The organism is Streptomyces sp. NPDC002476, assembly GCF_042889785.1.
GTDB lineage: Bacteria > Actinomycetota > Actinomycetes > Streptomycetales > Streptomycetaceae > Streptomyces.
Window position 1 is genome coordinate 166306 of record NZ_JBIARH010000009.1, and the last position, 56984, is coordinate 223289.

48 protein-coding genes and 1 riboswitch are annotated in these 56984 nt (G+C 71.8%); of the genes, 20 read left to right on the plus strand and 28 right to left on the minus strand.

Features of this window, described 5'->3' with window-relative positions; translation table 11 throughout:
* The first annotated feature begins 26 nt into the window (after positions 1-26).
* Positions 27-154, plus strand: a riboswitch (SAM riboswitch).
* Between the two features lie 18 nt (positions 155-172).
* The 4 genes from thrC (at position 173) to groL (ending at position 4569) form a co-directional block, all read left to right on the plus strand.
* Positions 173-1507: a threonine synthase gene (gene thrC, locus ACFYXM_RS14060; RefSeq protein WP_389289248.1), complete on the plus strand. Its 1335-nt coding sequence runs from the start codon at positions 173-175 to the stop codon at positions 1505-1507.
* A 33-nt stretch (positions 1508-1540) separates the two neighbouring features.
* Positions 1541-1819 carry a MoaD/ThiS family protein gene (locus ACFYXM_RS14065; RefSeq protein ID WP_389289249.1) on the plus strand — a complete coding sequence of 93 codons (279 nt, stop codon included), beginning with the start codon at positions 1541-1543 and terminating at the stop codon, positions 1817-1819.
* 489 nt (positions 1820-2308) lie between these two features.
* Entirely contained in the window at positions 2309-2515 is a 207-nt protein-coding gene (locus tag ACFYXM_RS14070; RefSeq protein WP_003967346.1) for a cold-shock protein, read from the plus strand.
* 431 nt (positions 2516-2946) lie between these two features.
* A complete protein-coding gene (gene groL / locus ACFYXM_RS14075) occupies positions 2947-4569 on the plus strand; it encodes a chaperonin GroEL (RefSeq protein WP_360111293.1) in 1623 nt (540 codons plus the stop codon).
* 182 nt (positions 4570-4751) lie between these two features.
* Here groL and ACFYXM_RS14080 read toward each other — a convergent pair whose 3' ends face one another.
* The 5 genes from ACFYXM_RS14080 to ACFYXM_RS14100 form a co-directional block, all read right to left on the minus strand.
* A complete protein-coding gene (locus ACFYXM_RS14080; protein ID WP_389289250.1) occupies positions 4752-5993 on the minus strand; it encodes an esterase/lipase family protein in 1242 nt (413 codons plus the stop codon).
* Positions 5994-6383: 390 nt separating this feature from the next.
* Positions 6384-6836: a hypothetical protein gene (locus ACFYXM_RS14085; RefSeq protein ID WP_389289251.1), complete on the minus strand. Its 453-nt coding sequence runs from the start codon at positions 6834-6836 to the stop codon at positions 6384-6386.
* Between the two features lie 92 nt (positions 6837-6928).
* Positions 6929-7780: a hypothetical protein gene (locus tag ACFYXM_RS14090; protein WP_389289252.1), complete on the minus strand. Its 852-nt coding sequence runs from the start codon at positions 7778-7780 to the stop codon at positions 6929-6931.
* A gap of 765 nt (positions 7781-8545) precedes the next feature.
* Complete coding sequence (locus ACFYXM_RS14095) at positions 8546-8791, minus strand: ferredoxin (RefSeq protein WP_389289253.1); 246 nt, start codon at positions 8789-8791, stop codon at positions 8546-8548.
* 5 nt (positions 8792-8796) lie between these two features.
* Positions 8797-9987, minus strand: a complete 1191-nt coding sequence (locus ACFYXM_RS14100) for a cytochrome P450 (protein WP_389289254.1) — start codon at positions 9985-9987, stop codon at positions 8797-8799.
* Positions 9988-10125: 138 nt separating this feature from the next.
* On the opposite strand from ACFYXM_RS14100, the gene ACFYXM_RS14105 reads away from it, so the two are divergent.
* Positions 10126-10776 (plus strand): TetR family transcriptional regulator, encoded by a 651-nt coding sequence (locus tag ACFYXM_RS14105; RefSeq protein WP_389289255.1) that lies wholly within the window; start codon positions 10126-10128, stop codon positions 10774-10776.
* 194 nt (positions 10777-10970) lie between these two features.
* Here the strand turns inward: ACFYXM_RS14105 and ACFYXM_RS14110 are convergent, their stop codons facing one another.
* Entirely contained in the window at positions 10971-12581 is a 1611-nt protein-coding gene (locus tag ACFYXM_RS14110) for an adenosine deaminase (protein ID WP_389289256.1), read from the minus strand.
* A 302-nt stretch (positions 12582-12883) separates the two neighbouring features.
* Here ACFYXM_RS14110 and ACFYXM_RS14115 point away from each other — a divergent pair, with 302 nt between their 5' ends.
* Together ACFYXM_RS14115 and ACFYXM_RS14120 are read left to right on the plus strand one after the other, a co-directional pair.
* Positions 12884-13129, plus strand: coding sequence for a hypothetical protein (locus tag ACFYXM_RS14115; RefSeq protein ID WP_389289257.1), 246 nt, complete (start codon positions 12884-12886; stop codon positions 13127-13129).
* The gene (locus ACFYXM_RS14120) at positions 13119-13427 is read left to right on the plus strand and encodes a hypothetical protein (protein ID WP_389289315.1); all 309 of its coding nucleotides are present in this window, start codon (positions 13119-13121) and stop codon (positions 13425-13427) included. The genes ACFYXM_RS14115 and ACFYXM_RS14120 overlap by 11 nt, the downstream gene beginning before the upstream one ends.
* A 97-nt stretch (positions 13428-13524) precedes the next feature.
* On the opposite strand, the gene murQ is transcribed toward ACFYXM_RS14120, so the two are convergent.
* Both murQ and ACFYXM_RS14130 read right to left on the minus strand, forming a co-directional pair.
* Positions 13525-14568, minus strand: a complete 1044-nt coding sequence (gene murQ / locus ACFYXM_RS14125; protein ID WP_389289258.1) for an N-acetylmuramic acid 6-phosphate etherase — start codon at positions 14566-14568, stop codon at positions 13525-13527.
* A 119-nt stretch (positions 14569-14687) separates the two neighbouring features.
* Positions 14688-15605, minus strand: coding sequence for a MurR/RpiR family transcriptional regulator (locus ACFYXM_RS14130; protein WP_362032131.1), 918 nt, complete (start codon positions 15603-15605; stop codon positions 14688-14690).
* Between the two features lie 174 nt (positions 15606-15779).
* Between ACFYXM_RS14130 and ACFYXM_RS14135 the strand changes: the two genes are divergently transcribed.
* Together ACFYXM_RS14135 and ACFYXM_RS14140 are read left to right on the plus strand one after the other, a co-directional pair.
* Positions 15780-16148 (plus strand): hypothetical protein, encoded by a 369-nt coding sequence (locus ACFYXM_RS14135; RefSeq protein ID WP_073789203.1) that lies wholly within the window; start codon positions 15780-15782, stop codon positions 16146-16148.
* Positions 16145-16426, plus strand: coding sequence for a DUF4031 domain-containing protein (locus tag ACFYXM_RS14140; RefSeq protein ID WP_389289259.1), 282 nt, complete (start codon positions 16145-16147; stop codon positions 16424-16426). The genes ACFYXM_RS14135 and ACFYXM_RS14140 overlap by 4 nt, the downstream gene beginning before the upstream one ends.
* 79 nt (positions 16427-16505) lie before the next feature.
* On the opposite strand, the gene ACFYXM_RS14145 is transcribed toward ACFYXM_RS14140, so the two are convergent.
* From ACFYXM_RS14145 to ACFYXM_RS14155, 3 genes are all read right to left on the minus strand, one after another.
* Entirely contained in the window at positions 16506-17780 is a 1275-nt protein-coding gene (locus ACFYXM_RS14145) for a Cmx/CmrA family chloramphenicol efflux MFS transporter (protein ID WP_389289314.1), read from the minus strand.
* Between the two features lie 173 nt (positions 17781-17953).
* Complete coding sequence (locus ACFYXM_RS14150) at positions 17954-18637, minus strand: hypothetical protein (protein WP_389289260.1); 684 nt, start codon at positions 18635-18637, stop codon at positions 17954-17956.
* Between the two features lie 191 nt (positions 18638-18828).
* Positions 18829-21120 carry a heavy metal translocating P-type ATPase gene (locus tag ACFYXM_RS14155; protein ID WP_389289261.1) on the minus strand — a complete coding sequence of 764 codons (2292 nt, stop codon included), beginning with the start codon at positions 21118-21120 and terminating at the stop codon, positions 18829-18831.
* 264 nt (positions 21121-21384) lie between these two features.
* Between ACFYXM_RS14155 and ACFYXM_RS14160 the strand changes: the two genes are divergently transcribed.
* On the plus strand, positions 21385-22074 hold the full coding sequence (locus ACFYXM_RS14160; RefSeq protein ID WP_389289262.1) for a copper homeostasis protein CutC: 690 nt from the start codon (positions 21385-21387) through the stop codon (positions 22072-22074).
* A 251-nt stretch (positions 22075-22325) separates the two neighbouring features.
* Here ACFYXM_RS14160 and ACFYXM_RS14165 read toward each other — a convergent pair whose 3' ends face one another.
* Positions 22326-24434: a HelD family protein gene (locus tag ACFYXM_RS14165; protein ID WP_389289263.1), complete on the minus strand. Its 2109-nt coding sequence runs from the start codon at positions 24432-24434 to the stop codon at positions 22326-22328.
* A 515-nt stretch (positions 24435-24949) separates the two neighbouring features.
* Between ACFYXM_RS14165 and ACFYXM_RS14170 the strand changes: the two genes are divergently transcribed.
* Entirely contained in the window at positions 24950-25147 is a 198-nt protein-coding gene (locus tag ACFYXM_RS14170) for a hypothetical protein (protein WP_389289264.1), read from the plus strand.
* A gap of 98 nt (positions 25148-25245) precedes the next feature.
* Here the strand turns inward: ACFYXM_RS14170 and ACFYXM_RS14175 are convergent, their stop codons facing one another.
* A complete protein-coding gene (locus ACFYXM_RS14175) occupies positions 25246-26889 on the minus strand; it encodes a DNA repair helicase XPB (protein WP_389289265.1) in 1644 nt (547 codons plus the stop codon).
* Positions 26890-27176: 287 nt separating this feature from the next.
* Between ACFYXM_RS14175 and ACFYXM_RS14180 the strand changes: the two genes are divergently transcribed.
* Both ACFYXM_RS14180 and ACFYXM_RS14185 read left to right on the plus strand, forming a co-directional pair.
* Entirely contained in the window at positions 27177-28541 is a 1365-nt protein-coding gene (locus ACFYXM_RS14180) for an ATP/GTP-binding protein (RefSeq protein WP_389289266.1), read from the plus strand.
* Entirely contained in the window at positions 28474-29115 is a 642-nt protein-coding gene (locus ACFYXM_RS14185; protein WP_389289267.1) for an RloB family protein, read from the plus strand. Before ACFYXM_RS14180 ends, ACFYXM_RS14185 begins: the two co-directional genes overlap by 68 nt.
* A gap of 63 nt (positions 29116-29178) precedes the next feature.
* Here the strand turns inward: ACFYXM_RS14185 and ACFYXM_RS14190 are convergent, their stop codons facing one another.
* Positions 29179-31764 carry a helicase-associated domain-containing protein gene (locus ACFYXM_RS14190; protein WP_389289268.1) on the minus strand — a complete coding sequence of 862 codons (2586 nt, stop codon included), beginning with the start codon at positions 31762-31764 and terminating at the stop codon, positions 29179-29181.
* A gap of 132 nt (positions 31765-31896) precedes the next feature.
* Between ACFYXM_RS14190 and ACFYXM_RS14195 the strand changes: the two genes are divergently transcribed.
* Entirely contained in the window at positions 31897-33177 is a 1281-nt protein-coding gene (locus ACFYXM_RS14195; RefSeq protein WP_389289269.1) for a hypothetical protein, read from the plus strand.
* 51 nt (positions 33178-33228) lie between these two features.
* Here ACFYXM_RS14195 and ACFYXM_RS14200 read toward each other — a convergent pair whose 3' ends face one another.
* The 5 genes from ACFYXM_RS14200 to ACFYXM_RS14220 form a co-directional block, all read right to left on the minus strand.
* Positions 33229-34329: a sulfite oxidase gene (locus tag ACFYXM_RS14200; protein WP_389289271.1), complete on the minus strand. Its 1101-nt coding sequence runs from the start codon at positions 34327-34329 to the stop codon at positions 33229-33231.
* A 168-nt stretch (positions 34330-34497) separates the two neighbouring features.
* Positions 34498-35481: an iron-siderophore ABC transporter substrate-binding protein gene (locus tag ACFYXM_RS14205; protein ID WP_389289272.1), complete on the minus strand. Its 984-nt coding sequence runs from the start codon at positions 35479-35481 to the stop codon at positions 34498-34500.
* 207 nt (positions 35482-35688) lie between these two features.
* Positions 35689-36639: an ABC transporter ATP-binding protein gene (locus ACFYXM_RS14210; RefSeq protein ID WP_389289273.1), complete on the minus strand. Its 951-nt coding sequence runs from the start codon at positions 36637-36639 to the stop codon at positions 35689-35691.
* Positions 36636-37715 (minus strand): FecCD family ABC transporter permease, encoded by a 1080-nt coding sequence (locus ACFYXM_RS14215; RefSeq protein WP_389289274.1) that lies wholly within the window; start codon positions 37713-37715, stop codon positions 36636-36638. The genes ACFYXM_RS14210 and ACFYXM_RS14215 overlap by 4 nt, the downstream gene beginning before the upstream one ends.
* Entirely contained in the window at positions 37712-38722 is a 1011-nt protein-coding gene (locus tag ACFYXM_RS14220) for a FecCD family ABC transporter permease (RefSeq protein ID WP_389289275.1), read from the minus strand. Before ACFYXM_RS14220 ends, ACFYXM_RS14215 begins: the two co-directional genes overlap by 4 nt.
* Positions 38723-38885: 163 nt before the next feature.
* Between ACFYXM_RS14220 and ACFYXM_RS14225 the strand changes: the two genes are divergently transcribed.
* Complete coding sequence (locus ACFYXM_RS14225; protein WP_389289276.1) at positions 38886-39509, plus strand: HAD family hydrolase; 624 nt, start codon at positions 38886-38888, stop codon at positions 39507-39509.
* A gap of 70 nt (positions 39510-39579) precedes the next feature.
* Here the strand turns inward: ACFYXM_RS14225 and ACFYXM_RS14230 are convergent, their stop codons facing one another.
* The 3 genes from ACFYXM_RS14230 to ACFYXM_RS14240 all read right to left on the minus strand — a co-directional run bounded on the left by ACFYXM_RS14230 (position 39580) and on the right by ACFYXM_RS14240 (position 40979).
* A complete protein-coding gene (locus ACFYXM_RS14230; RefSeq protein WP_389289277.1) occupies positions 39580-39960 on the minus strand; it encodes a hypothetical protein in 381 nt (126 codons plus the stop codon).
* A 5-nt stretch (positions 39961-39965) separates the two neighbouring features.
* The gene (locus tag ACFYXM_RS14235; protein ID WP_389289279.1) at positions 39966-40364 is read right to left on the minus strand and encodes a DUF6507 family protein; all 399 of its coding nucleotides are present in this window, start codon (positions 40362-40364) and stop codon (positions 39966-39968) included.
* A 390-nt stretch (positions 40365-40754) separates the two neighbouring features.
* A complete protein-coding gene (locus ACFYXM_RS14240) occupies positions 40755-40979 on the minus strand; it encodes a hypothetical protein (RefSeq protein WP_389289280.1) in 225 nt (74 codons plus the stop codon).
* A gap of 210 nt (positions 40980-41189) precedes the next feature.
* Here ACFYXM_RS14240 and ACFYXM_RS14245 point away from each other — a divergent pair, with 210 nt between their 5' ends.
* Positions 41190-41573 (plus strand): cold-shock protein, encoded by a 384-nt coding sequence (locus ACFYXM_RS14245; RefSeq protein ID WP_030749636.1) that lies wholly within the window; start codon positions 41190-41192, stop codon positions 41571-41573.
* A 136-nt stretch (positions 41574-41709) separates the two neighbouring features.
* On the opposite strand, the gene ACFYXM_RS14250 is transcribed toward ACFYXM_RS14245, so the two are convergent.
* From ACFYXM_RS14250 to ACFYXM_RS14265, 4 genes are read right to left on the minus strand one after another with little or no spacing between them, the layout of a single operon-like run.
* A complete protein-coding gene (locus ACFYXM_RS14250; RefSeq protein ID WP_389289281.1) occupies positions 41710-42588 on the minus strand; it encodes a 1,4-dihydroxy-6-naphthoate synthase in 879 nt (292 codons plus the stop codon).
* Positions 42569-43429, minus strand: coding sequence for a futalosine hydrolase (locus tag ACFYXM_RS14255; RefSeq protein WP_389289282.1), 861 nt, complete (start codon positions 43427-43429; stop codon positions 42569-42571). Before ACFYXM_RS14255 ends, ACFYXM_RS14250 begins: the two co-directional genes overlap by 20 nt.
* A gap of 41 nt (positions 43430-43470) precedes the next feature.
* Positions 43471-43950, minus strand: a complete 480-nt coding sequence (locus ACFYXM_RS14260) for a DUF2771 domain-containing protein (RefSeq protein WP_389289283.1) — start codon at positions 43948-43950, stop codon at positions 43471-43473.
* Between the two features lie 27 nt (positions 43951-43977).
* Positions 43978-45468 carry an MFS transporter gene (locus ACFYXM_RS14265; RefSeq protein ID WP_389289284.1) on the minus strand — a complete coding sequence of 497 codons (1491 nt, stop codon included), beginning with the start codon at positions 45466-45468 and terminating at the stop codon, positions 43978-43980.
* A 380-nt stretch (positions 45469-45848) separates the two neighbouring features.
* Here ACFYXM_RS14265 and ACFYXM_RS14270 point away from each other — a divergent pair, with 380 nt between their 5' ends.
* The 3 genes from ACFYXM_RS14270 to ACFYXM_RS14280 all read left to right on the plus strand — a co-directional run bounded on the left by ACFYXM_RS14270 (position 45849) and on the right by ACFYXM_RS14280 (position 52022).
* Positions 45849-46784 (plus strand): DUF3027 domain-containing protein, encoded by a 936-nt coding sequence (locus tag ACFYXM_RS14270; RefSeq protein ID WP_389289285.1) that lies wholly within the window; start codon positions 45849-45851, stop codon positions 46782-46784.
* 637 nt (positions 46785-47421) lie between these two features.
* Positions 47422-50667, plus strand: a complete 3246-nt coding sequence (locus tag ACFYXM_RS14275) for a sacsin N-terminal ATP-binding-like domain-containing protein (RefSeq protein ID WP_389289287.1) — start codon at positions 47422-47424, stop codon at positions 50665-50667.
* A 476-nt stretch (positions 50668-51143) separates the two neighbouring features.
* A complete protein-coding gene (locus tag ACFYXM_RS14280) occupies positions 51144-52022 on the plus strand; it encodes a DUF5707 domain-containing protein (protein ID WP_389289288.1) in 879 nt (292 codons plus the stop codon).
* A 130-nt stretch (positions 52023-52152) separates the two neighbouring features.
* Here ACFYXM_RS14280 and ACFYXM_RS14285 read toward each other — a convergent pair whose 3' ends face one another.
* Positions 52153-54633 carry an HAD-IC family P-type ATPase gene (locus ACFYXM_RS14285; protein WP_389289290.1) on the minus strand — a complete coding sequence of 827 codons (2481 nt, stop codon included), beginning with the start codon at positions 54631-54633 and terminating at the stop codon, positions 52153-52155.
* Positions 54634-54903: 270 nt separating this feature from the next.
* A complete protein-coding gene (locus ACFYXM_RS14290) occupies positions 54904-55245 on the minus strand; it encodes a DUF2530 domain-containing protein (RefSeq protein WP_389289291.1) in 342 nt (113 codons plus the stop codon).
* 241 nt (positions 55246-55486) lie between these two features.
* On the opposite strand from ACFYXM_RS14290, the gene ACFYXM_RS14295 reads away from it, so the two are divergent.
* On the plus strand, positions 55487-56941 hold the full coding sequence (locus ACFYXM_RS14295; protein ID WP_389289292.1) for an NCS2 family permease: 1455 nt from the start codon (positions 55487-55489) through the stop codon (positions 56939-56941).
* The last annotated feature ends 43 nt before the right edge of the window (positions 56942-56984 follow it).

A 56984-nucleotide genomic window follows, 5' to 3' on the forward strand; every position in this document is an offset into this window, starting at 1 on the left:
CCTGGAGCATCGCTCCAGTGCCACAGCGCTCATCCAGAGGGACTGAGGGAACGGCCCGTTGACGTCCCGGCAACCCTCCTGCCGACCGCGAGGTCACGGTGGGGAAGGTGCCAATTCCGGCTTGCGACGAAACGCGTCGCAAGGAAGATGAGGAGAAAGGGCCTCCGCCATCATGGCCGTGCAGACCGCTGCGACCGCCCCAGCGAACACCTCTTCCGCCGATGATTCCTCCGCCGGCACCGCGCCCGCCGACCTCGATCTCGGACCCGCCGCGGCGCTCTCCTGCCGCGAATGCGGCGAGCGTTTCGCACTCGGCCCGATCTTCGCCTGCGCGTCCTGTTTCGGGCCGCTCGAAGTGGCGTACGACCTGCCGACCGGCTCCCCGGAGGAGCTGAGGAAGCGCATCGAGGCCGGACCGAACAGCATCTGGCGGTACGCGCCGCTGCTGCCGGTCCCCGCCGATGTCGCGGAGAAGCCCAACCTCAACCCCGGCTTCACCAAGCTGGTCAAGGCCGACAACCTCGCCCGCGAGCTGGGCGTCACCGGTGGCCTGTACGTCAAGGACGACTCCGGCAACCCGACGCACTCCTTCAAGGACCGCGTCGTCGCGATCGCCGTCGAGGCCGCCCGCGCCTTCGGTTTCACCACTCTCTCCTGCTCCTCCACCGGCAACCTCGCCGGTGCGGTGGGCGCCGCCGCCGCCCGCGCCGGCTTCCGCTCCTGCGTGTTCATCCCGCACGACCTGGAGCAGGGCAAGGTCGTCATGGCCGCGGTGTACGGCGGCGAGCTGGTCGGCATCGAGGGCAACTACGACGACGTCAACCGCTTCTGCTCGGAGCTCATCGGCGACCCGCTCGGGGAGGGCTGGGGCTTCGTCAATGTCAATCTGCGCCCGTACTACGGGGAGGGCTCCAAGACCCTGGCGTACGAGATCTGCGAGCAGCTCGGCTGGCGCCTGCCCGACCAGATCGTCATCCCGATCGCGTCCGGCTCGCAGCTCACGAAGATCGACAAGGGACTCCAGGAGCTGATCGGGCTGGGGCTGGTCGAGGACAGGCCGTACAAGATCTTCGGCGCCCAGGCCGAGGGGTGCTCCCCGGTCTCCACCGCGTTCAAGGCCGGACTCGACGTCGTACGGCCCCAGAAGCCCGACACCATCGCCAAGTCCCTGGCGATCGGCAACCCGGCCGACGGCCCGTACGTCCTGGACATCGCCCGGCGCACCGGCGGCGCGGTCGAGGACGTGGACGACGAGCGGATCGTCGACGCGATCGAGCTGCTGGCCCGTACCGAGGGCATCTTCGCCGAGACGGCGGGCGGGGTGACGGTCGGCGTGACGAAGAAGCTGATCGAGAACGGCGTGCTCGACCCGTCGCTGACCACCGTCGTCCTCAACACCGGTGACGGCCTCAAGACCCTGGACGCGGTGGCCGCCACCTCGCAGGCGACCGCGACGATCCGCCCGAGCCTGGACGCGTTCCGCGCCGCCGGCCTCGCCACCGCCTGATCCCCACCGCGACCGAAGAAAGGCACACCCACCATGAGCGTCAAGGTCCGCATCCCCACCATCCTCCGCACCTACACGGGCGGCCGGTCCGAGGTCCCGGCAGAGGGCGAGAACCTCTCCCAGGTCATCGAGTCCCTGGAGCGCAACCACCCGGGCATCGCCGTCCGGGTCCTGGACGACCAGGGCAAGCTGCGCCGCTTCGTGAACGTGTACGTGAACGACGACGACGTGCGCTTCGAGGACGGCCTGGGGACGGCGACCCCGGACGGCGCCGGCATCTCGATCATCCCCGCCGTGGCGGGCGGCTGCTGACGGTCCGAAGGCTCCCCGCACCGCGGTCGGCCACCGGTCGGTCGCCGTCGTCGGTCATTGGCCGGTCTCCGGCGGGGGACGGCTTCACGAGTTATCCGAATTGCCCTCTCCGGGAGAAAACGGAGGGGGCAATTCTGCATGGTTGAGCGGGGTAGAGTGGGGGAAGTCCCCCAGCTTCGCGTGCCGCCCGCCAATGAGAATGCGCCCGGTCACGATGAGAAGTGGCCAAAGTGTGCGATCTTCCTGCGTCATAAGTCACCTTTGTCCGGCCCGACTTGCCCCGGGATCTTGTGAATTCTTCAGTTCCGGGCGATCGGTGCTGCCCAGAATTCTCGTCCGATTGACCTGTTGCAGAGGGCAGTTGGGCAGATACATTCAGCCGCGGTCGACGCGTTCCGGCGCACACACCCTCTCCTGTCGGAGGGTGAGTTCTGACCCGGGTCCGCGAAGTGCGGTCCTGCGCAAGGGCCAGTAATAGGGGAGTTAGGCATGGCTCAGGGCACCGTCAAGTGGTTCAACGCGGAGAAGGGGTACGGCTTCATCGCGGTCGACGGTGGTGCGGATGTTTTCGTCCACTACAGCGCGATCCAGATGGACGGCTACCGCACCCTCGAAGAGGGTCAGCGAGTTGAGTTCGAGATCTCGCAGGGCCAGAAGGGGCCGCAGGCGGACATGGTCAAGCTCGCCGTCGGCTGAGTTCGGCGCGGTCGGCCACCAACGACACCACTCACGTACGCAGGGCCCGTACCCGGGGAGCACCCAGGGGGCGGGCCCTGCGTGCGTTCCCGGAACCTTCCGGGAGCCCGGGCGCCCGGGAACGTTCCCGGGCGCCCGGCGTGTCGGGGAACAGGCCGGGACCGCGCGCCCGTACGGGTTGCGGGGTGTCCGCCCTCCGCCTGGATCCGGCGTCCGGGGTTGTCCACATCCCGAGGGGGACGCTTGCACTCTCGGGGGTCGAGTGCTAATCATTGGCGTTAGCACTCTCCGGGTGAGAGTGACAGAACTTGGGCCGGGCCGGTGAGGTCCGCAGCTCCGGTGGGGCAAGGAACCACCGGTACGCAGGCCGTCCGTCGCGGGCGCCACTCGGTCCGGAGAAAATCCACCCCTGTCCGGGAGGACCACTTCACATGGCCAAGATCATCGCGTTCGACGAGGAGGCCCGGCGCGGTCTCGAGCGCGGCATGAACCAGCTCGCTGACGCCGTCAAGGTCACCCTTGGCCCCAAGGGTCGCAACGTCGTCCTTGAGAAGAAGTGGGGCGCCCCCACGATCACCAACGATGGTGTGTCCATCGCCAAGGAGATCGAGCTGGAGGACCCGTACGAGAAGATCGGTGCGGAGCTGGTCAAGGAGGTCGCCAAGAAGACGGACGACGTCGCCGGCGACGGTACGACCACCGCCACCGTTCTCGCCCAGGCTCTCGTCCGCGAGGGTCTGCGCAACGTCGCCGCGGGTGCCAACCCGATGGCCCTCAAGCGGGGTATCGAGAAGGCCGTCGAGGCCGTCTCCGCCGCTCTCCTGGAGCAGGCCAAGGACGTGGAGACCAAGGAGCAGATCGCTTCGACGGCCTCCATCTCCGCCGCCGACACCCAGATCGGTGAGCTCATCGCCGAGGCTATGGACAAGGTCGGCAAGGAAGGCGTCATCACCGTCGAGGAGTCCCAGACCTTCGGTCTGGAGCTGGAGCTCACCGAGGGTATGCGCTTCGACAAGGGCTACATCTCGGCGTACTTCGCCACCGACATGGAGCGTATGGAGGCGTCCCTCGACGACCCGTACATCCTCATCGTCAACTCCAAGGTCAGCAACGTGAAGGACCTCCTTCCGCTGCTGGAGAAGGTCATGCAGTCCGGCAAGCCGCTGCTGATCATCGCCGAGGACGTCGAGGGCGAGGCCCTGTCGACCCTGGTCGTCAACAAGATCCGTGGCACCTTCAAGTCCGTCGCCGTCAAGGCCCCGGGCTTCGGCGACCGCCGCAAGGCCATGCTCGGCGACATCGCCATCCTCACCGGTGGTCAGGTCATCTCCGAGGAGGTCGGTCTCAAGCTGGAGAACGCCGGTCTCGACCTGCTCGGCCGCGCCCGCAAGGTCGTCATCACCAAGGACGAGACGACGATCGTCGACGGCGCCGGTGACAGCGACCAGGTCCAGGGCCGCGTCAACCAGATCCGTGCCGAGATCGAGAACTCCGACTCGGACTACGACCGCGAGAAGCTCCAGGAGCGCCTGGCGAAGCTGGCCGGCGGCGTGGCCGTCATCAAGGCCGGTGCCGCGACCGAGGTCGAGCTGAAGGAGCGCAAGCACCGCATCGAGGACGCGGTGCGCAACGCCAAGGCCGCCGTCGAGGAGGGCATCGTCGCCGGTGGTGGCGTGGCTCTGCTCCAGGCCTCGGCCGTCTTCGAGAAGCTGGAGCTCTCGGGTGACGAGGCGACCGGCGCCAACGCCGTCAAGCTGGCCCTGGAGGCCCCGCTGAAGCAGATCGCCGTCAACGGTGGTCTCGAGGGTGGCGTCGTCGTGGAGAAGGTGCGCAACCTGGCCGTCGGCCACGGTCTGAACGCCGCGACCGGCGAGTACGTCGACATGATCGCCGAGGGCATCATCGACCCGGCGAAGGTCACGCGCTCCGCCCTGCAGAACGCCGCGTCCATCGCCGCGCTGTTCCTCACCACCGAGGCCGTCATCGCCGACAAGCCGGAGAAGGCCGCCGCGGCCGCTCCGGGCGGCATGCCGGGCGGTGACATGGACTTCTGATCCCACGGGATCGGCAAGTCCGGCACAGCTTCGCTGTAGCGCAGGCCCCCGGGACCTCCTGGTCCCGGGGGCCTGCGCCGTATCCGTGCCGTGAGGCACGACGTCCCCACGACGGCCCCGCGATGTGCCCACGACGGCCCCGCGACGTTCGCGGTCTTCGCGGGTTCGCGGCGTTCGCGACGCTACGGGAGCCGGTCGAGGAGCCAGGTGCAGAGCTCCTCGGTCACGAGGGTGTGGCCCTCGTTCCGGGAGGCCAGTCGGAATTCGTCGAGCCCGCTGTCCTCGCGCGGGAGCGCGGAGATGTCCGTGTACAGATCCTCGTCGGTGTCCAGGTCGCGGATGTCGACCGCACTGACGGACGGCACGAAGCAGTGCGAGCGGATACGGACGTCGGTCTTGAAGCCCAGGATCGGATTGAGGGCGTTGAAACCGTCGGCGAGGATGCCGAAGCCCTCCAGCGAACCACCGGGGGCGCCGTCGATGGACGGGAGCCCGGACGTGCGCACCTCGTTGGACTTCAGCGTCGTCACCCTCGGCTTCGCGACGAGTTCGCCGTCGCCCGGCGCCTGGGTGTAGAGCTCGGTACCGACGACCGACAGCCCCTTGCCCTCCAGGGCCAGTTCCCCGGCCCGGACATCGGTGCCGTTTCCGTCGGCCGTGCCGTTGGCGACCCCGATCAGCCGCGGCCTGCGCGGCCATTCGCCGACGTTCCTCATCTCGGCGAGGAACGCGGTGCGTTCGTCGCTCCGCGCCGGTACCCCGTTCCATTCCCCGATGTGCCGCCACAGCAGCTGGCGGGCGGCAGGGCTGTTGATCTGGTCGGAGAACCGGCTGTCGAGCACCCTGATGTAGTGCGCGAACGCCTGAAGCGCGACCGGGACCCAGGCACCGCGGTGCGGGCTGTCGTACGAGAAGTACAACGCGGTCCGATGGTCCACGCGCTCGTGCTCCAGCTTGGCCAGTGCGTGTCGGGTGACCAGGCCGCCCATACCGAACCCGCCGACGGCCAGCTGTGTGTCGCCCCGCCGCTCGGCGATCGCACGCATGATCGCGGCCTGCGCGGTCCGGGAATTGTCCAGAATCGACGCACTGCGTTCGTGGTATCCGAGAAGGATCACGTCGTGTCCCCGGCGGCGCAGTTCGCTGATGAGCGCGTAGTCGCCGAACTCCAGGCCCTCCCAGGAGAAGTCCAGACTGCTCGGCCCGGTGTTGAATCCGTCGGCCAGGATCACGGGCCGTACGAGATCCCGGTTCCCCTCGCCGAAGTACACCCAGGCGGTGCCGCCCGGCAGGTCCCACACGGTACTGGGCGGCAGCGGAAGGGCGCCGTGCGGCTCGGCCTCCAGACGGAGGCCGGGAGTCAGGGCGATAGGAGGCTTGCTCCGCAGCGCCGAGGCGATCTGCTCGCGGGTCGGTTCGGACACAGGTCGTTCCCCTTTGGGCCGGTTCATCACAACAGGCGTCATGGTGAACACGAGGGGTAGCGACCGGGTGGAAGAAGTGGATCAAACCACTCCCCGGTGGGAGCCGGATTCGGACATGTGGGGGCTAAGGGCTGCCCCGTAATCCGTGGCGGACCAGCGCGCGGCGTCGGATGTGGTGCATCGCAAGGCGGAGGGGCGTCCGCATACTGGATGTATGCGGACGTTCCGGCAACGCGGCGAGGTGCCGCAGCTGTCGTCGCGCGCCCGCCAGGGATTACGGGACAGCCCTTGGTGAGGCCGTGAGGTGCGCCGAGCGCTGTGGCCACACCGCCCGGCACCGCCGCTCCGAGCGGCACGGCCGCCCCGGCAGGCTCCGGGGGGCGGTGGTTCTCACCAGGCCGGGGGGCGGGACTGATCGCCTCCCTCGATCTCCTCCGGCCAGTCGACGGGACCGGCGTCCGTCCGGCTCAGGATCCCGGGGTCGGGCGCGAACTCCTCGTCGTGCGGCCCGGACCAGTAGGCCCGTCGTGTGCGCGGAAGGGGTATCTCCACCAGCTTGCCGTCATGGATCATCCACAGCCCGAAACAGTCGTCCTCCTCGTCATGGATCAGGACCTGCACCGTCTCCGGCCGGGGCCATGGCAAGGACTCCAGGTGCTTCAGGAGCCCGGTTCTGCTGCCCACCCGTACGAACTCCGCGCCCCAGCCGAAGCCCCAGTTCCCGCCCGGCCGCATCTCGTGGAAGACACCCTTCCAGGTCCGCGTGTCGTCGTACCGTGTCAGTGGCTCCATGACCTCGTCCGCGTCCTGCGCCAGCACGATGACCTCAGCGATTCTGCTCATGGCGGGATATCACCGTGGAGCGCGGGTGCACCGCAAACGATTTCCGCGCCGGTTGCGACCGAGCCCCGCCCCGGCCGCAGTGGAGCGTTCCGCTACGGCCGCAGCCTGGAAGGCCGTTCGGAGCGCGGGATCAGCGCGGCCCGGACCTCGCTCATCCGGTCGCGGACATGGGACGGGGGAACGGCTCCGAGCGGTCCGGCGGGGGCCGCCTTGCCGGCAGTGCCGCGGCAGGGGCCGCAGCGGCCCCCGATCAGGGCCTCCGCGGGGCCGGGGGCGCGGCACTCGCCGCATTCGAGGGTGCGCAGCAGTGGGCGCGGTGCCGCCGCTCCGTTCGGGGCCGCGAGGCGCGGGCGGTCGGGCGGCATCTTGTCGACCAGCCGCGTACGGATGAGGCCCGGGGCGTGGTGGACGGGGCTGGGGAGACCGTCGGTGAGGGCGTGCAGGAGTTCCGCCTCCGTGGCGCCGCGCTCGAACCACTCGGTGACCAGCGGTTCCAGCGCCGTGCAGTCCTTCTCCGCCAGGGTGAGCGAGGGGGCGGTGCGGCCGAGGGCGGCCAGCAGCACGAACACCCGGGAACGGGTGGGCCGTCGGCGCTGCTCCGGGGGAACGTCGCCGCGGGTGAACGCCGCCCACCATTCGTCGTCCCGCGCGGTACGGGAGAAGAACGTGCGGGTCACCCACAGCAACGTCCGGTCGTCGGCGAGGCATTCACTGCCGCGTCGCAGATGCCCGGCGTCCTGGAGCCTGTTGAGGGCGGTCCGCAGGGCGCACTGTCCGTAGGGCAGGACCTTGGCGAGCGTCTTCACGGAGATGTCGGCGCCCTCGGGAAGCTGGTCGAGGTAGGCGGCGATGGACGCCTCGCGCGCGGAAAGGTGTGCGAAGTCGTGTCCGGTGCGGGGGAGTTGCGAGGGCGCGGAACGCTTGCCGTAACCCGGATTGGCCATCGGGTGCGGGGGCGAGAGCGGGGTCGCGGGCGCGGGCGCCGGTTGATCCGGTCGCGCGGGCGGGGTTACGTGCGGGGCATGCGGGGCAACGTTAAGCTGATCGGCAGCCATGGATCGACTCCTAATCGATTGATGGTCAGGCCCCTGTTTGGTGTTCGTGCACCGGCAGGGGCTGCTTGCTGTTCGGCACGCTAGAGCGTCAGCACCGTGCGTCGCAAACCGATCACAAACGGTCAACGCCGGTGGCAGGGAGGGTGGGTGGGAAGAGGCCCACCACCCATTCCTCAGAAAGAGCGCTCGGACTTCGGGGCTTGAGCCCCGGGGCGGCGGGAATCCGTTTGCCGAGGTCGCCGAGGTTGTTGAGGGTGATGAGGATGGCGCCATGCGTGCGTTCGCCACCGCCGACGGGACGGAACTCGCCTACCGCGTCCGGGGCGAGGGGGAGCCGTTGCGCTGCCTTCCCGGCGGACCGATGCGCGCGTCCGACTGCTCTGGCTCCTCCGGTCTGTGCACGGCAGGCCGCGCAGGCCCCGGTGGCCGGAGTCCGCGCCCCGGCCACCGCTACCGGTTGCCGGGGCAGGCACGTTCGGGGCTCGGGGCTCGGGGCGGCAGGGAGCCGGGCTCAGGGGGCGGGGCCGGATCCTGGAGTTCGGGGGCCGATGGCCGCAGTCTGCGGTCCGGGGCTCGGGGTCCGGAGCCCGCGGTCCGGAGTCGGTGGTCCGTGATCCGAGGCCCGGCGGGAGGCCCGCCGGACCACGGACGGGCTCAGTCGCGGCTCGGGGCGATGACCGACGTGCCGTCGTGCACGGTGATCGCCAGCGCCGGACAGATGTCGGCGGCGTCCAGGACCCGCTCGTCCGGCTCGATCCCGCCGGCCTTGACCCGGGCGTGCTCGCGCCCGTCACGCATCCCGTCCAGCGCGAACACCTCGGGGACCGTTCCGGCGCACATACCCGATCCCTGGCAGAGTTCCGGATCGACGCGTACGTTCCACCTGGTGACATCGCTCATGGCGGTCACCAGCCGATCGGCATGACGCGCGGGCCGCGCACCAGCATCTCGGACTTCCAGGTCACGTCGCCCGCCAGCCGCAGCCCCGGGAAGCGGGCGATCAGGGCGCTCAGCGCCTCCTGGAGTTCCAGCCGGGCGAGCGGGGCGCCCAGGCAGTGGTGCACGCCGTGGCCGAATCCCAGGTGCTGATTGCCCTCGCGGGCGATGTCCAGCACGCCCGGGGCGGAGAACCGCAGCGCGTCGCGGTTGGCCGCGCCGACGGCGACCAGGACCGGGCTCCCGGCCCGGACGAGCGTTCCGCCGACCTCGATGTCCTCGGTGGCGTAACGGGGCTGACCGGATCCGCTGCCCAGCGGCACGAAGCGCAGCAGCTCCTCGACCGCGTTCGGGACGAGTTCGGGTTCGGCCCTGAGCCGGGCCAGCTGGTCCGGGTGATCCAGCAGCGTGAGAACGAAGTTGGGGATCTGCGACGCCGTGGTCTCGTGTCCGGCCACCAGGATGCCGACGCACAGATCGACGAGTTCGAGCTCGGAGAGCCGGTCGCGGCCGTCGCGGGCCTCGATCAGGGCCGTCATCAGGTCGTCGCGCGGTTCCGCCCGGTGCTGCGCGATCAACTCGGCCATGTACGCCCGAAGTTCCTCGCGGTTGCGGTCGAACTCCTCGGCGGTGAGCGAGCTCGTGGACAGTGCGGCATCGCTCCACACGCGGAACTTCGGGCGGTCCTCGGTGGGGACGCCCAGCATTCGGCAGATCACCGCGACCGGCAGCGGAAGCGCGAACAGATCGACCAGATCGGCAGGCTGGCCGGCCGCTTCCATCTCGTCGAGCAGTTCCGACGTCAACGCCCGTACCTGCGGGCGGAGTTTCTCCACCTGGCGCACCGTGAACGCCTTGGCGACCAGGGAACGCAGTCGGGTGTGGTCGGGCGGGTCCATGCTGAGGATGCCGCTGTCGCGCCGCCCCTCGGACTGCCGGGGCTCGTCGTGCGAGAGGGCCGCCGCCCGGCTGAAGCGCTGGTCGCCGAGGACCAGCCGGGCGTCCGCGTAACGGGTGACGAGCCAGGCCGGCTCGCCGTAGGGCATCTGGACGCGTAACAGACCCCGCTGGTCGCGTACGCGCTCGTACTCCTCGGAGAGTTCCAGCCCTGCGGCGGTGTTGAAGGGATAGGCGAGGGGGGTGACGTCTGCTGTGGTCACTGCGGCCTCCGGTGGTAAGCGGCTTTCGTTATGTAAGCAGCTGCTTACAACGGTAGGAGTGGCCGTACGGCAGGTCAACGACGCATTACGGCCGTTATCCTTACGGGCCGCTCCGAGAGGTCCGAGAGGAAGGCCGACATGGAGTCCGCCCCCGCCCTGCCGTCCCAACAGCGCCGCCGGGACGCCGTCGCCTCGCCTCGCCGGGACGCCGCCGCCACACGCCGTCGTCTGCTGGACGCGGCCCACGACCTGTTCGCGGAGCAGGGCTACGAGGCGACGACGGTGCGGAGCATCGCGGCACGGGCCGGGGTCAACCAGGCGCTGTTGTTCCGCTACTTCGGGTCCAAGCAGGGGCTGCTCACCGAGGTCCTGGCCCAGGGCGGACTGGAGCAGCTGCGCGCCACCCCGCCCGAGGAGCTGTTCGAGACCGCCCTGCGCTCGATGCTGACCCGCAGCGCGGGCGATACGGGAGACCGCACCCTGGAGGTCTACCTGCGGTCCATCGGGCGGGGCGACGAAGCGGCCGGCACCCTGCGGGACCTGGGGGAGGAGTACCAGAAGGCGCTTTCCGGGCTCTCCGGTACGGCGGACGGCGCTCTGCGTGCGGATCTGGCCATGGCGTGGCTGCTCGGAATCGGCCTGATGCGGACGGTCGTCGCCCGCGAGCCGCTGGCCGGGGCGGAGCCGGACGACGTCTGCCGGCTCGTGCTCGGTGCGCTCGGGCACCTCTGGTCGGCGCCGGAACCGGGGCGGGAGCAGGAACCGGGAGCGCGGGAGCAGCAGCGGTAGCGGGAGCGGCGGCGGGGGAGCGGGACGGGGAACAGGACGGCGAACGGGACGGGGAACGCGGCGGGCCCGGCCCCGGAGCTCAAGCCCCGGGGCCGGGCCCGGCCATGTGCGCGCGGCGACCGGCTCTCGCACGCGGGGCAACGGTGTCGTACGGCGTTACCGGTGGGCGTACGGGGTGTCCGGTGCCGTACGGGTTAACGGTGGCGGTTCTCGAAGGCGGTGAAGGCCGCCTCCTGGCGCCACTCGGTCGCCGCCTTCGGGTTGTCGGCGAGGTAGCGGGCGCAGCGCGTACCCGGGTGCCCCTCGCCCGGCCGGTCGGCCCGGCAGGCGGCGACCATGCGGTAGCCGGTGGGCGCGGAACCGGAGACCCACAGGCTGCGGCCGTCGCGGAACGTGTACTCCAGCGAGGCGCGGGCGAGGTCCTTCAGCTCGGTGTAGCGCAGACCGTACGTCCTGGCCGCGTACTCGTACTCGTGGCTGATGTCGATCCGTGAGACCCCCGGGTCGTCGGTGGACAGCACCACCGGGACGCCGTAGCGGCGGTACGCGTCGAACGGGTGGTCGTCGCCCGCGATGCCGAGGATCTGCTTGTTGCTGCTGAACGGCACCTCGACCGCGACGCCCCGTCGCGCCATCGTCCGGGCCAGCTGCCGCCAGTCGTCCTCGTGGACCAGGTCCACGCCGTGGCCGATGCGTTCGGCACCGGCGACGAGCACGGCCTCACGGATGTGGAACCGCAGATCCTCCGGCTTCACCATCCCGGGGGCCAACTCGCCCGCGTGCAGGGTCAGGTGAGCCTCCGGGTACACGCCACGCAGATACTTCAGCATCCGCATCTGAAGGCGGTAGTTCGCCAGCGAGCTGTCCCAGTCCTCCGGCTGTACGAGGTTGACCGCGACGAACCTGCGGTCGCGCTCGGCCAGCCGCATACCGACCGCCATCTGCGTGAACACCCGGGCCGGTGTACTTCCCCTGGACACCTGGGAGACCCACCGGACGGGCAGGCGGCATCCCGGTTCGGGCCGGGCGGTGCCGCAGCGCGCGGCGGCCCGGAACTCCGCGTCGGCGTCGTCGGCCTCCTTGACCGCCTCGTCCACGACCCGGTCGAGCTGCCCGTCGGCCAGCAGCTTGCGGTGGAACGACGCGAAGTCGGGGTCGTAACCCACCTTCTCGGACAGCTTCTTGGAGCTGTCCGACGCCGGGGTGACCATGGTCTCCAGATAGAACTGGTTCTGCTCGACCGCGGTGTTGGCCACGTCGACGAGGAGCTTGCCCCGGTCCCAGGTGGCCATCCCGAACTTGTCGAAGGTGGCGAAGAAGTGGTCGTGCCCGGACTGGCCGGCCGGGAAGTCCTGCATCGACCAGGCCCGTACGATCTCCCGCCGGAACGCCGCGTCGGTGCGCGCGTCGGCGGCCGGCCGGGTACCGGGACCGCACGGCGGCGCCACGGCGGTCATCGTGGCGTCGATGCACAGGCCCTTTTCGCCCGCGATCTTGATCAGGAACTCGGTCGTGGCCGCGCCCGACAAGTGATTGTGCAGATCACCCCCCTTGGGCAGCGCTTTGAAGAACTCCCTCAGCCGCTCCGGCCGGTTCCGCAGCGAGTCGAGGTGGGCGGAGGTCCGCCGCTCGGCCGGGGTCACCGCACGGGGCGAGAACTGGGCGACGGAACGCGGCGACGCGTTCTCGGCGGGGGCCGACGCGGCGGCCGGAACCGCCGGGAGCAGGGACAGCACGGTGAGTGCGCCGAGCCCGGCGGGGACAAGGGACTTGGGACGGTGAGCCGTCCGATTCGATGGGATCACCGCCGCATGATTGCGCCCGGGGGGAACGATTCTCATCGAAACGATATGTATGGCCGAAAACTCCCACCCGATCGAGTGGGCGTGCGCCGTCCTCGTCCGCTCGGGCCACAGGGTGCGGCCGGGCGGGGGGACTCTGTGAAGATGGCGGCTTCCGCGCCGGTACGGCCTCGCGCCCTGGGCCCCGGCATGACAACTCCCTGTGACACACGTGCGGTTGCAGCTTCTGCGCCTCTTCCTGGCCCGTCGCGCGTTGGACACTCTGGGTGTGCATTGTCATTACGCAGAGTGGAAAGGTATAGATCATGACGACGATGGAACGGCGCGAAGCGGCGGAGGGGAAAGTGCGGGCGGCGGAGGATGCGGTGGCGCGGTTGAAAGAAGGTTTCTCGGGGGTGGGCATCACGCTGCCGTCGTTGCGGGTCGATCCGGTGTCGTGCGCCGGGAGCGATCCCACGCCGCTGGTGGAGCTCGGCCGGTGCAACCTCGACACGGCGCTGCGGCTGAGCGTGGTGCTGGAGGCACAGGAGAGGGCCGGACATGACCGGTGAGGACGTCGAGTCGGGCGCCCAGGGTTCGGGGGGTGCGCAGGAGGCGCACGGTGCACAGGGTTTGCCGAGGGCGTCGGTCTCCCCGGGGGTGCCTGAGCCCGGGACGTTCGCGGTGGACGCGCGGGACGGGCGGGTGGGGCGTGTGATGGGGAGCGTCGGGCCGTACGTACAACTTCGGGCGCCGGGCGGCGGGGCGGAGTGGGACTGCCCGCCGCACCTCGTACGGGCGGCGCCTCCGGGGCTGGTGCTGCGGGCGCGGGTGACGGAGATCAACCGGGAGGGGCGGCTCCCGCGCTGAACGTGGGACACGCCGATGGCCCAGGCCGACACCGTGCAGCAACCGACCTGGGCCTTTGCGGGGATGCACGGTGGATGTGCGAGGTGGTGCCGATGGTTCAGGTAGTGCTGGTGGTTCGGCTGGTTTCAGTGGTGCTGGTCGTGCCAGTGGTGCCGGCGGTTTCGGTGGCTGGTGGGGCGGCGGCGAGGGCGGCCCGGAGATGGCCGCCGGACGCGGCCAGCAGGCTCTCGGCCGTGGAGCCGTCGACCTGGCCGAGGATGGCGAGGATGGCGTTCTTCACCTCGCCGTCGGTCGCGGTGAGCGCGGCCTCGATCTCGGCGTCGGACGCGCCGGTGGCGAGGGAGACGATCCGGCGGGAGCGGGCGCGCAGCTTGTCGTTGGAGGCACGGACGTCGACCATCAGGTTCCCGTATGTCTTGCCGAGCCGGATCATCGTGATCGTCGAGATCATGTTGAGGACGAGCTTCTGCGCCGTACCCGCCTTGAGCCGGGTGGAGCCGGTGATCAGTTCGGGGCCGACGACGACCTCGATGCCGTGCTCGGCCGCGGCGGCCAGCGCCGAGTCCGCGTTGCAGGACAGGCCGATGGTCAGCGCGCCCTTGGCGCGAGCGTGCTCGACGGCGCCGATCGCGTACGGCGTGCGGCCGGAGGCGGAGATGCCGACCACCGTGTCGTCGGTGGTGAGCCCCAGGGCCTCCAGATCGGCGGCGGCCAGCTCCTTGCTGTCCTCGGCGCCCTCGACGGCCTTGACCATGGCGGAGGGGCCGCCCGCGATCAGGCCGACGACCTGGGACGGGTCGGTGTTGAAGGTGGGCGGGCACTCGCTGGCGTCCAGCACGCCGAGCCGGCCCGCGGTGCCCGCGCCCGCGTAGATCAGCCGGCCGCCCCGGGCCATGCGCTCCGCCGTGCCGTCGATCGCCGCGGCGATCTCGGGCAGCCGGGCGCCGACGGCGGCCGGGACCGACCGGTCCTCGCCGTTCATGATCCGGGCGATTTCGAGCGTGCCCAGCCGGTCGATCTCGGCCAGCTCGGGGCGGAACGCCTCGGTGGTGAGCGTGTCGAGCTGGGCACGGAGTTCTCCGTACCCGGCGGGGGAGGTGGCTGCGGCGCCCGTACGGTCGGCGTCGGTCGTGGAGGTCATGGAGGAAGGCTCTGCTTTCTCTTTCGCGGTCTCGTACGGCTTCGCGGGTGCGGGTGCGGGGCCTGGGACGGGTGGTCGCGCTACGGACGTGCTGCGAGGCGCCCGGGCCGGCGTGGGCGTCAGCGCGGGCGTGGGGTGTGGCGGTGGGCCAGCGCCTCGTAGGAGGCGGCGAGGGCGGGGGCGGCCGTTTCGTAGGTGCGCTGCGCGACTCCCACGAACAGGCAGTCGACGACGAGCAGTTGACTCGTACGGCTCGACATCGCGGCGGGTCTCAGCTCGGTCTCGCGGGCGGTGGACGTGGTCAGCACGTGATCGGCGTACTGCGTCACCGGACCGTCGGGGCGGCCGGTGATCGCGATCGTCGTCGCGCCGTGGTCGAAGGCGACCCGCAGCGGCTCGATGACATCGACGGTGGAACCGGAGTGCGTGATCGCTATGGCGACATCGCCGGAACGCAGCTGCACGGCGTTGGTCACCGCGAGGTGCGGGTCCGTGTGGGAGTGCGCGATCAGGCCGATACGGGCCAGCTTCTGCGCCAGGTCCTGGCCGACGAGGGAGGAGGCGCCCACACCGTAGATGTCGATGCGGCGCGCGGCGGAGGCGGCGGCCACGGCGGCACCGAGCTGGACCGTGTCGAGCCCGGCGGCCGTGTCGGCGAGGGTCTGCTGCTCGTCGTAGGCCAGCTTCGCGACCACGTCGGCGATGGGGTCGTCGACCGCTATGTCGGCGGTGACGGACGGCGCCCGGCCCGACTGCTGGTGCGCCGCGAGGCCGGCGAGGGCGAGGCGCAGATCGCGGTAGCCGGGGTAGCCGAGGAGGCGGGCCGTACGGACCACCGTCGCCTCGCTGGTGCCGGTGAGCTCGGCGAGGCCGGTGACCGTCAGGGCGGCGCAACCGGCGGGATCACCCGCGACGGCCTCGGCGACACGCTGCATGGAGCGGGTCATCGACGGCGCGAGCGTACGCACCTTGGCCGCGAGGGCCGCCGGGGCGGGCGGGGAGTCAGCGCTGAAACTTTCCTTCAGGTCGTTGGTCACATTTGAAAGATATTTTCAACCCGAGGGCCCGTCAACCCCCTCTTCGGCGGTCCCGTGCCCGGGAGTCGGTTTTCGGCCTCTTGCCCGGAAGCCGGTCACCGGATCCGTGCCCGGCGCCGAGAGGGAAGCCCGCTCGCGAGCCGGTGGCCTCGCGGGCCGGGTGACAATGGGCGTATGGAGATGAATCCCTTGGAACAGGCGTTGCATACGGCCCGCGCACTGGTGATGGCCGATCTCGCCGCGGGCGGCGTCGCCGAGGCCGGGATCGTCTCGCTGGTCGAGGACGCGGTGACGCATCGCCGCTGGTGGGTCGAGCAGTGGCCCGAGGGTGTCGCGTTCGTCGTCGGTCTGGTCGCTCAGGACGTGCAGGACGCGCTGCTCGAACGGTACGGGCGCTGGCCGCTCTGCCCGGTCTGCGACGCGGGCGATCCGCATGCCCTGGACGTCGAGCCGGAGCTGGGCCCGGACCCGCACTGGGTGTGCACGAAGGCGGCCGTCGCCGTGGCGCCGGTCGGTTCGCTGGGCGGGATAGCACGCCGGTGACGGTCTACATCGACCCGCCGCAGTGGCCGGGGCACGGGCGGCTCTGGTCGCACCTGGTCAGTGACGTGTCCTTCGAGGAACTGCACGCCTTCGCGGAGTCCATCGGCTGCCCGGGGCGCGCGTTCGACCGGGACCACTACGACGTACCGGAGTCGCGTTACGAGGACGCGGTGCGTGCCGGGGCGAAGGAGATCGGCTCGAAGGAACTCGTCCGGCGGCTCACGGCCGCCGGGCTGCGACGGCCCAAGGGGCGCCCGGCCCCGGTCCCGGCCCGCTGACGGGGGCGTACCCGTAGGACGGGGCCGCTGAGGGGGGCGGGCCCGCCGGGCCGTGCCCGCCCCAGGGCATTCAGGGCGCTCAGGCTTCGGTGGTGCCCGTCTCCGCGCCCACCTCCGAAGCCGGAGGCGTGGACGTGGCCGGAGCCGTGGACGTCGTCGGTGCCGACGCCTTCGCGGCGGGTGAGCCGGTCACCCGCAGGGACCTGCCCCCACGACCGTGCAGCCTCAGCGAGAACACCACGGCCACCAGCGCCAGCACGGTCATGGCCGCTCCCGCCCACGCGGTCGCCGCGAAACCGAGGTCGGCGTCGATCACGGCACCACCCAGCCAGGGGCCGCCCGTGTTGCCCAGGTTGAAAGCGGCGGTCGTGGTCGCACCGGCCAGGGTCGGCGCGGCGCCCGCGACGTTGAACATCCGGGCGTTGAGCGCCGGGGCCGTGTAGAACGCGGACACGCCCAGGAGGAACGAGAGCCCGATCGCGGCCACCTGGTACGACGCGAACAGCGCCAGGGCGACCAGGAACACCGTCGAGGCCGCGATGCCGCTCATCAGCACCCCGAAAAGATGCGCGTCCGCGACCCGGCCGCCGATCGTCGTACCGACCAGCGCACCGATCCCGAACAGCGCGAGCACCGTCGGCACCCACCCGGAGTCCAGCCCGGCCACATCCGTGAGCAGCGGGGCCAGGTAGCTGAACGCGCAGAAGACACCGCCCGCGGCGAGGGCCGTGACCACGATCGACAGCCACACCTGACGGTCCCGGTAGATGGCCATCTCCTGCCTGAGCCGCGGCTTGCGCTCCGGCAGCGGAATGCGCGGGATCAGCGTCACCACGCCGACCAGTGCCACGGCGGACGCCGCGCCCACGGCCCAGAACGCCGAACGCCAGCCGAGGTTCTCGCCGAGCAGGGCCCCCAGGGGCACGCCCAGCACGTTGGCGATCGACAGGCCGCCGATCATCACGGCCATCGCGCGGGCCCGGGTGTTCATCGGCACCATCGCGATGGCGACCGCCGCCCCCACCGCCCAGAACCCGGCGCAGGCGAAGGCGCTCACGATCCGCGACGCGAACAGCACCTCGTACGTCGGCGCCAGCGCGCCCACGACCTGTCCGAGGCCGAAGACGGAGATGAGGGAGATGAGTGTGGTGCGGCGCGGCAGTCGCAGGGTGGCCACGGCGAGCAGCGGGGCGCCGATCACCATGCCGATCGCGAAGGCGGATATGAGGAGTCCGGCACGGGGGATGGACACGTTCATGTCGTCGGCGATCGGCGGCAGCAGACCAGAGAGCATGAACTCGCTGGTGCCCAGGGCGAAGACGGAGAGACCGAGGATGTAGACGGCCAGGGGCATACGGGACGGGCGGGAGGCGGAGTCGGGCATGACTGCTGACAACCGTCCTCGCCGTCGCATCATTCCCTCCGGCGGCGCTTTTACGCGGGTGTCACACACCCGCCATGTACGGTGCGCCGGCCGTGCCCCCGCCCGTCATCCGGTGCCCCTGCCCGTCGTCGGGCGCCCGCGCCTCAGCGGTCGAGCAGCTCCAGCTCGGTCAGCAGGTTCTGCCGCGCACGGGGCTCCCAGCGCTCCGCCCCGTACGGCGTGCGGAACAGGCGGGGCAGGCTGAGCAGTTGACGCAGTACGGTCGTCCGCCCCTCCCGGAACGCGTCGTCGGGCACGAAGTCGTACTCCTCGCGCACCTGTGCCGCGTAGGCGGCGTACTCCTTCGGGGGCGCCGCCAGGATCGCGAGGTCGGCGTCGCACAGCACCTCGCCGTCGGCGTCGCCGTCCGCCGGATCGTGGGTGACGGTGAGCCGGACGAGCCGGGCCACCTCGGCGGTGACGTCGTCGGGTACGCCCGCCTCCGGCAGCGCGCGTTCGGCGAGGGCGGCGCTGCGTTCCTCGTTCTCGGACCGGTCGGGCCGGTACACCGCGTCGTGGAACCAGGCAGCCAGACGCACGGCGTCCGCGTCGGCCGCGTACGCGGCGAGCGTGTCGACGTGGTCGAGCGTCGCGATCAGGTGCGCGGTGGTGTGGTAACGCCGCTGCGGCTCGGCCCATCGGGACAGCAGATTGTCCGCGTACGGTCCCGGATCGGGTCCGGGAGCCCCGCGCCGGGCGGCGACGAGCGTCTCCCGCCAGCGGTCGCGGAGCCGGGCCTCGGCGTCGTCCTCCTCGTGGGCGCTGTGTCCGCGTGAACTCTCGGTCATGGCCCGACCCTAACGACCTGGGGAGCAATAGGGAGCCCGCTCCCTATTGCTCCCCAGGTCGTAAGGGCCGTGATCCGTGGCGGGCGATGCCCGCACACACGCTCGCGGCGTTGTCCGGCGCGTCCTCGCGCCACGGGGCCCGCCGGCCTGGAGCGGCCGGGCGGGCCCCGCCGGGGCGGGAGGGGGAGGGCCTACGAAGCGGCCCGGAACCCCCGCAGCCGCAGCGAGTTGCCGACCACGAAGACCGACGAGAACGCCATCGCCGCGCCCGCGATCATCGGGTTGAGCAGTCCGGCCGCGGCGAGCGGCAGGGCGGCCACGTTGTAGGCGAAGGCCCAGAACAGGTTGGTACGGATGGTGCCCAGCGTCCGGCGGGCGAGCCGGATGGCGTCCGCTGCGGCCCGCAGGTCCCCGCGCACCAGGGTCAGGTCACCGGCCTCGATCGCGGCGTCCGTTCCCGTACCCATCGCCAGGCCCAGGTCGGCCTGGGCGAGCGCCGCCGCGTCGTTCACGCCGTCGCCGACCATGGCGACGGAGCGTCCCTGGGACTGGAGTTCCTTGACGACGTCGACCTTGTCCTCGGGCATGACCTCCGCGTACACCGTGCCGATTCCGACCTCGGCCGCGACGGCCTCGGCCACCGCCCGGTTGTCGCCCGTCAGCAGGATCGGGGTCAGGCCGAGGGCCCGCAGCCGCTCGACGGCCTCCGCGCTGGTGTCCTTCACCGCGTCGGCGACCTCCAGGACCGCACGCGCCTCGCCGTCCCAGGCGACCGCGATGGCCGTCCGGCCCGCCGCCTCCGCCGCGGCTTTCTGCCGGGCCAGCTCGACCGGCAGGTGGATCTCCCACTCCGCGAGCAGTTGTTCGCGGCCGACGAGGACGGCGTGGCCGTCGACGATGCCCTGGACGCCGAGTCCGGGGACGTTGGTGAAGTCCTCGGGGGTGGGGAGGGGGTTGCCGGTGCGTTCGGTGGCGCCGGTGGCGACGGCCTGGGCGATGGGGTGTTCGGAGGAGTGTTCCAGGGCGCCGGCGAGGCGCAGGACTTCGGTCTGGGTGGTGCCGGTGGTGGTGTGGACGTCGAGGAGAGTCATGCGGCCGGTGGTGACGGTGCCGGTCTTGTCCAGGACGATGGTGTCGACGCGGCGGGTGGTCTCCAGGACTTCGGGGCCCTTGATCAGGATGCCGTGCTGGGCGCCGCGGCCGGTGCCGACCATGAGGGCGGTCGGGGTGGCCAGGCCCAGGGCGCACGGGCAGGCGATGATCAGTACGGCCACGGCGGCCGTGAACGCAGCCGTCACGTCGTCCGTGACGAGCAGCCACGCGACCAGTGTGGCCAGGGCGAGCGCGATGACGGCCGGGACGAAGACGGCCGAGATCCGGTCCGCGAGGCGCTGTGCGGCCGCCTTGCCGTTCTGCGCGTCCTCGACGAGCCTGGCCATCCGGGCCAGCTGCGTGTCGGCGCCGATCCGGGTCGCCTCGACGACCAGCCGGCCGCCCGCGTTGAGCGTGGCCCCCGTGACCGGGTCGCCGACACCGACCTCCACCGGCACCGACTCACCCGTGAGCATCGACGCGTCCACGGCCGAGGCGCCCTCCACGACGATCCCGTCGGTGGCGATCTTCTCGCCGGGCCGGACCAGGAAGCGGTCGCCGACCCGGAGTTCGGCCGTCGGCACGGTCACCTCACGGCCGCCGCGCTCCACGGTGACCTCCTTGGCGCCCAGTTCGAGGAGCGCCTTGAGGGCCGCGCCCGCCTTCCGCTTGGAGCGGGCCTCGAAGTAGCGCCCGGCGAGGATGAAGGCGGTGACCCCGGCGGCGGCCTCCAGGTAGATGTTCCCGGCGCCGTCGCTGCGGCCGATCGTCAGCTCGAAGGGGTGGGTCATGCCGGTCATCCCGGCCGTACCGAAGAACAGTGCCCACACCGACCACAGGAACGCGGCCGAGGTGCCGACCGAGATCAGCGTGTCCATCGTCGCCGCCCCGTGCCGGGTGTTGGTCCAGGCGGCCCGGTGGAACGGCCAGGCGGCGTACGTGACGACCGGAGCCGTCAGCGTCAGCGCGAGCCACTGCCAGTAGTCGAACTGGAACGCCGGAACCATCGACAGGGCGATCACCGGCACGGCGAGCGCGACGGCGGTGACCAGCCGCTGCCGCAGCGGCCCCAGCTCGTCGTCCTCCGCGCCCGCGGCGGGGGAGTCCTCCTCGGCGCGTGCCGGGGGAGCGGGCTCGTGCGCCGTGTAACCGGTCTTCTCGACGGTGGCGATCAGGTCCTGTACGGAGATGTCCTCGCCCCGGTAGCTGACCTTGGCCTTCTCGGTGGCGTAGTTGACGGTGGCCTCGACCCCGTCCATCCGGTTCAGCTTCTTCTCGATGCGGGCCGCGCAGGAGGCGCAGGTCATCCCGCCGATCGCGAGCTCGACCTCTGCGGTGGCGCCGGCGGCCGTGCCGGAACCGGTGCCGGTGGTGGCGGTATGCGCGGACACGATGTCCTCCCTGGCGGAGACCTAATACCCGACCTCATACCCCTAGGGGGTATGCCTACTCTCACAGGTATACCCCCCTCCCCTATTAAACGCAAGGCGGAAATGCCCGGGCCGCCCGGGAGTGTGTGCGTCCGGAGGCGGGATGCGTCCGAGCTCACGGCCTTCGGCGCGCATTCGGGCTGTGTCCGTGGGCGATCTCCCCGTAGGCTGGCCATTGGACTAGACCTGTTGACCTGTTGCCGCTTCCTGGAGGATTGGGTTCCGATGAGCAACCGTGCAGTCCTGGAGGTGATCGCTCTCGACGCGGAGGACGCGGTCGCCGCCCAGGAGGGTGGTGCGGACCGGCTTGAGCTGGTCACCGACATGGCGGCGGACGGCCTGACCCCGTCCTGTGCGACCTTCGCGGAGATCCGGGCGGCGGTGGACATCCCGCTGCGGGTGATGATCAGGCCGGCGGACGGCTTCGCCGCCGGTGATCTCGACCTCCTCGTGGCCAGGGCACGTGAGCTGCGGGAGGCGGGCGCCGAGGAGTTCGTCCTGGGCTTCCTCGATGCCGAGGGTGGCCCGGACCTGGTCGCCGTCGAGCGGCTTGTCTCCGAACTGGACGGCTGCCGCTGGACGTTCCACCGGGCGATCGACCGCGCCGCCGACCGGGACGCGCTGCGCAAGCAACTGGCGGACCTGCCCGGTCTGGACACCTACCTCACGGCGGGCTCTCCGAAGGGCGTCGACGACGGCATCCCGACGCTGGTCGCCGAGGCGGCGCGCAAGGACGAGCCCGGCTACGAGCCGCGGATCCTGGTGGGCGGCGGACTCCGTCTGGACCATCTGCCGGAGCTGCTGGCGGCGGGCATCGACGCGGTGCACATCGGCGGAGCGGCCCGCCCGCGGGGCTGGTCGGGAGCGGTGGACGCGGTGGCGGTACGGGAGTGGCGGACGGTCCTCGACGCGTGACGGTCCTCGAAGCGTGAGGATCCTCGAAGCGTGAGGGTTCCCAAGGCGTGAGCGGGGAGGAGCACCCGCCGGGCGAGTGCCCCTGATGGGCGGGTGCCCTCGACGGGGTACGGGCCACGGGCCGCCCGGCCCGTACCCGGTCCGGCACCGGCCCCGTCCTGGCCCCGGGCTCCGTACCCGGTCCGGTACCGGCCCCCGTATCCCGTGCCCGGGCCCGTATCCCGTGCCGTACCGGCCCTCCACCCCGGCCGTTACGCCAGCTCGTCCGGCAGCGCCGCCGCGTGCACGACCGTCAGTCCGGACACCGCACGGGTCAGCGCCACGTACAGCCGCCGCAGCCCCGTGCGCGTGTCCGGTTCGCCGTCCACCACCGCCGCGGGCTCGTCCAGCACGACGTAGTCGTACTCCAGACCCTTCGCCAGGGACGCCGGAACGAGGGTCAGCCGGGCCTCGGCCGACGTCTCCTCACCGGGCGAGAGATACGCATGGCCCGCGGCCGTCAGCGCCTCGGCCAGCGCCGGAACGCGTGCGTCGGCCGCGATCAGCCCGATCGAGCCCTCCCGGGTCAGCGACTCCTCGCACGCCGCCAGCACCGCCGCGTCCAGCTCCGCCGGACCGGCCGCCGCCCGTACCTCCAGCGAACCCGGCGACTCCCGCACCGACTCCACCTCCGCGAGCCCCGGCGAGATCACCGGCAGCAGCCGGGACGCGTACGCGATCACCTCGCGCGGCACACGGAAACCCGCCGTCAGCTCCTCCACCACCGCGTCCGGCTTGCCCAGATGGCGCAGGGCCTGCGTCCAGCTCTCCGTGGACCACGGCGTCGTGCCCTGCGCCAGGTCGCCGAGGACCGTCGCCGAACCCGTCGAACAGCGGCGGCCCACCGCCCGGTACTGCATCGGGGAAAGGTCCTGCGCCTCGTCGAGCACCACATGGCCCAGCGAGTGCGTCCGCGTCACCAGGTCACGCGCCTCGTCGATCAGCACCGCGTCCGCGGCCGACCACTTCGCCGACCGCACGCTCCGGGCGGGCTTCACCCACAGGATCGCCTTCCGCTCGTCCTCGGTGAGCAGCCCGTCCGCGTGCGTGGCCAGGAACTCCGCGTCCGAGAGCAGCCGCAGCACCAGCTTGGCCGGGTCGACGGCCGGCCAGATCGCCTTCACGGCCGCCTTCACCGCCGGATTGCGGGCCACCGCGTTCTGCACCCGGTCGTCGGGCGCCTCGCCCGCCTCCTCCATCCGGACCAGGACGGCGTGCGCGATGCGCTGCGGGAGCGCCTCGTGGGCGGCCCCGTACCGCATGTCCCGGGCCAGCAGTTCGGCGACGATCTCCTCCAGCTCGTACGCGGGCACCCGCCAGCGGCGCGAACCGCGCACCACCACGACCGGCTCCGTCGGCATCGTCACGTGCGAACGGATGGCCCGCCGCAGTACCTCGGCCATCCTGGCGTCGCCCTTGACGACGGCGGCCTCCGCCGCGTCCGTGCCGCGTACCTCGATGCCCGCGGCGCCCGGCGCGCCCGCCACCGCGCCCGCAGCGCCCGCCGTCACCAGGTCGTCGACGGTCGCCTGCTTCACCTCCAGCTCGCCCAGCGCCGGGAGCACCTGCTCGATGTAGTGGAGGAACGACCGGTTCGGCCCGATGACCAGCGTCCCGGTCCGGGCCAGCCGCTCGCGGTGCGCGTAGAGCAGGTACGCGACCCGGTGCAGGCCGACGGCGGTCTTGCCGGTCCCCGGACCTCCCTGGACGCACACCGTCCCGCCCAGGCCGCTGCGGACGATCTCGTCCTGCTCGGGCTGGATCGTCGCGACGATGTCCCGCATGGGACCGACACGGGGCCGTTCGATCTCCGCCTGGAGGAGCCTGCTGGTCCGCTCGGCCTCCGCCGGATCGGTGAGGTCCTCGTCCTCGTACGCGGTCAGTTCACCACCGGTGTACCCGAAGCGGCGGCGTCGGCCGACGTCCTGCGGATCCTTCTTCGACGCCCGGTAGAACGGCTGCGAGACGGGCGCGCGCCAGTCGACGACCATCGGGTCGCCGTCGGTGTCGTGGACGTGACGGCGACCGATGTAGAACCGCTCCCCCTCGGCCCCCTCGGCCTGATCGGCGCCCACCTCGTGCAGGTAGTCCAGACGCCCGAAGAAGAGCGGGGTGTGGGCGAGATCGGCGAGGGACTTGATGCGCTCGTCGATCTGGGACTGGAGAACGACCGCGTTGACCCAGTTCGCGGTGACATCGCCGATGTCGAGGGCCTGGACGTCCTCGCGCATGGCGCGCAACGCGGAGCGGGAGGCGGCGAGATGGGCGCGCTCCCGGACCAGTGGATCGGTGGTGACGCTTTCGTGTTCGTGCGCGGGCACGGTGTTGCCTCCGGCTGTTGAACGCGGGACGGCGGACCGCGGCCCGCCCCTCGCACGGCACGGGTCCGGCATGGCTCGGCACGGTACGGCCGGGCCGGGGTGGGGCGATGCGGTCCGCTCGGGGATCGATCACGGGGTGCGTACGCGGTGGTGCGGGCGTACGGATGTCGGCCGGTTTCCGTCCGGTCGGCGGCGCTCCCCCGGCTGCCGGCGCGGGCCGGTACCACGGTGCGGGAGGCGGGCAGACCGGCGATTGTATCGGCCGATCCGGTCGGGGGCGAACGGTTTTCGCCGGGGCCGTCGGCGGGACCATTCCGGGGTCCCCGCGCTGCCCCGGGGCCGCCTCCCGGTGCCCGGGCCGTCTCCGGGACGGCGGGCCGCGTCCCGTAGGGGATGGGGGGCGCGCGGGTCCTTCGCGGAGACGACCGCGTACGACTCCAGGGCTACGCGCTCCGCCCGCCGGTTCGGCCCGCGGGCCGATGTCCGCGGGCATCGGGCGCAGGAGCATGGAACACATGAGCACCGTTACCTTGAACCCCCGCAGGACCGGTCCCGCGCACGGCGCGACGGCGGCCACCGGTCACCCGCACGCCCACCGCTTCGGCGACGCCCTGCGCGCCGTCAAGGTCTACGCCCGCGCCGCGTTCGGAGTGGTCGTCATGGGCGAGTACGCCGAGGAGGCGGGCGTCCGCACGCGCACCCGCACGCGCTGAGCGGCGCGCCGAGCCACCGCCCGGTCGCCTCCCCGCAGCGAGGAGAGGACCAGCCACTCCCGTAACGAGGAGAGGCCCAGCCGCTCCCCGGACGGGGATCAGCCGCCGCTCAGCAGCTCGTCGGCGTCGACGATCCGGTACGCGTACCCCTGCTCGGCCAGAAAACGCTGGCGGTGCGCCGCGAAGTCCTGGTCGATCGTGTCGCGGGCCACCACCGAGTAGAACCGGGCCTCGTGCCCGTCCGCCTTCGGCCGCAGCACCCGGCCGAGCCGCTGCGCCTCCTCCTGCCGCGAGCCGAACGTCCCCGACACCTGGATGGCGACCGTCGCCTCCGGGAGGTCGATCGAGAAGTTCGCGACCTTCGACACCACCAGGACGCTGATCTCGCCCTCGCGGAACGCGTCGAACAGCTTCTCCCGCTGGGCGTTGGTCGTCTCGCCCTTGATCACCGGCGCGTCCAGGTGTTCGCCCAGCTCGTCGAGCTGGTCGATGTACTGCCCGATGACCAGGGTCTGCTCGCCCTTGTGCTTGCGCACCAGCGCCTCGGTCACCCTGCGCTTCGTCGCGGTCGTCGCGCAGAACCGGTACTTCTCCTCGGCCTCCGCGGTCGCGTACGCGAGCCGTTCCGAGTCCGTCAGATCGACCCGTACCTCGACGCAGTCGGCGGGCGCGATGTAGCCCTGCGCCTCGATCTCCTTCCACGGGGCGTCGAACCGCTTCGGCCCGATCAGCGAGAACACGTCCGACTCGCGGCCGTCCTCGCGCACGAGCGTCGCGGTGAGCCCGAGGCGCCGCCGGGCCTGGAGGTCGGCGGTGAACTTGAAGACGGGCGCGGGCAGCAGATGCACCTCGTCGTAGACCACCAGACCCCAGTCGCGGGAGTCGAACAGCTCCAGGTGCGGGTAGACGCCCTTGCGGCGGGTCGTCAGCACCTGGTACGTGGCGATGGTGACCGGCCGGATCTCCTTGCGCGCACCGCTGTACTCGCCGATCTCGTCCTCGGTCAGCGAGGTCCGCTTCACCAGCTCGTGCTTCCACTGCCGGGCCGAGACGGTGTTCGTCACCAGGATCAGCGTGGTCGCCTTGGCCCGCGCCATCGCACCGGCCCCGACCAGCGTCTTCCCCGCGCCGCAGGGCAGCACCACGACACCGGAGCCGCCGTGCCAGAACCCCTCTACAGCCTGCTCCTGGTAGGGCCGCAGCGCCCATCCGTCCTGGTCGAGCTCGATGGGGTGCGCCTCGCCGTCGACGTAACCGGCCAGGTCCTCGGCGGGCCAGCCCAGCTTCAGCAGCGTCTGCTTGATCTGCCCGCGCTCCGAGGGGTGCACGGCCACCGTGTCCGGGTCGATCCGCGCGCCGACCAGCGGCCGGACCTTCTTCGACCGCAGGACCTCCTCCAGCACCGGGCGGTCCGTGGAGGTCAGCACGAGTCCGTGCACCGGGTGCTTGGAGAGCGTGAGGCGGCCGTACCTGGCCATCGTCTCGGCGATGTCGACGAGCAGCGCGTGCGGAACGGGGTAGCGCGAGTACTGCACGAGCGCGTCGACGACCTGCTCGGCGTCGTGCCCGGCGGCGCGCGCGTTCCACAGCCCGAGCGGGGTCAGCCGGTAGGTGTGGATGTGCTCGGGCGCCCGCTCCAGCTCGGCGAACGGCGCGATGGCGCGACGGCAGGCATCGGCCAGGTCGTGATCGACTTCGAGGAGCAGTGTCTTGTCGCTTTGCACGATGAGGGGTCCGGTCACGCGCGTCGGCCCTTTCTGCTGCGGGGAGCGGCCGGGAACGGCCAAACGTCCAGTCTGCCGCATGTGCGGGCCGGGTGCGTGGGTCGTGCACCACACGGGCCGGACCGGACGTGGGCACCGGGCGACCGGGACACGCGGAGGCGGACGACCGCTCGTGCGTATGGGCCCCGATTTCGCGCCGAGCGAATGAGTGAGAACGCCGTGCGATGTCGTTTAACCGGCAGTATGGTCAAAGCCTGACGAGAAAGCCTGGTCAACGACATTGCTCAATGCTTGGAGGAGCTGCTGTGCTGCTTCGGTTCCAGGTCACGAATCACGCTTCGCTCCGGGAGGAGCAGGAGCTGTCTCTCGTCGCCACCGATCACCATCCGGAGCGCGCCGAGGTGAGACTGTCGGGCGGTGAACTCCGCGCGGTTCCCGTCGCGGCCGTGTACGGCACCAACGCTTCCGGGAAGTCGAACGTCATCGACGCCCTCGACTGGATGCGATCGGCGGTGCTGACATCGTTTCGCCGCTGGGATCCCAGCGGCGGAGTCCCACGTCGGCCGTTCGCCCTCAGGGCGGCAGCCTCTTCCTACCCCAGCTCGTTCGCCGTCGACTTCGTCGTGGCCGGGGTACGTCATCAGTTCGGCTTCTCGGTCGACGACGACCGGGTGACCGAGGAGTGGCTCTTCTACTACCCCGAAGGCCATCGGCGCCGTCTCTACGAGCGCGGAGCCGATGACAAGGTTGTCTTCGGGCGGTGGCTCACCGGGCGTCGCAAGCTGATTGCCGAACTCCTGAGACCGAACAGTCTCTATTTGTCGGTTGCGGCGGCGCAGGGGCACGATCAGCTCCGGGAGGTGTTTCGCTGGTTCGGAGACGGGCTCAGGATGGCGACGGACCGCGATTTTCCACAACGGCTCGACCACACGGTGAAGCTGTGCCTCGCCGACAGTGCGGGGCATACCGCGGAATCCGCGATGGCCCTCCTCCGCTTCGCGGACCTCGGTGTGTCCGGACTTGAGATCAAGGAGCAGGACGCTGCGGCGCGGGAGGAGCACGAGCGGATCACCCGAGCGCTCAGGGACGTGCTGGGGGACAAGGTCCGGATCCAGCACGATCACGGCAAGCGCGTGCGTGTCGAGCACCGCACGGCGGATGGCGTTTTCCCACTCGACCTCGCATACGAATCGAGTGGGACGCGGACGTGGATCGGCCTCATCGGCCCGGTGATCACCACGTTGTCGGAGGGGGGTGTTCTCTGCGTGGACGAGTTGGACGCGCGTCTGCACCCGTATCTCGTGGATGCTCTGGTCGGCGTGTTCCAGTCGCCCGAGACCAATCGGGCCGGAGCCCAGCTGGTGTTCAGTACACACGAGGCAGCTCTGCTCGGCCGGAATGTTCGGACCGAACTCTTCAGGGACCAAGTGTGGTTCACGGAAAAGGATCCGCACACTCTTGCGACGCGGTTGTTCCCCATGACGGAGTTCTCGGTACGCGATTCCGCCGACAACCTTGAGAAGCGGTACCTGGGTGGGCGCTATGGGGCGGTGCCGTACTTGGACGACGAACTGCTGCGGGACATCGCCGCAGCGATCCTGCATGGGGGTGGGAGTGAAGCGGGGCAAACCGCTGCAGCGGACAAGGGGCGCACGCCCGGAGCAGCGTAGGTTCCTCATCTACTGCGAGGGAGAGTGCACGGAGCATCAATACTTCAAAGGTCTGCGAGCCGAATTGCGTGCTCTTCCCGTGGCGGTTTGTCTCGGCGGGGAGCATGGTGAGCCGAAGTCTCTCGTGAAAGCGGCGATCGAGCACAAGAACCGGGCTCCGCGTTCCGCGAGCGACCGATGGACCGCGTACGACGAGGTTTGGTGTGTGATCGATGTCGAGGCGCCGGTTCCGCACGAAGGACTGGAGGACGCGCTGAAACTGGCCGCACGGCACGGGATCGAGGTGGCGCTCACCAACCCCTGCTTCGAGCTCTGGCTGCTGCTGCATTTCCAGGATGTGCGAGCGTACTGCACGTCGGCCGAAGCGCAGAAAGCTTTGGAAAAGCTCGGCTCCTGCGGGTATTCCGTCAGCCGCAAGCACCTGGTGTACGAGAGCCTTCGGGACGGCCATACTCAGGCCGAGGAGCTGGCCCGAGCATTACGGGGGCGGAAGAAGGGGTACGCGGACAATCCGTGGACGGATGTGGATCGGCTGGTCGGGCTGCTGAAAGCGGCGCGGCACGGGCGGGCCTGAAGCACCGGGTTTCCAGAGCGAGCGGCGTGCCTGACGGGTGCCTTCCCAGGCACCCGTCGGTGTTCACGGCGTCGCGTCGTCCGCGAGTTCCGCCACGCCCGTGATGCGGTGCAGCGGGTACGTGCGGACGCCGTCCGCCGTGTGGTCGTAGGCCGTGACGTAGCCGCCCTCGACCCTCACCGGGGCGATGACGTGCTGGCTGGCGGCGCCCTCGGCGTTGACGTAGCCGATCCAGAGCGCCGAGCCGGTCAGCGCGGCGGCCTGGACGGTGGCGAGGGTCTCGGCGGCGGACGTGCGGGGCAGCGAGCCGGGCGGTGCGGGCGGGGCGTCGGCGTCCTGGTCCCGTTCCTTGCGGGGCGCCGTCGCGGCGGCGTCTCCGGCGCGGATCGCCCGGACCGCGGCGCCGAGCAGGGTGGTGTCGGGGACCGGGGGGCCCTCGGGCACGGGGGCGGGGGCTGTGCGGGGCGGGGTGCGGTAGGCGCCCGCGCGAGTGATCAGGACATCTCCCTCGGCCGATTCGGCGGCCGGAGCGTATCCCATGTCGCGCAGCCCTTCGAGCAGGGACGCCGGGTCGACCGGGGCGGCCAGGACCGTCGGGGCGAGGCGGCGCAGGCGCAGGGCGGACGCGCGCTTGTCGGCGAGGATCTCGTTCAGCACGGTCTCGTCGTCGCAGCGCACGTACGAGGAGGCGGCGCCGATCCGCAGATGGCCGTGGCGGCGGGCCACGTCGTCGATGAGGTAACTGAGCGGCTGCGGCACCGGCGTGCGGCTGTGCGTGGCGAGGAACGCGTGCAGGTCGGCGGCCGACCGCCCGGCGTCCAGGGCGCGGCGTACGGACCCGGGCGTGAACCGGTAGACGGTGGCGCCGCCCTTCGACTCGATCTCCGCCAGCACGGAGAGCGTGTCGGCCAGCGGGCGTTCCAGCGGGCCGGGCGCGACGGCCGTCAGGTCGGCCTGGAGCAGGACGTGGTCCAGCGGCTCGGGGATCAGCGGGGCGAGCAGCGCGGCGGCCTCGGCGGGGCCGGACGCGAGCAGGGCCCGGGTCTGCGCGGCGAGCGCGCCCCGGCCGGTGATGCCGAGGAGTTCGGACTCGTTCAGCGTCCACAGGGCGATTCGGGTCCGCAGGTCCCCCGTGTCCCCGTCGGAGCCGGAGGCGGCAGGAGAAGAGGACGCGGCAGGGGAAGAGGAGGCGGCGGCACCGCGCAAGGGGCGTTCCCAGCGGAGCCGGGCGAGGACGGTACCCGGCTCGGGGGAGGTGCCCGGTTCCAGGGCGGCGAGGAGCGCGAGGACCCGGTGGCGCACCTCGGGCGCGGCCGAACGGTCGAGACCGGGACCGAGCGCGGACAGGGGCCGGCCCTTGGCGTCCTGACCGCCGACCAGGCCGGAGGTCCGGGTGGCGGCGAGCCAGGCGGTGGCGAGGCGCGCCCAGCGTTCCTGGGCGGGGAGTTCGGCCCAGTCGTCGTACGCGGGCGTCGGAGCGTACCGTTCCTCGGCCTCCCCGTCGGAGGCCACCAGCCCGGCCGCGTAGGCGAGTTCGATCCAGAACGCGGCGACCGGTTCGGGGACGTCGAGGGCGGCGGCGGTCCGTTTCAGGTCGCGTACGCCGATCCCGCCGGCCCGCAGTGTCGCGGGGCCGCCGCCGTTCCAGCCCTTCAGCAGTTCCTCGACGGTCGACACCGCCAGGAATGCCTGGCCGGCCGCGGCACTGTCCACAGCCTGGGGATCGCGGTGCGCGACCGCTTCGACGGCGGGTGGCCGCGGCTCCGGTACGCGGTGGGCGCGTCCGGCCCGCAGGTGCAGGGCGGCCTCGCGGGGCAGCACCACGGTGCGGGCCGACACGGGCAGCAGCAGTCCGCGGTCGCGCAGCCACCGCACGGGCGGGGCGGGATTCGGGGTGACCTCCCCGTACGGCGGCCCCCACACCAGCCGGTCCAGGACGGACAGGGCCTCGGCCGGGGCGGTGTCCAGGAGCCCGGCCATGGCGGCCCGGTCGGTGAAGAGACCGGTCAGGGCCGCCACGGCGGAGACCGGGTCATGGGTGGCGGTCAGCCCTGCGGCGGCCAGGATCTCCTGGAGACGGCCCGGCGACATACCGGCGGTGGCCTCCGCGACGGTCGGGCCCAGGCCGGTCGGGGAGGGGTGCCGCGGGGACGGGGCGAGGAGTTCGCGCGCGGTGCGGACCAGGTGCAGCCGGTCGTCCTCGCCCCACACGAGGGCCTGTTCGCGCAGGGCGCCCAGGGCGGCGGGCAGCGCGTCCGTGATCGCCTCGGTGAGCGCCTCGGCGGTGGTGCCGGTGTGCGCGGCGTCGTGCCGCTCGCCGTGCGGCCGTCCGCCGCGCTGCTGCTCGCCGTCCTGCTGCTCGCCGTCCTGTTGCTCGCCGTCGCCGGTGAGCAGGCCGAGCAGCGTCTCGTACGAAGCGGGGTCGGGGGCCACGGCGAGCGCCTCGGCGGTCTGGAGCGCGAACCGGTCGAGGCGCTCCAGCGCCCGTACGACGGAGGCGCGGGTACCGGCCCTCGTCGCGAGCTGGGTGATGTCGTTGGGCACGGGGGTGAGGAGATCGGGGCGGGCACGCAGCAGCCCCGCCAGCGACTCGTCGTCCCGGGCGCGGAGGGCTTCGGCGAGCGTCCGTGGTGGTGTGGTCGTCCCCATCCGTCCCACCGTAGTCGTAGTCCGTGGTGGGCGGCCCCCATCCGGCGTCGCCCCGCGTCGTAGTGGTCGCTCCGGGCGAGTCGGGGCGCTACCGTCGGCGGTGCAGGGCGGCGGCAGGAGGGGAACCAGCGCGTGGGGATCGAGAGCGACCAGCTCGTCTACGACTATCTGAGCCGGGTCGGCGACCTGGCTCAGCAGCAACAACTGCCCTCGGGCACGCGGATGAGGCTCGTGTCGACGCTCCGGGGCGAGATCGACCGGCAGCGCCGTGAGCAGTCGGCGGACACCCCGGCGGCCGTCCGGCGCATCATCGGCAGGCTCGGCACGCCGGACGCACTGGTCGCCGCGGCCGCCGAGCCGGGCGACGGACCGGTGGAGCCGCCGCCCGAGCGGTCGGGACGTGCTGTCCCGGCTGCCCGTGAGACGCGCAGAGGGTTGCTGAGGAAGGACGTCTTCGGCAGGGGCGCGGAACGGGCGGCCTCCGGTACCCGTACGGGGACGGAGCCGGAGCCGGGGGCCGGTACGGGCGCGGAGGTGTCGGCCGCCGGGCCGCAGAGCCCGGACGACCGGCGGCGCGGTCGGGGAGACCGGGAGGGGCGGGAGAGCCGGGACGGCCGAGACGGCTGGGACGGCTGGGACGGCCGGGACGGCCAGGAACGCGAGGGCGGTGACCCGGCGGAACCGGAAGCCCCGGAGGACCCGGCGAACCACGAGGCCCCGCCGCCGATGGCCGGACGGGTCCCCTCGCCGCCGCACATGGCAGGGACGGACGAACTGGGTCCGTCCGGCGGCGAACCCGACTGGTGGATGGTCGAGCCGGGATCCTTCGGCGCCGGGGTCGACGTGCCCGGGTTCACCGGGGGCGTCGAGATCCCGGCCATGATGCGCCCGCCGTCGGCCGGGGACACCGTCCCACGCCCCCGTACGGCTACGGACGAGCACGCGGACGGGGCGGACGGGGAGGAGCCCTCCGACGAAGGAGCCGACGGCGCGGCGCCGCCGCCGCGCCGTCGGCTCCTCGGACTGCTCCGCCGCGCCCCGCGCGAGGTGGAGGACGGCGCGGCGCGGAGGGGCGGGTTCTCCCACCCCCTGCTGCTGGTCGCCGCCGCGCTGCTGGTCGCGGGCGCGGTGCTGGGCTCCTGGCTGGCCCTGGCGGGCGGCTGGCTGCTCGCGTACAGCTCGCGCACGCTGTCCCGCGCCGAGGCGAAATGGGCGGCGATGGGCCTGCCGGGCGTGGTCGTGGCGGGCGGGATCGTCTGGCTCTGGGGTCGCATGGAGGGCCGCTGGGGAGAGCCGGTCGCGCGGGACGGCCTGGGGGAGGCGATGAGCGGGACGTGGCCGGTGCTGGTCCGGACGGCCGCGATCGCCTCGGCGGCGTTCCTGGTGTGGCGGGCGCGGCGACGGGCGGGGTGAGGGCGGAAGATCCACCACGGTGTCTGGTCAGGGACGGCACACGGCGTCTGGTCACGGACCGCACGTGATGTGCAGGTGAGCCGCGGCGTTGTTGGCGTATCCCCTGGGGTTCCAGACGGCCGCCGGGGATTCGGCCTGCACGGTCGCGGCGGAGTCCCAGGCGCGTGCGACGAGCTCGGCCTCGCCCGGGGGCAGGGTGAGCGTGGTGCGCCAGTGCTGCCACGTCCAGGGGTTCTCCGGCGGGTCGAGATCCGCGTGGGTCCAGGTGTGGCCGCTGTCGGTGGAGACATCCACGCGTGCCACGGTTCGGTCGTCCCCGGCGAAGGCGAATCCGCTTACCTCGATCGGCCCGGAGGCCAGGTGGGCGTTCTTGCCGGGCCGCAGGATGGCGCAGTGGATACCGACCGGACCGAGGGTGATGCCGACGCCCGGTTCAGCCGCCGTGGGGTCGGCTTCGGGGGGCAGGATGCTGTATTCGGTCTGGAAGTAGTTGTCGGTCGGTTCGGCCTGTGCGCTGATGCGATGGAGCCATTTGATGCTGCGGGCGCCGATCCAGCCCGGGACGATCACGCGCAGCGGAGCGCCGTGCGCGGCGGGCAGCGCCTGATCATTCATGGCCCAGGCCAGGAGCACCTCGCTGGAGGTTGCCTTGGCCAACGGCAGAGAGCCGCCGAAGGGCTGGGGCGGAGTGGCCTGCTGTGAGACATCGGCGCCGGTGAAAGCGATGTGGGCGGCTTCCGGCCGCACTCCTGCCTCGGCGAGCACATCCGCCAGGCTCGCCCCGCTCCATTTCGCGGTGGAGATGGCTCCGGGGCCCCAGGGGACCTGACCGGGGATGTCGCGGACCTCGATGAGATCGGAGCGGCGGTTGCCCGCACACTGCAGTGTCGCCGCCACCGTCCGCTCGGGGAAGCGGCGCAGATCGTCCATCGACAACTCGAGCGGACGATCGACCAGACCTTCCACTCGCAGTCGCCAGTTCGCCGAGTCGATGCGGGGGATCGGCGCGTGGTTGCGACCGTAGAAGGTGTCCAGGGGGGTGATCTGGGATTGGAGGGCGCCAGGAGGCGCTTCGGCGTTGTAGGGCTCGTCCTGATGGACGAGCATTGCGTCGGACTTGTCCCATGTGCCCATCTGGTCAATATCCGCCATGTCCGGCGAGTACACCAGGCCGCCCGCCAAGGGCGCAGGCCGGGCGGGTGATGCAGGGAAGCGTGGGAGCCCGCAGGTGCCGAACGACAGGGATCGATCCGTAAAACGTCTCCTGGGCGACGACGGATCCCAAGGGCGGCGCGATACGTGAATCGTCCCGCCGCACTGTCACTTCGTCATGTCCGTCCGCAGTTCGTCGAGGATCTTGTCCGCGGCCGTGTAGCCGATGCCCGCGATCCACAGGCGGTCGTCGACCTCGAAGACCTTTCCGGCCTTCGACGCCTTCAGCCCCTTCCACAGGCCGCTGTTCATCGTCTTCTTCGTCCCCGCCTTCTCCGGGCTGCCGTACGTCGACGTGAAGATGACGTCCGCGTCCGCGAGGTCGATCTTCTCGGGGGACACGTCGTACGAGAAGCCGTCCTTGGCCTTGTCGGTGATGGCGGGCCGGCCGAGGCCGAGGTCGCCGAGGATCGAGCCGATGTAGTTCTGCTTGCCGTAGATGCGGATGTCGGCGCCCTCGACGAACCGGACGAAGTTGACCTCGGTCGCGGCGGCCTTCTCCTTGCCGCCGAGCGCCTTCGTGACCTCTGCGACATGGGCGTCGTACGCGGCGACGACCTTCTTCGCCTCGTTCTCCTTGCCGAGGGCCTGCGCGTGCAGCCGGAAGTTCTGCTTCCAGGCGGTGCCGGTGGACTCCGTCATCACGGTGGGGGCGATCGCGCTGAGCTGTTCGTAACGGTCGCCGTCACGGACCTTGTTGGTCAGGATCAGGTCCGGCTTCAGCGAGGCGACGGTCTCCAGGTTGGGGTTGGCGATCTCGCCGACCGCCTCGATGCCCTTGGTCTTCTCGGCGGGCAGATAGGTGGGGAAGCCGTCCTCCGTCGCCGAGTGCGTCGCGCCGACCGGCCGCACGCCGAGGCTGAGCGCGGAGTCCAGCTCACCGGTGTCCAGGACCACGACGCGCCGGGGGTCCACGGGGACCTTCACGTCGCCCATGGCCGTCTCGACGGTGTGGGTCTTGACGGAGGCGGCGTCACCACTGGAATCGGAGGAGCTGCCGGAGTCCGAGAAACCGCAGGCGGAGAGCGCGAGCGCGCCGGTCAGGGCGAGCGCGCCGAGGGAGAGACCCCGGCGCCGGGTGAGGGTGGTCATGGTCGGCCTTTCGTCGCGGGTGTCGAGGGTGGGGTGCTGGCCGGTACGGGCGCGGGTGCGGGTGCGGGTGCTGTTACGGGTAGGGCGCGGGTGCGGGCGTGGGCATCGGCATCCATTCGCGCGTACGGACACGACTCGCCCGGGCACGGCTCGTACGGACAGGGCACGTGCGGGAGGCGGCCCGCGGGGGCGCCGCGGGCCGCGCGTTCACGGCGTCGGAGCGGGCTGCCAGGGCGCCCCCGGCACCACGAGCGGCGCACCCGTCACCGGACACGGGACGATCACAGCGTCCAGCCCGAAGACCTCGTGCACGAGCTCCGCGGTGACCACGTCCTTCGGGTGCCCCTCGGCGACGATCCGCCCCGCCTTCATCGCGACCAGGTGGTCCGCGTACCGGGCGGCCTGGTTGAGGTCGTGGAGCACGGTGACGACGGTCCGGCCCCGGGTGCCGTCCGCCGCGCGGGCGGTGAGCCGCCGCACCAGGTCCAGGACCTCCACCTGGTGCGCGATGTCGAGGTACGTGGTCGGTTCGTCGAGCAGCAGCAGATCGGTCTCCTGGGCCAGCGCCATCGCGATCCACACCCGCTGGCGCTGACCGCCCGACAGCTCGTCCACCGACCGGTCGCCCAGCGCGCCGACGTCGGTCCGCTCCATCGCCTCCGTCACCGCCCGCTCGTCCTCCTCCGACCACTGCTGCCACCAGTGCTGATGGGGCTGCCGGCCGCGGGCGACGAGATCGGAGACGGTGATCGCCTCGGGTGCCACCGGGGTCTGCGGCAGCAGCCCGATCGACTGGGCGATCCGCCGCGTGGGGATCCTCGACAGTTCGGTGCCGTCGAGGAGCACCGATCCGCCGCTCGGCCGCAGCAGTCGGCCGAGCGCCCGCAGGGTGGTCGACTTGCCGCAGGCGTTCGGGCCGACGATCACGGTGACCCGGCCGTCGGGCACGGCCAGGTCCAGATCGCGCACGACGGTCCGGTCCTCGTACGCGAGGGTCAGCCCGCGCGCGGTGAGCCGACTGGTGGCCACGGCCGCCGCCGCGTCACCGGGACCGTCGGGCGCGTCACCAGGACCGTCGGGCGCGTCACCAGGAACGTCGGGCGCCTCACCAGGAACGTCGGGCGCGTTCGACGCGTCGGGCGTACGGGTCGAGCTCATGCGATACCTCCCCTACGGCCGCGACCGCCGCCGTGACCGCGGATGATCAGCCAGATCAGATACGGGGCGCCGACCGCCGCCGTCAGAACGCCCACCGGTAGCTCGGTGGGCGAGAAGAGCCTGCGCGCCAGCAGATCCGCGAACACCACGATCACCGCGCCCAGCAGCGCCGAGCAGAACAACGGGATCTGTGCGGTGCGGGTCAGCCGACGGGCGATCTGCGGGGCGAGCAGCGCCACGAAGTCGACCGGCCCGGCCGTCCCGGTCGCCACGGACGCCAGGGTCACGCCGAGGGCGACGAGCCCCAGCCGTACCCGGCCGAGCCGTACCCCGAGAGCGGTCGCGGTGTCGTCGTCCAGCGAGACGGTGCGCTGCGCCCGCGCCGCCCACAGCACCGCGGGCAGCAGGATCAGAAGCGTCCAGCCGATCGGCGCGGCCTCGGACCAGCCGCGGCCGTTGAGCGACCCGCTCATCCAGATCTTCGCCTGCTGGGCGACCAGATAGTCGCCCTTCGTCATGAACAGCGTGGTGACCGACCGCAGCGCGATCGCGAAACCGATGCCGATGAGCACGAAGCGGGTGGCGTGCAGACCGCCGCGCCAGGCGAAGACGTACACGAGGGCGGCCGCGGCCACTCCGCCGATGACGGACAGATACGGCAGCACGGTGTACGAGGTGATGCCGAAGGTCATCGCGCCGACCGTGAGCGCGCTCGCCCCCTGGCTGATGCCGATGATGTCGGGGCTGGCCAACGGATTGCGGGCGACGGTCTGGATCAGTGCACCGGCTATCCCGAACGCCGCACCGACCAGCAGCCCCACGACCATCCGCGGCAGCCGCAGCGTGCCGACGACCAGTTCGTCGGGGGACGGCTGCCCCAGGACGACCTTCATGACCTCGGCGGGAGCGACGAAGCTCTCACCGGCGCAGAGGTACGCGACGCATACGGCGGCCAGCAGGACGACGAGGACGGCGGCGACGACCGCCGCCCGCCGGTGCAGCAGGAACCGGCCACGGGCCCCGATCCGTACGACGGAGTACCCGGCGGGCCGCACCCGGACAGTGGTGTCGCTCATGCGGGCACCGCCTTCCGGCGTACCAGGGTGACCAGGAACGGAACGCCGATCAGCGCCGTCATCACGCCCGCCGGGACCTCGCTCGGCGGGAAGACGATGCGGCCGATGACATCGGAGACGAGGAGCATGACGGGCCCGATCAGCGCCGCCATCGGCAGTACCCAGCGGTGGTCGCTGCCGACGATCGCGCGCGCGATGTGCGGGACGGCGAGCCCGATGAACGCGATCGGCCCGGCCGCCGCGACACCGGCCCCGGTCAGCACCGTGGCCCCGATGCCGCCGACGATCCGTACCGTTGCGACCTTCTGCCCGAGGCCCTTCGCCACGTCCTCGCCGAGCGCCAGCGCGTCGAGCCCGCGGGCGACGGACAGCACGAGCACGGTTCCGGCCAGCATGAACGGCCAGATCTGCTGGGCCACCTCGGCCTCGCGTCCGGCGATCGAGCCGGCCTGCCAGAAGCGGAACTCGTCCAGCGCGGACGCCTTGGTCGTCAGCACCGCCGTCGTCACCGACACGAGCAGCGCGTTGATCGCGGCGCCGCCCAGGGCGAGTTTCACGGGGGTGGCGCCCCCGCGCCCGCTCGAAGCGATGGCGTACACGGCGACGGAGGCGATCGCGGCCCCCGCGAACCCGAACCACACGTACCCCGTGAGGGAGTGGATTCCGCCGTACGCGATGGCCAGCACCACACCCACCGAGGCGCCTTGGCTGATGCCGAGGATGCCGGGGTCGGCGATGGGGTTACGCGTGATGCCCTGGAGCACCGTGCCCGCGAGGGCCAGTGCCGCGCCGACCATCAACCCGATCAGCGTGCGTGGCACTCGCATGTTCCGGACGACTTCGGCGGCGTTGGAGTCCCCGCCGTGCAGCAGGGCGTCGATCACCTCGGACGGGGGTATGGAACGGGCTCCCACGGCGAGGCTGAGGAGAACCGCCACCAGCAGCGCCGCGACGGCCGCCGCCGTCGCGAGTGCGCGTCTGGAGCGGCGTGGTGCGGCGGCTGACATCGGACCCAATCGGACGGCGGGCAGAGCGGCGAAGCAAAGTTAGGCTTGGCTAAGTCTAAGCACCCCCGTTTCGCGGCCCGAGGGCCGTACCTGAGAACCTGACGGCCGTACCGGCGAACCCGACGGCCGTACCGAGGCGGGTGCCGCGCCCGGCCCGGCCACAATGGACCGCATGCCTTCGCACCCGCTGACGGTCGGCTTCGACCTGGACATGACGCTCATCGACACCCGGCCGGGCATCAAGGCCACCTACCTGGCGCTTTCCGACGAGACCGGCACACCGATCGACGCCGACCTGGTGGTGAGCAGGCTCGGGCCGCCGGTCGACGACGAGCTGCGCAACTGGTTCCCGGCCGACGCGGTGGCCGCCACCGCCGACCGCTACCGGGAGATCTATCCCACCTATGCCATCGCCCCGAGCCCCGCGCTGCCGGGCGCCCTGGAGTCGCTCGCCGCGATCCGTGAGCGGGGCGGCCGGGCGATAGTCGTCACCGCCAAGCACCGCCCCAGCGCGCAACTCCATCTGACCCACCTGGGGATCGAGCCCCACGCGCTCATCGGCGGCCTGTGGGCGGAGGCCAAGGCGGAGGCGCTGCGTGAGCACGGCGCGTCCGTGTACGTGGGCGACCACACCGGCGACGTACGGGGCGCCCGCACGGCCGGAGCGCTGTCGGTGGCGGTCGCCACGGGCCCGTGCGACGCGGCGGAACTCCGGGCGGCGGGGGCGGATGTCGTCCTGTCGTCCCTGACGGAGTTCCCGTCCTGGCTGGACGGATACGCGGCGTAGGCCCTCCGGCGGCGCGGGACGAGGGGCGCGGTACGGGTCACTGAGCGCCGCACGACGAAGCGTCGTCCGTTCACCGAGCGCTGTACGACTGAGCGTCATCCGTCTTCGCCGCGCACTCCACCCGGAGCAGCTTCCCGCCCTGCCCCGGCAGTCCGGTCGTCATGGGGTACGCGCCCCAGCTTTCCGCGTAGAGGGTGACGAGATACAGCCCCCGCCCGCGCTCGGCGAGTTCCCCGGCGAACTCCTCCGCCGTATCCATGACCGGCTGGGTGGAGGAGAAGAGCTTGTCGGCCTCGGGGGCCTGGTAGTAGGCGGCCGTCGCCTGGAAGCGGGAGTGGACGCCCTTCCCCCCGCTCCGGATGCCGATCGCGTGCGTCCGCAAACTGGACGCGGCCTTCTCCAGCCGGCCGAAGTCACCCGTGTACTGGGGTATCCCACCCGGTTCGATCACGCCGGCTACTCCCCGCCCCGGTGGCCGGACTTCTCCCCGACCGCCCTGATCTCCGCAGGGGTGGGAGCCTTCGCCGCCTCGCGCTGGGCCCGGGCGGCCATGGCCAGGTCCCCCTCGATGTACTCGGCGGTGGCCTTGACCGTGCCGTCCATCGATTTCCTGGTCCGTGCCGCCATGAACCTGATCCGCTGCTGGGTGTCGGCGACGAAGTTCGCCACCGCGGCCCCCACCGGCCCCGTGGGTGCCTCACCGCAGTACGGCCCACTGATCGTCCCCGCGGACAGCGCGGCGGCCTCCGCACTCTCGCCGTACCCCTTGACGCCCTTGCTCAGGTCCTCGGCCGCCAGCCCCACCAACGACAGAACGGACTCCACCCCGCTCGGCCTGATGTCCCACCCCGTCACGCCACCCCCCGCATGCCCCGGTTGATACGTTTTGTCAACGGCGCCCAGCGACAGTCATGTTATCGACAGTAGGATCTTCATCTTTATCAAGGCGCCCGTAGCACTTGCAATGTGTTTCAAGTCAAACGCGTGTTGTGGTGAGCGTGCGGAGTGGTCGCCGGGGGTGTCGTGGCGACCGAGAAGTTTCGCTGGAAGAGCAGCTAGAACCGCCCGTTTTGTTTCTTTGCCGCTGCCGCTGCCGCTGCCGTGCGAGGCGGAGGTCGGGTGGCCGGGCGGGGCGGCTCGTGACGTTTGCGGCAGGGAAGAGGCCTGTGGGTGTCAGGTCTCAGGGGGAAGGCCGAGCTCGTCCGGAGCCGGGGCGGCCGAAACGGTCGGCCGGAGGCCCTGGCCCTATCGCTCGCGCGAGCCCGCGCGGGCCGAACGGATCACGCCCGCGGCGGCGATCAGGAAGCCGATGCCCATCAGCATGCAGAGCGACCACGCGATGGGCGGCAGCGGAGGGGTGCCGAGGAACAGCGGGGCCACCGTGACCAGAGTGGCCAGCGCGCCGACGAAGAAGACGATGGCGCCGATACGGACCAGCCGGTCACCCGCGCCAGGAGGTGTAGTACTCACCCCGCCAGGGTAGTTCCCGACGGCGACAGGACCGCCCCGCGGGTTGCGGCGAGCGGCACAGGCATCGTTTCCGGACAGCGGTCCGAATGGTCAGGCTTGACTAGGGTGCCCCACCTGGGGAGGCTGCTGCCAGCAGGGGAGCACCACCACTGGATAGCCTGACCTGCTGAGGCTTTGTTCCGGCATACGGGTTGAGATGGGGTGCGTGCTTTGCCGACTGGCAAGGTCAAGTGGTTCAACAGCGAGAAGGGCTTCGGCTTCCTCTCCCGCGACGACGGCGGCGACGTCTTCGTGCACTCCTCCGTGCTTCCCGACGGTGTCGACGCGCTCAAGCCCGGCCAGCGCGTCGAGTTCGGTGTCGTCGCGGGCCAGCGTGGAGACCAGGCGCTGTCGGTGACGGTCTTGGACCCGACCCCCTCCGTCGCGGCCGCGCAGCGCCGCAAGCCGGACGAGCTCGCGTCCATCGTGCAGGACCTGACCACCCTGCTGGAGAACATCACACCGATGCTGGAGCGGGGCCGTTACCCGGACAAGGCGGCCGGCAAGAAGATCGCCGGTCTTCTGCGTGCGGTCGCCGACCAGCTCGACGTGTGATCCGTAGGCGTGTGATGTCCGACATATCTCAGGCGTCCGACATATCTCAGGCGTCCGACATATCTCAGGCGTCCGACATATCTCAGGTGTCCGGCGTATCCGGGGCGTCCGGCGTATCCCGGGCGCCCGGTGTACCTCAGACGAACGACAGCGCGTCCGGGCCGAGGGGCGGTACCAGCCCCTCGGCCGCCGCGCGGGTCAGCAGCCCGCGGACCGCCGCGTAGCCGTCCTCTCCGAGGTCGGCCGTGAACTCGTTGACGTAGAGCCCGATGTGCTGGTCCGCCACGGCCGGGTCCATCTCCTGGGCGTGCTCCAGCACGTAGGGCCGGGACACATCCGGGTCGTCCCAGGCCATCCGTACGGAGGTGCGCGCCGACTCGGCGAGCAGCTTCAGCGTGTCCGCGCCCAGCGACCGCTTCGCGATGATCGCGCCGAGCGGGATCGGCAGCCCGGTGGTCTCCTCCCAGTGCCGGCCCATGTCGGCGAGGTTGTGCAGCCCGTAGTTCCGGTACGTGAAACGGGCCTCGTGGATGACGAGACCGGCGTCCACCTTTCCGTCGCGCACGGCGGGCATGATCTCGTGGAAGGGCATGACGACGATCTCGCCGACGCCGCCCGGCACGACGTCCGCCGCCCAGAGCCGGAACAGCAGGTACGCGGTGGAGCGCTCGCTCGGCACCGCGACCGTCCGCCCCGTCAGGTCCGTGCCCGGCTCCCTCGTGAGGACGAGAGGCCCGCAGCCCCTCCCCAGCGCCCCGCCGCACGGCAGCAGCGCGTACTCGTCGAGGACCCACGGCAGCACCGCGTACGAGACCTTGAGGACGTCGCCCTCACCGCGCTCGGCCATGCCGTTGGTGATGTCGATGTCGGCGAAGGTGACATCGAGGGCGGGCGCGCCGGGGACCCTTCCGTGCGCCCAGGCGTCGAAGACGAAGGTGTCGTTCGGGCACGGCGAGAAGGCGATGCTCAGCGGGGAACGAGGAGCACGAAGCGGCTCAGGCGTGGTGTCGGTCATGGCGGGTCCAACCTTCCAGTACGGGGAGAAGCTTCCCGAACGCCCCGGTGAGCGCGGTCAGCGCGTCCCCGATGCGCCAGGCTTCGCGATCGCGCGGACCGACGGCGTTCGACACCGCCCGGAGCTCCAGGGCCGGTACGCCGGCCCGGTCGGCGGCCTCCGCGACGCCGAAGCCCTCCATGGCCTCCGCGGCGGCCCGTGGGTGTGCGGCGAGCAGGGCGGCGGCGCGCTCCGCGGTGCCGGTCACGGTGGAGACGGTGAGGATCTCGCCGGGGAGCGCGCCGGTCGCGGCGGTCACGTCCCGGACCAGCGAGCGGGGCGGTACGTGCCGGTCGCGGCCGAAGCCCAGGCCCGTCACGGGGACGAAGCCCTCCGGCGTCTCCGCGCCCAGATCCGCGGCGACGATCCCGCTCGCGACGACGAGCGAGCCGACCGGGGCGGCCGGTACGAATCCGCCGCCGATCCCGGCCGAGACCACGAGGTCGTACGGAACGGGCGCGAGGCCGTGCGGCGCGGACCCGGGGTCGTGCGGCCCGGAGACGGGTTCGTACGGCGCGGGTCCTGGGCCGGGTCCGGCGATCGGCCCGGTGGCGTCCCCGGGCGTGGTGGAGGCGTGTCCCGAGGCGAGGCCGAAGGCCGTGGCGGCGGCCGCCGCGGCCGGTCCCGCGCCGCCCGCGAGCACATCGACGGCGACGCCGGGGCCGCCGGGGCCGCCGGAGCCGTGCACGCGGTGGAGTTCGGCGCCGGGCACCCGGCGCACGGTCGTCCGTGTCCCGTCCCCGAACGCGCGCGTGACCGCGTCCCGTTCTGCCGGGACGGCGGTCACGACGAGCACACGCACGGGGAGGGGCCCTCCGGGGCCGGGGGTCGGCAGAGGGTGGGTCAGGACGTCTTCTTCAGCTCGAAGTGCCAGATGCCCGTGAGGTTCTTGCCCTGCGTCTCCACGATGCTGACCTGCGTGCTGTTCGTGATCTCGCCGGTCTGGCTGGAGAAGAAGGCGCTGCCCGGGATGGACCGGTAGGTCTTCTTGTACGGCTCCTGCTCGGCCTGCTGACCGTTGATGAACAGGGTCCAGCCGTGGTCGGCGATCTCCGGGTCGACGCCGAAACGGACCCTGTCGTCCATCGCGACCTCGACGGTCTTCTCCGCCTTCTTGTTGAGGCAGCTCTTGATCTCGGACGTCTTGAGGGGCTTGCCGTCGTTGTAGCAGGCCGCTTCGGAGCTCACCGAGTTTCCGCCGACCGTTACGGTCGCGAGCGGCGTCGGCTTGTCGCAGGCGGAGAGGACAAGGAGTCCCGCGGACACGGCACCAAGAGCGACGCCGATTCGACGGCCCTTACCGGAGAAGAACGCAACGGTCATGAGCCGAAGGCTATCGGTCGCCCCGTCTCACGCCACGCGGGGGTGCGGCGAGCCGCGTCTGGCGGCGCCCAGCAGCCCCCGTACGGACGTGGCGGCACCGAGGGCGAGAACGCCCGCGGCGACCGACACGCCCAGTACGCCGTTGAGGGGGAGGGCGATGCCGATGCCGCCGCCGGCCACCCACGCCATCTGGAGCACCGTCTCGGAGCGGGCGAACGCGGACGTCCGTACCTCCTCGGGCACGTCCCGCTGGATCATCGCGTCCAGCGAGAGCTTCGACAGGGCCTGGGTGAAGCCGGCCGTCGCGCTCAGTGCGGCGAGTGTGACGGCGCCGAAGAAGAGCGCGGTGAGCACGGCGACCCCCAGGGCCAGGGCCAGGACCAAGGCGACGATCACCTCGGGGCCGCGGGCCCGGACCCAGGACCCGACCGCCGTGCCGAGCGCGTTGCCCACCCCGGCCGCCACGCCGACGATGCCGAGCGAGACGGCGGCGTTCTGACCGGCGAGGGGCTGGTCGCGCAGCAGGAACGCCAGGAAGAAGATGAGCAGGCCGGAGAGAGCGCGATGGGCTGCGTTGGCCTGGAGCCCGTTCAGCACGGAAGGTCCCACGGACCGCAGCCCGGGGCGCCTCTCGCCGTTGGGCTCCCGGCCCAGGAGTCCTCGCCCGCGAGCGCGCCGCCCGTTCCTCTTCCGATCCGTCGTCCGGTCCGTCCCGCGGTCCTCCTCCCTGCCTTCGTGCCCGTTCCGCTCCGCCCGGGGGCGCGGGGGCAGCACGCCGTAAGGCGGTACCAGCCGGGCCCTCCGCTCGCCCTTCGCGGAATCGACCTCGTGCGGCAGCGTGAAGGCGAGGACCGTCCCGCCGAGGAAGACCAGGCACGCCCCGTACAGCGGCCAGGCCGGACCGATGAACTGCAGCCCCGCCCCGATCGGCGCGGCCACACTCGTCGCCAGCAGCCCGGCGAGCGTGACCCGGGCGTTCGCCTTCACCAGGGAGATGCGGGGCGGCAGCAGCCGCGGCACCACCGCGCTGCGCACCACCCCGTACGCCCTTGAGCAGACCAGCACGCCCAGCGCGGCCGGATACAGCTCCAGGCCGCCGGTGGCGACCGCGCCCGACATGGTGAGCGCCAGCACCGCGCGGGCCAGCATCGCCGCCGCCATCGCGGCCCGGCGGCCGTGGGGCAGCCGGTCCAGCAGCGGACCGATCACGGGTGCGAGAAGCGCGAAGGGCGCCATCGTGACGGCGAGGTACAGCGCGACCCGGCCGCGGGCCTCGTCCGTCGGCACGGCGAAGAACACCGTCGAGGCGAGCGCCACCGTGATCATCACGTCGCCCGCGCCGTTCACTGCGTGCAGCTCGATCAGCTTGCCGAGACCGGACTCCCCGGCGCCGTGCGCGTGCGTCGCCCTCCGGATGCCCCGGGCGGCACCGGCGAAAGGGGAGCGAAGGACACGGCCGACCGCCCGCCCCGTCCTGCGGAACGGGCCGGAATCCTGATGCGACCGGGCGGAAGCCACCCCGTCATAGTGCCCCGCCGGGGGTGGCCGCGAACCGGGACCGGCCCGGGGCGCGGACGCACTCCGCCCTGTCGGGCCAGTGTGCGACCTCGGACGTACGTCCGGCCCGTCTCTTGCGGCGCACCCCCGGTTCGGGACGGGCAGGTGGGCGGGGGACGACGAAGGGGGTAGCGTGCGTAGCGCGCCACCGGCGGTTGCTCTCGGCCGCGCGCCTATCGGCGATCCCGCAGAATGGATAGCAGAAGGTGCGCCCGAGGCAGGCACGACGGGCGCGGACGTCGACGCGGCCCCCAGGTCCGCTCCGCCCGCACCCGCCACGGCCGAAATCGATGGATGTGCAGGCGCGCCCGTGAGACTGGCGTAGGAGAGAAGCGAGACCTGTGAGTGCTGTGACGACGCGAAGGCGTACGGCCCGTACCCCTGCCCCCGACCGTCTGTGCGTCGAGGCGGTGGACCTGGCCCGCGCGGCGGCCGAGGAAGCGGCCGCGCCGGGGGTCGTCGGAGAGCACATGGGCGTGGTCTCCGAGGGAGACCGGGTCGTCACGCACTTCTTCGAGTGCAAGGAGCCCGGCTACCGGGGCTGGCGCTGGGCGGTGACCGTCGCCCGGGCGTCCCGTGCGAAGAAGGTCACCCTCGACGAGACGGTTCTGCTGCCCGGCGGCGACGCGCTCCTCGCCCCGGAGTGGGTGCCGTGGAGCGAGCGCCTGCGCCCCGGCGACATGGGGCCCGGCGACCTGCTGCCCACCGAGGCGGACGACATCCGCCTGGAGCCCGGCTACACCGGCGAGGACGAGCCGCCGCCGAACTCCGCGGCCTCCGAGGTGTCCGAGGAGATGGCCGACCTCGTCGACATGGAGGACGCGGAGCTGACGACCCGCCCCGCGACGACGAACCGCGGTGCGATCGCGGCGGTCGCGGACGAGCTCGGGATGCGCCGGGCGCGGGTGCTGTCGCGGTACGGGCTGCGCTCGGCGGCCGACCGATGGGACGAGGCGTTCGGCGCGCGGACACCGATGGCCCAGGCCGCCCCGGCGAGCTGCATGACCTGCGCGTTCCTGGTGCCGCTGACGGGCTCGCTGCGGCAGGCGTTCGGGGTGTGCGCCAACGAGTTCGGCCCGGCGGACGGACACGTGGTGTCCCTGTCGTACGGATGCGGCGGGCACTCCGAGGCGGCGGTCATGCCGAAGCCGCCGAAGCCGGCGCCGCACGCCCTGGACACGATGCAGGTGGACGAGTACGCGCTGCGCCCGGCCCGGGACTCCGGTTCGGTCCCGGCGGAGCCGGACACCCCCACGGAGGACCTCGGCCACTCCTGACGGCACCGACGTGCCCGACGGCACCGACGTGCCCGATGGCACCGACGTGCCCGATGGCACCGACGTGCCCGATGGCACCGACGTGCCCGATGGCACCGACGTGCCCGATGGCACCGACGTGCCCGGGTCCCCGACGTGCCCGGGTCCCCGACGGCCGAGCCCCTGCCCTCCCCGACCCGGTCGCACCCGCGAGAGAGTTCGTACGGCTGTTCCTGCGGGAGACCTCGCACGGGCGTCCCCCGGTCGCTCGTCGGACGGGCGTGCCCGGCGTGCCCGTTTCCGGTCGCGTTCGTGCTCGCGGTGTCTGATCTGCTCGTTTCCGGGCCCGTCGGGCCCGTTGCCGGTCGCGTCCGCTCGCGGCGTGCTCTTTCCCGGTCGTGGCGGGCCGCGGTGCGGCCCCTTCGCGCGGGCGCCGTTCGCGATGCCCTGTCGCGATGCCCCGTCCGGCGCGAGGAGCCGGTACCTTCGGGCGCACACTGGCGGCACGGGATGCTCGGTGGCACCGGAGGCCCGGTGGCACCGTGACGCCCAACCCGAACGACCCGAACAACCGGAACGACCCGAACAACCGGAACGGCCGGAACAACCGGTGGAGACCGGAAGACCGGAAAGAACAGAGCGGAGCCGGAGCGTGAGCATGAATGGGACCGAGGGAGCCGACCCGTTCGGTACCGCGCGGCTGCGACGCGGCGTGCTCGACGCGTGGGGCGCCGGCCCCGCCCGGTTCCGCGAGGACGCCAACGCCGAGGAGGAACTCGCGCTCGGCGGCTACCGCGACCGGCTCGTCGTCGAACTGGCCCAGAACGCCGCCGACGCCGCCGCCCGCGCGGACGTCCCCGGACGGCTCCGCCTCACCCTGCACGCCGCGACCCCGGACGCCCCCGCCGTGCTCGCCGCCGCCAACACCGGCGCCCCGCTCGACGCCACCGGTGTGGAATCCCTCTCCACGCTGCGCGCCTCCGCCAAGCGCGAGGGCCACGAGGGCGCCGTCGGCAGGTTCGGCGTCGGGTTCGCCGCCGTGCTCGCGGTGAGCGACGAGCCCGCCGTGATCGGCCGGCACGGCGGCGTCCGCTGGTCCCTCGCCGAGGCCCGCGACCTGGCCGCCCGCACCGCCACCGCCAGCCCCGGCCTCGGCGACGAACTGCGCCGCCGCGACGGCCACGTACCCCTGCTGCGGCTCCCGCTGCCCGCCGAGGGCACCCCGCCCGACGGCTACGACACCGTCGTCGTCCTCCCGCTGCGCGACGGCGGCGCCGAGGACCTCGTCGCCAGGCTGCTCGCCGCCGTCGACGACGCGCTGCTGCTCACCCTGCGCGGCCTCGACGAGATCGTGATCGAGACCCCGGACGCCGTACGGACGCTGCGCCGCACCCGGCAGGGCCCGTACACCCACATCGAGGACTCCGCGCACGGCACGCACCGCTGGCGCACCGTCACCCACCACGGCCCGGTCGAACCGGCCCTGCTCGCCGACCGGCCCCGCGAGGAACGGCTGCGCCCGCACTGGTCGGTCACCTGGGCCGTCCCGGTCGACGCGGAGGGCGCCCCGGTACGCCCCCGCACCGCCCCCGTCGTCCACGCGCCGACCCCCACCGACGAACCCCTCGGCGTCCCCGCGCTGCTCATCGCGTCGCTGCCGCTCGACAGCACCCGCCGCCACCCCGCGCCCGGACCGCTCACCGACTTCCTGGTGGAGCGCGCCGCCGACGCGTACGCCGAACTGCTCGCCGGCTGGCGGCCGGTGTCCGTCGACACCATCGACCTCGTGCCCGGACCGCTCGGCAAGGGCGAACTGGACGGCGCCCTGCGCGGTGCCATCCTCGGGCGGCTGCCGCGCGTCGCCTTCCTGGAGCCCGCCGCCCCGCGCGGCACCGCCGTCGAGGCGGACCGGACGGAGCCGGCGGACCGGTGGGACGACGCCTGGGACACCGAGCGCGACGGCATCCGGGAGACGGCCGGCACCGCGCTGCGCCCCATCGAGGCCGAGGTCCTGGAGGGGGTCGGCGCCGAGACCGTGCGCGTACTCGCCGAGGTCCTGCCGTGTCTGCTGCCCGCCGGACTGGAACGCCGCAGCGAACTGCGCACCCTCGGCATCGCCCGCGTCCCGCTGACCGAGGCGATCGACCGGCTCGCCGGTCTGGAACGCGATCCCGGCTGGTGGCGGCGGCTCTACGACAGCCTCTCCGGCATCGACCCCGATCGCCTCTCCGGTCTGCCCGTCCCGCTGGCGGGAACGCGGGAGGCGGCCGGCGCGCCGACGGAGCAGGACGCCGGGGCCCCGGCCGCGCCCCGGACCACCATCGGCCCCCGCCAGGTCCTCCTCCCGCTCCCCGACGCGCTCACCGGCCCGGTCCTGGACCGGCTCGCCCGGCTCGGGCTGAAGGTCGCCCATCCGGACGCCGCCCACCCGCTGCTGGAGAAGCTCGGAGCCCTGCCCGCCACCCCGCGCGCCGTACTGACGACTCCGCAGGTGCGGGCCGCCGTCGCCGGATCGCTGGACGCGGGCGAGATCTGGGACGAGGACGCGCCCGGCGCGGACGAACTCGCCGAGACCGTCCTGGCCCTCGTGCGCGACGCCGAACTGGCTCCCGGCGACGAACCCTGGCTCGGCGCGCTCGCCCTGCCCGACGAGGACGGCGAACTCGCGCCCGCCGGTGAACTCGTGCTGCCCGGCAGCCCGTTCGCCGCGATCATGCGGGAGGGCGAACTCGCCCTCTGCGACGAGGAACTGGCCGAGCGCTGGGGCGAACAGCCGCTCACCGCCTGCGGGGTGCTCGCCGGCTTCACCCTCGTGCGGGCCACCGACGTCGTCCTCGATCCGGACGAACTGGAGCCTCGCGAGGGCGACTTCGCCGAACCCGACGACCCCGGGCTGCTCGACGCCGTGGACGTGTGGTGCGAGGACGTCCTCGACCAGATGCCCGACACACCGGTGCCGCCGGTCGCCACCGAGCTCGTCGCCGTCCGCGACCTGGACCTCGTCGACGACGACGCCTGGCCGCAGGCGCTCGCGATGCTCGCCCGGCCGCCGCTGCGGGACGCGCTGACCCAGCCGGTGCGGGTGCTGCTGCCCGACGGCACCACGCGGTCCGTCCGCCCGTACACCGCCTGGTGGCTGCGCGATCACCCGGTGCTCGACGGCCGCCGCCCGGCCGGTCTGCGCGCGGCCTCCGGCGACCCCCGGCTGGCCGGGCTGTACGACTCCGCCGACGCGACCGGCTTCGACGACGCGCAGGTGCTGCGCGCCCTCGGGGTACGGACGTCCGTGGCCGCGCTCCTCGACGAGCCGGGCGGCGCCGCCGAACTCCTCGGCCGGCTCGCGGACGAGGATCGCGAGGTCGACCCCGTGCAGCTGCACGCGCTGTACACGGCGCTGGCCGACCTCGACCCCGAACAGGTCACGCTGCCCGACGAGCTGCGGGCCGTCGTCGACGGCGAGGTCCGGGTCGTCGACGCGGCGGACGTGGTGATCGCCGACGCCCCCGACCTGCTGCCGCTGGCCGCCCGGCTGCCGCTGCTCCCGGTCGCCCCGGCGCGCGCGGCCGAACTGGCCGAACTGCTCCAGGTGCGGCGGCTCGGCGACAGTGTCGAGGCCGAGGTGACCACGGACGGCGAGGAGCACCGCGTACCGGAGGCGGTACGGGTCCTGCTCGGCCCCGGCACCCCGGACACGTACGTCGAGCACGCCGAGCTGCGTGCGGGTGGCGTCGAACTGGACTGGCGCCGCACCCCCGACGGCACCGTGCACGCCGCCACGCTGGAGGGCGTCGCGGCCGGGCTGGCCTGGGCGGCGGGGCAGTGGCCGCGCCGCTTCGAGGTCGCGGCACTGCTGGAGGACCCGTCCCGGACCGAGGAACTGGCCCGCGACCGCTGGTTCGACTGAGAGCCTGTCGGGTGACCTCTGACCGGGCGGCCACGCCCTGGCACGTGCGCTTCCGGCGCCTTGGAATCGCACGCACCATGCCGCGTCCGCATTCCGGTCGAAGGTCACCCGGCGGGCTCTGCCCCGGGCCGCCGCGCGGCGGGCGCGGCGGCCGGACAGCGCGTACCGGCGGACCACCGCCTGTACCGCCGGACCACGCCGTGCAGGATGATTCCGGGGACGGCCGGGCCGGATCACGCGCAGGGACGAAGCGTGCGTACGGGCTGATTCCCGGTCCGGACGTATTCGTCGTTCATGGGCCGGGGGGACGACGGAATCCGGCGTGCAAACCTGCTTCGCAGAGAATTTTCCGTTCTTCGTACAACCCTTCACATCTTTCACAGGTCTGCTCTGTCGAGTCATCAGGCTCATGACGAACGAGCCCTGCCCGGGACGCACCACGTGCCCGCGGGGCCCTTTCTCCACTGGGGAAACACATGCGTATTCGTGCCACCGTGGCCGCCGTCTCCGGCGCCCTGGCCCTGTCCGCTCTGGCCGTCCCGGCCGCCCACGCGGATGACACCGCGAACCTGCCGAACATCCCGACGTCGGCGGCCGAGATCTTCGGCATCGCCCCGCAGGGCGCGTCGAAGGACGCCCGCACGGCGGCGGCCACGTCGGATCCCGTCATCTCCAAGGTCGTCGTCAACGGCGGCAAGGACATCGTCCTGGGCACCACCGCCTCCAAGACGGTCTCCGTCTCGGTCACCGCCTCGCACCCCTCCGGTATCTCCGACGCCTTCGTCGCCCTGTGGCACGGCAAGGACCTGTACTCCGAGGACTCGGTGGACGGGGCGGTCGTGCCGAACGAGGACGCGGCCAAGTGCACCAAGGTCAACACCACGACCTCGACGTGCAAGCTGACCTTCACCTTCGAGCCGGGCTGGGAGCTGTACAAGAACTCCCTGGCCGGTACCTGGAAGGTCGCCGCGGCCGCGCTCGCCGGCGACGAGACCAGCGCCACCGAGAACCAGGCCTACGGCAAGGTGCGCGTGCAGCGGGCCTCGAAGCTGACGGTCAACGCCTCGCCCGAGCCGGTCAAGAAGGGCAGGACCATCACGGTCACTGGCAAGCTCTCGCGGGCCAACTGGGAGACCTTCAAGTACCAGGGCTACACCGGCCAGCCGGTGAAGCTCCAGTTCCGCAAGAAGAACAGCAACACCTACACCACCATCAAGACCATCAAGACCAACAGCACTGGCAACCTGAAGACCACGGTCAAGGCGTCGGTCGACGGCTACTGGCGCTACAGCTTCGCCGGCACGTCCACCACCCCGGCCTTCACGACCGCGGGCGACTTCGTCGACGTGCGCTAGTGCCGGTCACGGCACTAGCGCCGTGACCGGCTAGCGCCGGAGGGGCACCGCACCACGGGCCGTGCCCGGAGACGGATTCCGTCTCCGGGCACGGCCCGTACGCGTTACCGCAGGATGCGGGAACGCGGCGCTACGCCGGGAAGCGGCGGCCGACCAGCCGCCAGCTGAACTCCAGGGCGGTCGCGGCCAGCACCGCGATGCCCACCGCCGTCCACGGCATCACCGTTCCCACCAGCTTCAGCGCGAAAAACTCCTGGAGCCACGGCACCGCCAGCACGATCAGGAACGCCAGCCCCATCGCCGCCACCAGGCAGATCCGCCACCAGGTGTACGGGCGGGCGATGATCGCCAGGACCCACATCGAGACCAGGAACAGCGTGAGCGTCGCCGCGCTCGTCTCCGCCTCCAGCGAGCCCGCGCCGGTGTAGTGGTTCCGGGCGATCAGGTACGTCACGAAGGTCGCGGTCGCCGCGATGACGCCCGACGGGATCGCGTACCGCATGACCCGGCGCACGAAGTGCGGATGGGCGCGCTCCTTGTTGGGGGCCAGGGCCAGGAAGAACGCCGGGACGCCGATGGTGAGCGTCGACAGCAGGGTCAGGTGGCGCGGCAGGAACGGGTAGTCGACCTGGGAGCAGACCACCAGGATCGCCAGCAGCACCGAGTAGACGGTCTTGGTCAGGAACAGGGTGGCGACCCGCGTGATGTTGCCGATCACCCGGCGGCCCTCGGCGACCACGGACGGCAGCGTCGCGAAGCTGTTGTTCAGCAGCACGATCTGGGCGACGGCCCGGGTCGCCTCGGAGCCCGATCCCATGGACACGCCGATGTCGGCGTCCTTCAGGGCCAGCACGTCGTTGACGCCGTCACCGGTCATCGCGACGGTGTGGCCGCGGGACTGGAGGGCCGCGACCATGTCCCGCTTCTGCTGCGGGGTGACCCGGCCGAAGACCGCGTTCTGCTCCATGGCCGTGGCCATGTCGTCGGGGTCGGTGGGCATCCGGCGCGCGTCCAGGGTGTTCTCGGCGCCCGGCAGGCCCAGCTTCCCGGCGACCGCGCCCACGGAGACGGCGTTGTCGCCGGAGATGACCTTCGCGGCGACGTTCTGGTCGGCGAAGTAGGCCAGCGTCTCCTCGGCGTCCGGGCGCAGTCGCTGCTCCAGCACGACCAGCGCGCTCGGTACGGCGCCGACGGCGGCGTCCGGGCCCTGGAGCTCGCCCCGGGCCCGGGCGAGCAGCAGCACGCGCAGCCCCTGCTGGTTGAGCTGCTCGATCTCGTCCAGCGCCGGGTCGCGCTCGGGCAGCAGCACGTCGGGGGCGCCGAGCAGCCAGGTGGAGGCCCGGCCGCCGCCCTCGTCGAACGCGGCGCCGCTGTACTTGCGGGCCGAGGAGAACGGCAGCGTCTGCGTGCACCGCCACTCCTCGCCGTCCGGGTAGGCGTCGACGATGGCCTGGAGGCTGGCGTTGGGCCGCGGGTCGGAGGCGCCGAGGGCCCCCAGCACGCGGCGGATGTACGCGTCCTGCGCGTCGCCCAGCGTCCGCACCTCGGTGACGTCCATGCCGCCCTCGGTGAGGGTGCCGGTCTTGTCCAGGCAGACGACGTCGACGCGGGCCAGGCCCTCGATGGCGGGGAGCTCCTGGACCAGGCACTGCTTGCGGCCGAGCCGTACGACACCGATCGCGAAGGCGACCGAGGTGAGCAGCACCAGCCCTTCCGGGATCATCGGGACGATGCCGCCGACGGTCCGGGCGATCGAGTCCTTGAGGTTGTTGTCCTGCGCGACCAGCTGGCTGACGACCAGCCCGATCGCGGTCGGCACCATCATCCAGGTGACGTACTTGAGGATGGTGGAGATGCCGGTGCGCAGCTCGGACTGGACGAGGGTGAAGCGGGACGCCTCCTCCGCGAGCTGCGCGGCGTACGCCTCGCGTCCGACCTTGGTCGCGGCGAACGAGCCGCCGCCCGCGACGACGAAGCTTCCGGACATCACGGTGTCGCCGGGGCGCTTGAGCACCGGGTCGGCCTCACCGGTCAGCAGTGACTCGTCGATCTCCAGCCCGTCGGCCTCGACGACCGTGCCGTCCACCACGACCTTGTCGCCGGGGCTCAGCTCCACGAGATCGCCGAGGACGATCTCGGAGGTGGAGATCTCGGCCGAGACCCCGTCGCGCCGGACGGTGGGTTTGGCCTCGCCGATGACCGCGAGGCTGTCCAGGGTCTTCTTGGCCCGCCACTCCTGGATGATGCCGATGCCGGTGTTGGCGACGATCACGAAGCCGAAGAGGCTGTCCTGGATCGGCGCCACGAACAGCATGATCAGCCAGAGCACGCCGATGATCAGGTTGAACCGGGTGAAGACGTTGGCGCGGACGATCTCCCGGACGGACCGGGACGAGCGCACGGGTACGTCGTTGACCTCGCCGCGGGCGATTCGCTCGGCCACCTCGGCCGCCGTCAGCCCGCGGATGTTCACCGCCGGGGCCGGCGGTTCCACCGGGTGGACCGGGTCGAGCTCCACCCCGGCGTCGATCGTGGCCGAGCCGGGGCGGCCGTCGGAGTCGGGAGCCGCGGGGAGCTGCTCGCCGGAGGAATGGGGTACCCGCTGCGTCATGTTCCGACGGTACGGGTGGGAGGCCCGATTCTCCCACTGGGGGTCTGAAGATCAGACCGGGGGAGGAGGGGAAATGGTCCCGTGGTGGTACGGAATCCCCTGGTACGGGTGGGGTTCCCGGTGCGGCTGGGCTGGGCTGGGCGCGGGACGGGTGCGGGCCCGCCTGTCGGGGGGCGGGGCGCTGGTGTTGAGGAGGGCCCTGGTGCGGGCGGGGCCTGCTCGCGGGGTCCGGCGCAGGCCCGGGGCGCGGCCGGGGTTCCGGCCGCCGGATCACACCGTCGCGCTGCTCGCGCCCTTGGGGCCCGGAGCCGCTCCGCTCGCGTCCCCGGCGGTCCCGTCGGCCCCGGTCGCCCCGTCCGAAGCCGCCCGTGCCGCCGCCCGCTTGATGGCCGCGTCGCGCCCCCGTACGTACCAGATGCCGATCAGGCCGAGCCCCGCACCGGCCAGGCAGGTCCACAGCCACCACAGGTGCCCGTGGTCGTCGAACCAGCCGTAGAAGGGGAGCTGGACCAGGAAGAGGACGAACCAGAGGATCGTGCCGCCGGTGATGGTGGCGACGACGGGCCCCTCCAGGGGCTCGGGCGCCTCGTGCTTCGGTGTCCACTTCGCCATGACCTCAGTGTATGGGGAGCGCGCGGGGCCGCCCCGGGCCCGTACCGGCCCTGCGGGAACGGCGCGCGCGAGGGTGCCTCCAGGGCAGTGCGGCCCAGCCCCACCAAGGGTCTACGCGCGGAGATAGCGATCTTCGCCTCATGTATTCATACTGAATCTGCTTATGGCTGACTCGAATTATTCGTGTGAAAGTCCAAAGCTGACCACTTTTACTCCTCCCTACGTACGACTGAGGTCATCCATGTCCCCCTCGGCCACCGCTCCGGTCGATTCCGCGCAGCCACCGGCTCCTCAGCCGTCCGGCAGCCTGGATCGTTTCTTCAAGATCTCCGAGCGGGGGTCGACAGTCGCCCGTGAAATCCGTGGCGGTTTCGCCACGTTCTTCGCAATGGCGTACATCATCGTGCTGAACCCGATCATTCTCGGCAGCGCGAAGGACATCAACGAGAACGTCCTGAACCACGGGCAGCTGGTCACCGCGACCGTGATCACGGCGGCGTTCTCCACGCTCCTCATGGGCGTCATCGGGAACGTGCCGATCGCGCTGGCCGCCGGTCTCGGCGTCAACACCGTCGTCGCACTCCAGATCGCCCCCAGGATGACCTGGCCCGAGGCGATGGGCATGGTGGTCCTCGCGGGCATCGTGGTGATGTTGCTGGTGGCGACGGGGCTGCGGGAACGCGTGATGCACGCCGTACCCGGTTCGCTCCGCAAGGGCATCGCGATCGGCATCGGCCTCTTCATCCTGCTGATCGGTCTGGTCGACTCGGGCTTCGTCTCCCGCATCAAGGACAAGGCGGAGACCACCGTCCCGCTCCAGCTCGGTCTCGACGGCCACCTCAACGGCTGGCCCGTCCTCGTCTTCGCCGTCGGCACCCTGCTCACCATGGCGCTGCTCGTCCGCAAGGTGCCGGGCGCCATCCTGATCTCCATCGTCGTGATGACGGTCGTCGCGCTGATCGTCAACGCGATCGCGGGCCTGCCGGGCCAGGCGTGGGGGCTGACCGTCCCGGAGTGGCCGGGCAACCCGGTCGCCACCCCGGACTTCGGGCTGCTCGGTCAGGTCGACCTGTTCGGCGGCTTCCAAGAGGTCGGCCTCCTCACCGGCATCCTGTTCGTCTTCACCGTGCTGCTGTCCTGCTTCTTCGACGCGATGGGCACGATCCTCGGCGTCGGCGACGAGGCGAAGCTGACCGACGAGAACGGCAACTTCCCCGGCATCAACAAGGTCCTGTTCGTCGACGGCATCGCGGTCGCCGCGGGCGGCGCGAGCTCCTCGTCCGCCTCGACCTGCTTCGTGGAGTCCACGGCGGGCGTCGGCGAGGGCGCCCGTACCGGCCTCGCCAGCGTCGTGACGGGTCTGCTGTTCACGGTGGCCCTGTTCCTGACGCCGCTGGCGACCATGGTCCCGGCGCAGGCGGCCACCCCGGCACTGCTGGCGGTCGGCTTCCTGATCATCTCGAACTCGGTGCGGGACATCGACTGGAGCGACTACACGCTCGCCATCCCGGCCTTCCTGGCCATGATGATGATGCCGTTCACCTACTCGATCACCAACGGCATCGGCATCGGCTTCATCGCCTTCACCGTCCTCCGCGTGGCGGCCGGGCGCTGGCGCGAGGTTCCGGCGGCCATGTACGTGGTCTCGGCGGTCTTCGTCTTCTACTACGCGATGCCGGCCCTCGGCCTCACCTGAGCCGAGGGGGTCCGGAAGGGCCCGCGCGGGGCACGAGAGCCCG

Coding starts and splice junctions, on each gene's coding strand:
- ACFYXM_RS14115 (WP_389289257.1), top strand. CDS start 12,884: ATGACGACGATGGAACGGCGCGAAGCGGCGGAGGGGAAAGTGCGGGCG.
- ACFYXM_RS14085 (WP_389289251.1), bottom strand. CDS start 6,836: ATGAGCAGAATCGCTGAGGTCATCGTGCTGGCGCAGGACGCGGACGAG.
- ACFYXM_RS14250 (WP_389289281.1), bottom strand. CDS start 42,588: ATGACCGACACCACGCCTGAGCCGCTTCGTGCTCCTCGTTCCCCGCTG.
- ACFYXM_RS14160 (WP_389289262.1), top strand. CDS start 21,385: ATGAGCAACCGTGCAGTCCTGGAGGTGATCGCTCTCGACGCGGAGGAC.
- ACFYXM_RS14065 (WP_389289249.1), top strand. CDS start 1,541: ATGAGCGTCAAGGTCCGCATCCCCACCATCCTCCGCACCTACACGGGC.
- ACFYXM_RS14215 (WP_389289274.1), bottom strand. CDS start 37,715: ATGAGCGACACCACTGTCCGGGTGCGGCCCGCCGGGTACTCCGTCGTA.
- ACFYXM_RS14105 (WP_389289255.1), top strand. CDS start 10,126: ATGGAGTCCGCCCCCGCCCTGCCGTCCCAACAGCGCCGCCGGGACGCC.
- ACFYXM_RS14145 (WP_389289314.1), bottom strand. CDS start 17,780: ATGCCCCTGGCCGTCTACATCCTCGGTCTCTCCGTCTTCGCCCTGGGC.
- ACFYXM_RS14280 (WP_389289288.1), top strand. CDS start 51,144: ATGCGTATTCGTGCCACCGTGGCCGCCGTCTCCGGCGCCCTGGCCCTG.
- ACFYXM_RS14090 (WP_389289252.1), bottom strand. CDS start 7,780: ATGGCCAATCCGGGTTACGGCAAGCGTTCCGCGCCCTCGCAACTCCCC.
- ACFYXM_RS14185 (WP_389289267.1), top strand. CDS start 28,474: ATGGGGGTGGGAGTGAAGCGGGGCAAACCGCTGCAGCGGACAAGGGGC.
- ACFYXM_RS14135 (WP_073789203.1), top strand. CDS start 15,780: ATGGAGATGAATCCCTTGGAACAGGCGTTGCATACGGCCCGCGCACTG.
- ACFYXM_RS14170 (WP_389289264.1), top strand. CDS start 24,950: ATGAGCACCGTTACCTTGAACCCCCGCAGGACCGGTCCCGCGCACGGC.
- ACFYXM_RS14285 (WP_389289290.1), bottom strand. CDS start 54,633: ATGACGCAGCGGGTACCCCATTCCTCCGGCGAGCAGCTCCCCGCGGCT.
- ACFYXM_RS14290 (WP_389289291.1), bottom strand. CDS start 55,245: ATGGCGAAGTGGACACCGAAGCACGAGGCGCCCGAGCCCCTGGAGGGG.
- ACFYXM_RS14275 (WP_389289287.1), top strand. CDS start 47,422: ATGAATGGGACCGAGGGAGCCGACCCGTTCGGTACCGCGCGGCTGCGA.
- ACFYXM_RS14120 (WP_389289315.1), top strand. CDS start 13,119: ATGACCGGTGAGGACGTCGAGTCGGGCGCCCAGGGTTCGGGGGGTGCG.
- ACFYXM_RS14150 (WP_389289260.1), bottom strand. CDS start 18,637: ATGACCGAGAGTTCACGCGGACACAGCGCCCACGAGGAGGACGACGCC.
- thrC (WP_389289248.1), top strand. CDS start 173: ATGGCCGTGCAGACCGCTGCGACCGCCCCAGCGAACACCTCTTCCGCC.
- ACFYXM_RS14260 (WP_389289283.1), bottom strand. CDS start 43,950: ATGACCGTTGCGTTCTTCTCCGGTAAGGGCCGTCGAATCGGCGTCGCT.
- ACFYXM_RS14205 (WP_389289272.1), bottom strand. CDS start 35,481: ATGACCACCCTCACCCGGCGCCGGGGTCTCTCCCTCGGCGCGCTCGCC.
- ACFYXM_RS14210 (WP_389289273.1), bottom strand. CDS start 36,639: ATGAGCTCGACCCGTACGCCCGACGCGTCGAACGCGCCCGACGTTCCT.
- ACFYXM_RS14190 (WP_389289268.1), bottom strand. CDS start 31,764: ATGGGGACGACCACACCACCACGGACGCTCGCCGAAGCCCTCCGCGCC.
- ACFYXM_RS14070 (WP_003967346.1), top strand. CDS start 2,309: ATGGCTCAGGGCACCGTCAAGTGGTTCAACGCGGAGAAGGGGTACGGC.
- groL (WP_360111293.1), top strand. CDS start 2,947: ATGGCCAAGATCATCGCGTTCGACGAGGAGGCCCGGCGCGGTCTCGAG.
- ACFYXM_RS14225 (WP_389289276.1), top strand. CDS start 38,886: ATGGACCGCATGCCTTCGCACCCGCTGACGGTCGGCTTCGACCTGGAC.
- murQ (WP_389289258.1), bottom strand. CDS start 14,568: ATGACCTCCACGACCGACGCCGACCGTACGGGCGCCGCAGCCACCTCC.
- ACFYXM_RS14200 (WP_389289271.1), bottom strand. CDS start 34,329: ATGGCGGATATTGACCAGATGGGCACATGGGACAAGTCCGACGCAATG.
- ACFYXM_RS14095 (WP_389289253.1), bottom strand. CDS start 8,791: ATGAGCGATGTCACCAGGTGGAACGTACGCGTCGATCCGGAACTCTGC.
- ACFYXM_RS14295 (WP_389289292.1), top strand. CDS start 55,487: ATGTCCCCCTCGGCCACCGCTCCGGTCGATTCCGCGCAGCCACCGGCT.
- ACFYXM_RS14220 (WP_389289275.1), bottom strand. CDS start 38,722: ATGTCAGCCGCCGCACCACGCCGCTCCAGACGCGCACTCGCGACGGCG.